This is a genomic window from Amycolatopsis sp. lyj-346 (assembly GCF_046548975.1).
Classification (GTDB): Bacteria; Actinomycetota; Actinomycetes; order Mycobacteriales; family Pseudonocardiaceae; genus Amycolatopsis.
Genome location: NZ_JAJPWT010000023.1, coordinates 56026 through 100569, shown reverse-complemented (window position 1 = coordinate 100569; position 44544 = coordinate 56026). Strand labels below are relative to the sequence as shown.

Annotated in this window: 42 protein-coding genes (1 of these 42 only partly in view); 21 read left to right on the top strand and 21 right to left on the bottom strand. The window is 72.0% G+C overall.

The annotated features are described in order from the left end of the window. Positions 1-166: 166 nt before the first annotated feature. Both ACLJQE_RS41615 and ACLJQE_RS41610 read right to left on the bottom strand, forming a co-directional pair. The gene (locus ACLJQE_RS41615; protein WP_410645284.1) at positions 167-1012 is read right to left on the bottom strand and encodes a chitosanase; all 846 of its coding nucleotides are present in this window, start codon (positions 1010-1012) and stop codon (positions 167-169) included. 175 nt (positions 1013-1187) lie between these two features. Next, positions 1188-1778, bottom strand: a complete 591-nt coding sequence (locus ACLJQE_RS41610) for a TetR/AcrR family transcriptional regulator (protein ID WP_410645283.1) — start codon at positions 1776-1778, stop codon at positions 1188-1190. A 66-nt stretch (positions 1779-1844) separates the two neighbouring features. Here ACLJQE_RS41610 and ACLJQE_RS41605 point away from each other — a divergent pair, with 66 nt between their 5' ends. After that, on the top strand, positions 1845-3305 hold the full coding sequence (locus tag ACLJQE_RS41605; RefSeq protein ID WP_410645282.1) for a flavin-containing monooxygenase: 1461 nt from the start codon (positions 1845-1847) through the stop codon (positions 3303-3305). On the opposite strand, the gene ACLJQE_RS41600 is transcribed toward ACLJQE_RS41605, so the two are convergent. Continuing rightward, positions 3292-4452, bottom strand: coding sequence for a saccharopine dehydrogenase family protein (locus ACLJQE_RS41600; RefSeq protein ID WP_410645281.1), 1161 nt, complete (start codon positions 4450-4452; stop codon positions 3292-3294). The genes ACLJQE_RS41605 and ACLJQE_RS41600 overlap by 14 nt on opposite strands. Positions 4453-4561: 109 nt before the next feature. On the opposite strand from ACLJQE_RS41600, the gene ACLJQE_RS41595 reads away from it, so the two are divergent. The 3 genes from ACLJQE_RS41595 (at position 4562) to hrpA (ending at position 10175) form a co-directional block, all read left to right on the top strand. After that, positions 4562-5725, top strand: coding sequence for a lactate 2-monooxygenase (locus ACLJQE_RS41595; protein ID WP_410645280.1), 1164 nt, complete (start codon positions 4562-4564; stop codon positions 5723-5725). Between the two features lie 119 nt (positions 5726-5844). Then, positions 5845-6102: a hypothetical protein gene (locus ACLJQE_RS41590; RefSeq protein WP_410645279.1), complete on the top strand. Its 258-nt coding sequence runs from the start codon at positions 5845-5847 to the stop codon at positions 6100-6102. Positions 6103-6281: 179 nt separating this feature from the next. Continuing rightward, a complete protein-coding gene (gene hrpA, locus ACLJQE_RS41585) occupies positions 6282-10175 on the top strand; it encodes an ATP-dependent RNA helicase HrpA (RefSeq protein WP_410645278.1) in 3894 nt (1297 codons plus the stop codon). Between the two features lie 6 nt (positions 10176-10181). Here hrpA and ACLJQE_RS41580 read toward each other — a convergent pair whose 3' ends face one another. Then, complete coding sequence (locus ACLJQE_RS41580; RefSeq protein WP_410645277.1) at positions 10182-11870, bottom strand: bifunctional 3'-5' exonuclease/DNA polymerase; 1689 nt, start codon at positions 11868-11870, stop codon at positions 10182-10184. A gap of 320 nt (positions 11871-12190) precedes the next feature. Between ACLJQE_RS41580 and ACLJQE_RS41575 the strand changes: the two genes are divergently transcribed. Next, the gene (locus ACLJQE_RS41575) at positions 12191-13825 is read left to right on the top strand and encodes an acyl-CoA synthetase (protein WP_410645276.1); all 1635 of its coding nucleotides are present in this window, start codon (positions 12191-12193) and stop codon (positions 13823-13825) included. A 78-nt stretch (positions 13826-13903) separates the two neighbouring features. Here ACLJQE_RS41575 and ACLJQE_RS41570 read toward each other — a convergent pair whose 3' ends face one another. After that, positions 13904-14833: a hypothetical protein gene (locus ACLJQE_RS41570; RefSeq protein WP_410645275.1), complete on the bottom strand. Its 930-nt coding sequence runs from the start codon at positions 14831-14833 to the stop codon at positions 13904-13906. A gap of 434 nt (positions 14834-15267) precedes the next feature. On the opposite strand from ACLJQE_RS41570, the gene ACLJQE_RS41565 reads away from it, so the two are divergent. From ACLJQE_RS41565 to ACLJQE_RS41545, 5 genes are read left to right on the top strand one after another with little or no spacing between them, the layout of a single operon-like run. Continuing rightward, positions 15268-16020, top strand: a complete 753-nt coding sequence (locus ACLJQE_RS41565; protein WP_410645274.1) for an SDR family oxidoreductase — start codon at positions 15268-15270, stop codon at positions 16018-16020. Further along, positions 16017-17075, top strand: coding sequence for a phosphotransferase family protein (locus ACLJQE_RS41560; RefSeq protein ID WP_410645273.1), 1059 nt, complete (start codon positions 16017-16019; stop codon positions 17073-17075). The genes ACLJQE_RS41565 and ACLJQE_RS41560 overlap by 4 nt, the downstream gene beginning before the upstream one ends. Further along, positions 17075-17731: a histidine phosphatase family protein gene (locus ACLJQE_RS41555; protein ID WP_410645272.1), complete on the top strand. Its 657-nt coding sequence runs from the start codon at positions 17075-17077 to the stop codon at positions 17729-17731. Before ACLJQE_RS41560 ends, ACLJQE_RS41555 begins: the two co-directional genes overlap by 1 nt. Positions 17732-17741: 10 nt before the next feature. After that, on the top strand, positions 17742-18659 hold the full coding sequence (locus ACLJQE_RS41550) for an SMP-30/gluconolactonase/LRE family protein (protein WP_410645271.1): 918 nt from the start codon (positions 17742-17744) through the stop codon (positions 18657-18659). After that, positions 18659-19048 (top strand): VOC family protein, encoded by a 390-nt coding sequence (locus tag ACLJQE_RS41545; RefSeq protein ID WP_410645270.1) that lies wholly within the window; start codon positions 18659-18661, stop codon positions 19046-19048. Before ACLJQE_RS41550 ends, ACLJQE_RS41545 begins: the two co-directional genes overlap by 1 nt. A 38-nt stretch (positions 19049-19086) precedes the next feature. Here the strand turns inward: ACLJQE_RS41545 and ACLJQE_RS41540 are convergent, their stop codons facing one another. From ACLJQE_RS41540 to ACLJQE_RS41520, 5 genes are all read right to left on the bottom strand, one after another. Beyond that, on the bottom strand, positions 19087-19404 hold the full coding sequence (locus tag ACLJQE_RS41540; protein ID WP_410645269.1) for a hypothetical protein: 318 nt from the start codon (positions 19402-19404) through the stop codon (positions 19087-19089). A gap of 80 nt (positions 19405-19484) precedes the next feature. Further along, on the bottom strand, positions 19485-20312 hold the full coding sequence (locus ACLJQE_RS41535) for an enoyl-CoA hydratase family protein (RefSeq protein WP_410645268.1): 828 nt from the start codon (positions 20310-20312) through the stop codon (positions 19485-19487). After that, a complete protein-coding gene (locus tag ACLJQE_RS41530) occupies positions 20309-21001 on the bottom strand; it encodes an SDR family NAD(P)-dependent oxidoreductase (protein ID WP_410645266.1) in 693 nt (230 codons plus the stop codon). Before ACLJQE_RS41530 ends, ACLJQE_RS41535 begins: the two co-directional genes overlap by 4 nt. Continuing rightward, positions 20998-22518: a benzoate-CoA ligase family protein gene (locus tag ACLJQE_RS41525; protein WP_410645265.1), complete on the bottom strand. Its 1521-nt coding sequence runs from the start codon at positions 22516-22518 to the stop codon at positions 20998-21000. The genes ACLJQE_RS41530 and ACLJQE_RS41525 overlap by 4 nt, the downstream gene beginning before the upstream one ends. Continuing rightward, positions 22511-23317: a creatininase family protein gene (locus ACLJQE_RS41520; protein ID WP_410645263.1), complete on the bottom strand. Its 807-nt coding sequence runs from the start codon at positions 23315-23317 to the stop codon at positions 22511-22513. The genes ACLJQE_RS41525 and ACLJQE_RS41520 overlap by 8 nt, the downstream gene beginning before the upstream one ends. 48 nt (positions 23318-23365) lie before the next feature. On the opposite strand from ACLJQE_RS41520, the gene ACLJQE_RS41515 reads away from it, so the two are divergent. The 5 genes from ACLJQE_RS41515 (at position 23366) to ACLJQE_RS41495 (ending at position 28230) form a co-directional block, all read left to right on the top strand. Continuing rightward, entirely contained in the window at positions 23366-24181 is an 816-nt protein-coding gene (locus tag ACLJQE_RS41515) for a PaaX family transcriptional regulator C-terminal domain-containing protein (protein ID WP_410645261.1), read from the top strand. Then, positions 24178-24972, top strand: a complete 795-nt coding sequence (locus ACLJQE_RS41510; RefSeq protein ID WP_410645259.1) for a tryptophan 2,3-dioxygenase — start codon at positions 24178-24180, stop codon at positions 24970-24972. The genes ACLJQE_RS41515 and ACLJQE_RS41510 overlap by 4 nt, the downstream gene beginning before the upstream one ends. Before the next feature lie 32 nt (positions 24973-25004). Beyond that, on the top strand, positions 25005-26198 hold the full coding sequence (locus ACLJQE_RS41505; RefSeq protein WP_410645288.1) for a kynureninase: 1194 nt from the start codon (positions 25005-25007) through the stop codon (positions 26196-26198). A 161-nt stretch (positions 26199-26359) separates the two neighbouring features. Then, the gene (locus tag ACLJQE_RS41500; protein ID WP_410645257.1) at positions 26360-27433 is read left to right on the top strand and encodes a Glu/Leu/Phe/Val dehydrogenase dimerization domain-containing protein; all 1074 of its coding nucleotides are present in this window, start codon (positions 26360-26362) and stop codon (positions 27431-27433) included. After that, a complete protein-coding gene (locus ACLJQE_RS41495; protein ID WP_410645255.1) occupies positions 27430-28230 on the top strand; it encodes a serine hydrolase in 801 nt (266 codons plus the stop codon). The genes ACLJQE_RS41500 and ACLJQE_RS41495 overlap by 4 nt, the downstream gene beginning before the upstream one ends. On the opposite strand, the gene ACLJQE_RS41490 is transcribed toward ACLJQE_RS41495, so the two are convergent. After that, on the bottom strand, positions 28215-29159 hold the full coding sequence (locus ACLJQE_RS41490) for a LysR substrate-binding domain-containing protein (protein WP_410645253.1): 945 nt from the start codon (positions 29157-29159) through the stop codon (positions 28215-28217). The genes ACLJQE_RS41495 and ACLJQE_RS41490 overlap by 16 nt on opposite strands. 84 nt (positions 29160-29243) lie before the next feature. Here ACLJQE_RS41490 and ACLJQE_RS41485 point away from each other — a divergent pair, with 84 nt between their 5' ends. Further along, a complete protein-coding gene (locus tag ACLJQE_RS41485) occupies positions 29244-30197 on the top strand; it encodes an MBL fold metallo-hydrolase (protein WP_410645251.1) in 954 nt (317 codons plus the stop codon). A gap of 35 nt (positions 30198-30232) precedes the next feature. On the opposite strand, the gene ACLJQE_RS41480 is transcribed toward ACLJQE_RS41485, so the two are convergent. From ACLJQE_RS41480 to ACLJQE_RS41460, 5 genes are all read right to left on the bottom strand, one after another. After that, on the bottom strand, positions 30233-31408 hold the full coding sequence (locus ACLJQE_RS41480; protein WP_410645249.1) for a glycosyltransferase 87 family protein: 1176 nt from the start codon (positions 31406-31408) through the stop codon (positions 30233-30235). Positions 31409-31510: 102 nt separating this feature from the next. Next, the gene (locus ACLJQE_RS41475) at positions 31511-32176 is read right to left on the bottom strand and encodes a response regulator (protein ID WP_410645247.1); all 666 of its coding nucleotides are present in this window, start codon (positions 32174-32176) and stop codon (positions 31511-31513) included. Continuing rightward, positions 32173-33393 (bottom strand): sensor histidine kinase, encoded by a 1221-nt coding sequence (locus tag ACLJQE_RS41470; protein ID WP_410645245.1) that lies wholly within the window; start codon positions 33391-33393, stop codon positions 32173-32175. The genes ACLJQE_RS41475 and ACLJQE_RS41470 overlap by 4 nt, the downstream gene beginning before the upstream one ends. A gap of 101 nt (positions 33394-33494) precedes the next feature. Beyond that, on the bottom strand, positions 33495-33680 hold the full coding sequence (locus ACLJQE_RS41465) for a DUF5302 domain-containing protein (RefSeq protein ID WP_410645243.1): 186 nt from the start codon (positions 33678-33680) through the stop codon (positions 33495-33497). A 71-nt stretch (positions 33681-33751) separates the two neighbouring features. Continuing rightward, positions 33752-34708: a winged helix-turn-helix transcriptional regulator gene (locus tag ACLJQE_RS41460; protein WP_410645241.1), complete on the bottom strand. Its 957-nt coding sequence runs from the start codon at positions 34706-34708 to the stop codon at positions 33752-33754. A 125-nt stretch (positions 34709-34833) separates the two neighbouring features. On the opposite strand from ACLJQE_RS41460, the gene ACLJQE_RS41455 reads away from it, so the two are divergent. The 3 genes from ACLJQE_RS41455 to ACLJQE_RS41445 all read left to right on the top strand — a co-directional run bounded on the left by ACLJQE_RS41455 (position 34834) and on the right by ACLJQE_RS41445 (position 38146). After that, positions 34834-36321 (top strand): carotenoid oxygenase family protein, encoded by a 1488-nt coding sequence (locus ACLJQE_RS41455; RefSeq protein ID WP_410645239.1) that lies wholly within the window; start codon positions 34834-34836, stop codon positions 36319-36321. A gap of 320 nt (positions 36322-36641) precedes the next feature. Then, positions 36642-37631 carry an LLM class F420-dependent oxidoreductase gene (locus tag ACLJQE_RS41450; protein WP_410645237.1) on the top strand — a complete coding sequence of 330 codons (990 nt, stop codon included), beginning with the start codon at positions 36642-36644 and terminating at the stop codon, positions 37629-37631. After that, entirely contained in the window at positions 37628-38146 is a 519-nt protein-coding gene (locus tag ACLJQE_RS41445) for a pyridoxamine 5'-phosphate oxidase family protein (protein ID WP_410645235.1), read from the top strand. The genes ACLJQE_RS41450 and ACLJQE_RS41445 overlap by 4 nt, the downstream gene beginning before the upstream one ends. Here the strand turns inward: ACLJQE_RS41445 and ACLJQE_RS41440 are convergent. Next, positions 38136-38981 (bottom strand): SGNH/GDSL hydrolase family protein, encoded by an 846-nt coding sequence (locus tag ACLJQE_RS41440; RefSeq protein WP_410645287.1) that lies wholly within the window; start codon positions 38979-38981, stop codon positions 38136-38138. The genes ACLJQE_RS41445 and ACLJQE_RS41440 overlap by 11 nt on opposite strands. 111 nt (positions 38982-39092) lie before the next feature. Here ACLJQE_RS41440 and ACLJQE_RS41435 point away from each other — a divergent pair, with 111 nt between their 5' ends. After that, positions 39093-40331 (top strand): PucR family transcriptional regulator, encoded by a 1239-nt coding sequence (locus ACLJQE_RS41435; protein ID WP_410645233.1) that lies wholly within the window; start codon positions 39093-39095, stop codon positions 40329-40331. 142 nt (positions 40332-40473) lie between these two features. On the opposite strand, the gene ACLJQE_RS41430 is transcribed toward ACLJQE_RS41435, so the two are convergent. Then, on the bottom strand, positions 40474-40914 hold the full coding sequence (locus ACLJQE_RS41430; RefSeq protein ID WP_410645231.1) for a hypothetical protein: 441 nt from the start codon (positions 40912-40914) through the stop codon (positions 40474-40476). A gap of 80 nt (positions 40915-40994) precedes the next feature. Beyond that, positions 40995-41867: an alpha/beta fold hydrolase gene (locus tag ACLJQE_RS41425; protein WP_410645229.1), complete on the bottom strand. Its 873-nt coding sequence runs from the start codon at positions 41865-41867 to the stop codon at positions 40995-40997. Positions 41868-41934: 67 nt separating this feature from the next. Here ACLJQE_RS41425 and ACLJQE_RS41420 point away from each other — a divergent pair, with 67 nt between their 5' ends. Further along, positions 41935-42666 carry a TetR/AcrR family transcriptional regulator gene (locus ACLJQE_RS41420; RefSeq protein ID WP_410645227.1) on the top strand — a complete coding sequence of 244 codons (732 nt, stop codon included), beginning with the start codon at positions 41935-41937 and terminating at the stop codon, positions 42664-42666. Between the two features lie 108 nt (positions 42667-42774). Here the strand turns inward: ACLJQE_RS41420 and ACLJQE_RS41415 are convergent, their stop codons facing one another. Together ACLJQE_RS41415 and ACLJQE_RS41410 are read right to left on the bottom strand one after the other, a co-directional pair. Next, positions 42775-43440: a TetR/AcrR family transcriptional regulator gene (locus tag ACLJQE_RS41415; protein ID WP_410645225.1), complete on the bottom strand. Its 666-nt coding sequence runs from the start codon at positions 43438-43440 to the stop codon at positions 42775-42777. 92 nt (positions 43441-43532) lie between these two features. After that, positions 43533-44544, bottom strand: partial view of a flavin monoamine oxidase family protein gene (locus ACLJQE_RS41410; RefSeq protein ID WP_410645223.1) — the 3' portion only. The gene runs 680 nt beyond the window's last position; only the last 1012 of its 1692 coding nucleotides appear in the window; its start codon lies beyond the right edge, outside the window; it ends in the stop codon at positions 43533-43535.

Below are 44544 nucleotides of genomic sequence, written 5' to 3'. Positions count from 1 at the left end.
CAGCAAAACTCGTGGCCCCGGCCTGACACTCGGACAGACCAGCCTGCTCCTGCAGAACCTGCTCACCTGCTGGACCGGGGCCTGCGCACTATGCCAACAACCACTCCCGCCCTAACAAAGCCCTATTGAACGCAACCAAGGCCACCTTGGGGCGCAGTGGCCGGGGTCAGTTGATCGTGTACGAGTCTCCGTAGACCTTCCACTTCAGCGGGGTGTGCAGGTCGAAGTTCCCCTCGTTCAGGAACTTCAGCTGCGCGGTGTCCACGCGGGAGGTGTCCGCGTGCGCCTCTTCCTGCTTCATGATCACCTTGCGGGCGTCGAGGAACGCCTTGAGGTACGTGGTCTCGTTACCGCCCTGTGCGGGGGTTTTCGCCTTCTTCATCGCCGTCTTGCGGATGCCGCCGAAGCTGTCCGAACTCTCGCCGGGGCCGTGCATCACGATCGCGTCGTAGTAGATGAACTGGCCCAAGGTGCTCAAGCCGTCCGACTTGCCCTGGTTCACCGACGGGTTGAAGTAGACGCGGTCGCGTTCGTTGTTCTGGGCCGTCTGGAACGCCGTCGTCGCCGCGGCCTGCTTCCACGCGCTCTCGAACGCCGAACCCAGGCCCGCGTGGGAATCCGTGCCGTTGACCTTGCGCAGCGCGGGGAGGTACTTCGCCAGCGGGTTGCCCGGCACCGAATTCGTGTACGCCTCGACGAGTTCGAGCATGTCGCCGGTGCCGGAGCAGAAGCCGATGATGCCCGCGGTGTACCCGCGGCCGTCGCCGATGTCCTCGATGTACTTGTACTGCGCCTTCCAGTCCAGCGAGGAGTTTTCCGCACTGGAGACCAGCTTCATCGCGATCTCCTTCTTGGCCGGCGCCGCGAGGTCGCCGGCGGCGAGCACGGACGCGACGGCGGGAGCCAGTGGCGCCGGGGCGGCCGAGGAGAACGCGGGCGTGGTGATCACGAGGGCCGCGACGGAGGCGGCGCCGAGCGTGCCGATGAGGACCGGCCGCAACTTCTTGCTCATGGGGAGGGGACCCTTTCCGCGGGGTGCGCCGTCGGTTCACGGCGGTACGGGCGATGCGGGTGGAGCTGCGGCGTGACGTCACGGTAGCGAAGAGTCAGCAAGCTCCACAAGAGGTGGAATCCGTTCATGTTCGTGAACGGTCCAGACCACTTTTCGAAGGGTCCGCAAAGGACGGTCAGCGCACCCCGGCGAAGAGGCGGATGACGTCCGGCAGCACGGTCACCGGGATCGTCGGGTCGATCGCGCGCTGCACGCCGAGCCCGATGCCGAGGCTGAGCAGGGCCGTCGCGGCGTCGTCGGCCGACATCGGCAGCGTGATCCCGAACCGCTCGGCGTACCCGGTGAGCAGGCCGGCGATGGTGTCGCGGATGGCCTTGTCCCGTGCCGCCAGTTCGGCGCGCACGTGCGGATCGCGCCGCGCGTTCGTCGCGAACTCGACCTCGAGCGCGGTCCAGGCCTCGTCGCCGATGCTGCGCTCGGCCCACGTCTGGAACGCCGCCAGCAGTCCTTCCACCCCGTCGGCGCCGGCCAGTGCCTCGGCGACCAGGGCGACCTGCTCGTCGTGGATCCGGTCGAGCACCGTCAGGCAGAGCTCGTCCTTGCTGCGGAAGTTCGAGTACACCGCGCCCTTCGAATACCCGGCCTCGTCGGCGACCTTTTCCAGCGACGTCACCGAGTAGCCGTCGCGCAGGAAGAGCAGTTTGGCGGTCTCGATCAGCTGCTCGCGGGTGCGTGCCTGGCTTTCCGCGCGGGTGAGTCGGGCCATGGCGGCACTCTAGCGAACCTCGGCATTGGGGTACCGTCGGTATTCGAATACTGTTAGTCTCCGAAAATGGAGCAACGCCACTTCGCGGTCCTCGTCGTCGGTGCCGGCGCGTCGGGGCTGGGTGCCGCCATCCGCCTGTCCCAGGCCGGCGTCGGCGACCTCGCCGTGCTGGAGAAGGCCGGCGCGCTCGGCGGGACCTGGCGCGACAACACCTATCCCGGCTGCGCGTGCGACGTCCCGTCCGCGCTGTACTCGTACTCCTTCGCGCCCAATCCGGAGTGGACGCGCGCGTTCGCCGGCCAGGCCGAGATCCGGGCCTACCTGCGGGACACGGCCGTGCGGTTCGGCGTCACCGGGAAGATCCGTTACGGCGTCGAGGTGACGCGCGCGCAGTGGAACGACCGCGACGCGCGCTGGGAGCTGGAGACGTCGCAAGGTCCGTACAGCGCACGGGTCCTGGTCGCGGGCACCGGCCCGTGGCACGAGCCGCTGATCCCGGGCCTGCCGGGGCTGGCCGGTTTCCCCGGCGAGGTCTTCCACTCCGCGCGCTGGAACCACGGCTACGACCTGACGGGCAAGCGCGTCGCGGTGATCGGCACCGGCGCGTCCGCGGTCCAGTTCGTCCCGGAGATCGTGCCCCGCGTGGAGCGGCTGCACCTGTTCCAGCGCACCGCCCAGTGGGTCCTGCCGAAGCCCGACTTCCCGGTACCGGGCGCCGAACGGTTCCTCCTGCGGCGGTTCCCGGCCCTGCAGCGGGCCCTGCGCGGCGCCGAATACGGCCTGCTGGAGACACTCGGGTTCGGCTTCCGGCACCCGTGGCTGCTGCGGCAGGTGCAGCGGATCGGGCTCGCCCACCTGCGGTTCGCCGTGCGGGATCCCGTGCTGCGCAAGGCACTCACCCCGGACTACACACTCGGCTGCAAACGCCTGCTCATGTCGAACACCTACTACCGGGCGCTGACGCAGTCCCGGGTGGACGTGCACGCCACCGCGGTGCGGGCGGTGGACGGCTCGCGCGTGCTGGGCGCGGACGGCTCGGTCGCCGAGGCCGACGCGATCATCTTCGGCACCGGCTTCCACATCCTCGACATGCCGGTGTCGGCGCGGGTGTTCGACGCCGACGGCCGCAGCCTCGACGACCACTGGAAGGGCAGCCCGCAGGCGTACGCGGGGACGACCGTGGCCGGGTTCCCGAACCTGTACCTGCTGCTCGGCCCCAGTCTCGGCACCGGGCACTCGTCGGCGTTCACGATCGTCGAGGCCCAGCTGCGGCACACGGTGGCGGCGGTGACCCGGACCCTGCGTTCGGAGCGGACGTCGTTGTCGGTCCGCCCGGAAGTGCAGGCGGCGTTCAACGCGGAGGTCCAGGCGGCGCTGCCGGGCACGGTCTACCAGTCCGGCGGCTGCTCCAGCTACTACACCGACGTCAACGGCCGCAACAGCTTCAGCTGGCCGTTCTCCACCGGGCGGCTGCGCTCGCGGGTGGGGGAATTCCGCGAAGCGGACTACGAGGTCACAACGTCGTGAAGCGGATTCCCGCCTTGGTGAGGCGGTCCACGAGCGCGCTGCCCATCGCGGTCGCCGTGGTCACCTGCCCCGCCGTCTCCGGGAGGTCGTCGGTCGCCAGGCACAGGGCCGACTCCGCGAGCATCTTCGCCGTCTCGTCGTAGCCCGGGTCGCCGCCGGACACCTCCGTCACCACCCGCGAGCCGCCGCCCTCACCGATGAACCGCACCGAGAACCACGACCGCGCGCGCCGTTCCGGACTCGGGCCGCGGCCGGGTGCCAGCAGGCGGGACAGCGCCCGCCGGGCCGGTGGGACCTGCGCCGCGGCGAACAGGGCGCCCGCTCCGGCCACCCCGCCGGCCAGCACCGGCAGGTGCTTCACGGCGGCGAAGTGCCGGTAGGTGAAGGCCGGGCCGTAGCGCTCGGACGCGGCCGCCGACCGGCGGACGACCTGCCCGTCGATCGTCGGCAGCGGCACCGCCCACCAGCCGGCCTCGGCGAGCCGGTGCGGGCGCCCGAGCGGGGCGCGCGCGAAGCGCCCGGCCGGCCGGGGTTCGGCCGCCGCCCGCTCGCGTGCCGCCCGGGCGCCGGCCGGCAGCCGGGACATGACGGTCAGCGCGCTGAGGAACGTGCCGCCCGAGGGCATCCCGCCGGCCCGGACGTAGCCGTCGACCGTCAGCGGCACGCCTTCGGGCAGCTGCTGCACGGTGAACCACGCGCCGAGGTCGTGCGGGATCGAGTCGAACCCGCACGCGTGCACCAGCCGCGCGCCGGTCTCGCGGGCGCGCCGGTCGTGCGCCAGGTACACCCGGTCGACGAACTCGGGTTCGCCGGTGAGGTCGACGTAGTCGGTGCCCGCTTCGGCGCACGCCGCCACCAGCGGCTCCCCGTGCGCCAGGTACGGGCCGACCGTCGTGATCACCACTTTCGCCGATTCAGCCACGGCTCGCAGGGACGCCGGATCGCCGGAGTCGGCGACGAGCAGGTCGAGGGAGCCGAACCGGTCGTCGATCTCCGTCAGCAGCGCCCGGACGCCTTCGAGCTTGCCGCGGCTGCGCCCGGCCAGGGCCCAGCGCAGGTCGGCCGGCGCGTGGCGGGCCAGGTACTCGGCGGTGAGGCCGCCGGTGAACCCGGTGGCGCCGAACAGGACCACGTCGTACGCGCGCATGTCTTCTCCTCCGGGACGTCGACCGCGCTCAGGTTACCCGCCGGTCACTTCCCGGCGCCGGGTGAACTACCGGCGGGTACAGTGCCCCCTCGAACGCGAGGAGGCAACCGTGACCGAACGCTTCGGCAGCTACCAGAACGAGATCTACCTGCAGGGGCTCGGTGGTCAGCTGCCGCCGTGCTCGACGGACGCGACCAGGCTCGAAGCGTCGGCTCGCGAGGTCATGGCCCCCGGGCCGTTCTCCTACGTCGCGGGCGCGGCGGGCTCCGGCGCGACCGCCCGCGCCAACCGCGAGGCGTTCGACCGCTGGCGCATCGTGCCGCGGATGCTGACCGGCGCCACCGAACGCGACCTGGCCACGACCGTGCTCGGCACCCGGCTGCCGGCGCCGGTGGCCGTCGCGCCGGTCGGCGTCCAGTCGATCGTCCACCCGGACGCCGAGTCCGCGACCGCCCGCGCCGCCGCCTCGGCCGGGCTGCCGTTCATCCTGTCCACGGCGTCGTCGACCGGCATCGAAGACGTCGCCGCGGCCAACGGCGACGGCCCGCGCTGGTTCCAGCTGTACTGGCCCGGCGACAACGACGTCTGCGCGAGCCTGCTGACCCGGGCGAAGAACGCGGGCTACACCGCGCTGGTCGTCACCGTCGACACGTGGACGCTGGCGTGGCGGCCGTCCGATCTGGACCAGGCGTACCTGCCGTTCGTGCGCGGCGAGGGCTGCGCCGTCCCGTTCACCGACCCGGTGTTCCGCGGCCTGCTGGAGAAGACCCCGGAGGAGGATCCGAACATGGCGATCCTGCGGTGGATCGGCATGCTCACCGGCACCGACCGGACGTGGGACCAGCTGCCGTTCCTGCGCGAGCACTGGGACGGCCCGATCGTGCTCAAGGGCATCCAGCACGCCGGCGACGCGCGCCGCGCGGCCGAGGCGGGCATGGACGGCATCGTCGTCTCCAACCACGGCGGCCGCCAGGTCGACGGCGCGATCGGCGCCCTGGAGGCACTCCCGGGCATCGTCGCGGCGGTCGGCGACCGCATGGAGGTGCTGTTCGACTCGGGCATCCGCACCGGCGCCGACGTGCTCAAGGCGCTCGCGCTGGGCGCACGGGCGGTCCTGGTCGGCCGCCCGTGGGTGTACGGCCTGGCCCACGCGGGCGAGGACGGCGTCCGCCACGTCCTGCGCAGCCTGCTGGCCGACTTCGACCTGACCATGGGGTTGTCCGGGCACCGCACCCTGGCCGACCTGGGGCCGGACTCGCTGCAGCGGACCTGAGGTAACAAATCGGGAATTCCGGGGACAGCCGAGACCGCGGCCGCTACGGTTCTGCCTCACCACGGCCGCTCGGGGACGGACCGGTGGTTTCCATCGTTCCTTTCACCAGGGGGTTTTCCTTGTCCGGAATCGCCATGCGCATCGGCATCATCTTCGCGGTCCTCGGCTTCGGCTCGCTGCTGCTCGAGCAGTTCGACCGCGAGTTCATCCTGCTCTCGTGGGCTGACGGCATGCAGCCCGTGTTCGGCATCGTCCTCGGCCTGGTCGGCGTCGTGCTGATCGGCGTCTCGGTGGTCACCGGCCGGGCCAAGGCCGCGCCGCAGCCGCAGCAGCAGGCCCCGGTGCAGTCGCCGCAGCAGCCCGGCCAGCCCGGCTGAGCCCAAGCGCCCCAAGGTGGCCTTGGTTGCGTTCAACGCACCCAATGTGGCCTTCGGTGCGTTGAACGCACCGAAGGCCACATTGGGGCGCTGGGAGGGCGGGCCCGGGGTGTGGCCGGTCACGTAGTCGGGATATTCGGAAGCCCGGTTCGTCACGCACGGCTATCCTTGGACCGAGAATGTCCGAGCCATCCCTCTTCCACGCGCTGCGAGCGCGCCTGCCCGAGCTGATGCCGCGCGACGAGCAGCGGCTGCGCCGGCGGCTCGAAGGCGCCCGCAAAGCGCGCGACCGTGACACCGCCCTCGCGCGGATCGCCGCCGACGTCGACGCCGCCGAGCTGCGCGTGCAGTCGCGGCGCGAGAGCGTGCCCAAGATCGAGTACCCGGAAGAGCTGCCGGTCAGCAGGCTCAAGGACGAGATCGCCGCCGCCATCGGCAAGCACCAGGTCGTGATCGTCGCGGGGGAGACCGGCTCGGGCAAGACCACCCAGCTGCCGAAGATCTGCCTCGAGCTCGGCCGCGGCATCCGCGGCCAGATCGGGCACACCCAGCCGCGGCGGCTGGCCGCGCGCACGGTCGCCGACCGGATCGCCGGCGAGCTGAAGACCGAGCTCGGCGAGACCGTCGGCTACAAGGTGCGGTTCACCGACCAGTCCGGCCAGGACACGCTGGTCAAGCTGATGACCGACGGCATCCTGCTGGCCGAGATCCAGACCGACCGGTCGCTGCGCCAGTACGACACCCTGATCATCGACGAGGCCCACGAGCGCAGCCTCAACATCGACTTCATCCTCGGCTACCTCAAGCAGCTGCTGCCGCGCCGCCCCGACCTCAAGGTCGTCATCACCTCGGCGACGATCGACCCGGAACGCTTCTCGAAGCACTTCGACGACGCGCCGATCGTCGAGGTCTCCGGCCGGACGTACCCGGTCGAGACCCGCTACCGGCCGCTCGTCGACCCCGACGATCCCGAAGACTCCGGGGACGCCGACGAGCGCGACCAGACCCAGGGCATCCTCGACGCCGTCGAGGAGCTGTGCGCCGAAGGACCCGGCGACATCCTGGTGTTCCTCTCGGGCGAACGCGAGATCCGCGACACGGCGGACGTGCTCAACCGGGCGAACCTGCGCGGCACCGAGGTGCTGCCGCTGTACGCACGGCTGTCGGCGGCGGAGCAGCAGCGCATTTTCCAGTCCCACACCGGGCGCCGCGTCGTGCTCGCCACCAACGTCGCCGAGACGTCGCTGACCGTGCCGGGCATCAAGTACGTCGTCGACCCGGGTACCGCGCGGATCTCGCGCTACAGCCACCGGACCAAGGTGCAGCGGCTGCCGATCGAGCCGGTGTCGCAGGCGTCGGCCAACCAGCGCAAGGGGCGCTGCGGCCGGACGTCCGACGGCATCTGCATCCGGCTCTATTCCGAAGAGGACTTCGAGAGCCGTCCCGAGTTCACCGATCCCGAGATCCTGCGGACCAACCTCGCGTCGGTCATCCTGCAGATGACGTCGCTGGGCCTCGGTGACATCGCGGCGTTCCCGTTCGTCGAGCCGCCGGACCGCCGTCAGGTCGCCGACGGCGTCGGCCTGCTGCAGGAACTGGGCGCCTTCGCCAGCACCGGTTCCGACCGCAGCCTGACCGACATCGGCCGCAAGCTCGCGCAGCTGCCCGTCGACCCGCGGATGGGCCGGATGGTCCTGGAGGCGGCGCGCAACGGCTGCGTCCGCGAAGTGATGATCATCGCGGCCGGACTGTCCATTCAGGACCCGCGCGAGCGGCTGGCCGAGAAGCAGCAGGCGGCGGACGCCCAGCACGCGCGGTTCGCCGATCCGACGTCGGACTTCCTGGCCTACCTGAACCTGTGGGAGTACGTCGCCGAGCAGCAGAAGGCGTTGTCCGGCAACCAGTTCCGGCGCATGTGCCGCGCCGAGTACCTCAACTACCTGCGCCTGCGCGAGTGGCAGGACATCTTCAGCCAGCTGCGTCAGCTGGCCAAGCCGCTCGGCATCTCCCTGAACACGAACACCGCCCCGGTCGATCCGCAGCGCGTGCACACGTCCCTGATCGCCGGGCTGCTCTCGCACATCGGGCTCAAGGACCCGGCCAAGGGCGACTACCTGGGCGCGCGGGGTGCCCGCTTCGGCGTGTTCCCGGGATCGGCGCTGTTCAAGAAGCAGCCGCGCTGGGTGATGTCGGCCGAGCTGGTCGAGACGTCGCGGCTGTGGGCGCGGGTCAACGCGCGCATCGAACCCGAATGGGTCGAGCCGCTGGCCGAGCACGTCGTGAAGCGGTCGTACTCCGAGCCGCACTGGGAACGCAAGCAGGGCGCGGTGATCGCGACCGAGAAGGTGACGCTGTACGGCGTGCCGCTGATCGCCGACCGCCGCGTCAACTACGGCCGGATCGACCCCGAAATGTCGCGGGCGCTGTTCATCCGGCACGCGCTGGTCGAGGGTGACTGGCAGACGCGTCACCACTTCTTCGCCGAGAACCGCGCGCTGCTGGAGGAGGTCGAGGACCTCGAGAACCGCGCGCGGCGGCGCGACATCCTGGTCGACGACCAGACGCTGTACGAGTTCTACGACGCGCGGGTCCCGGCGGACGTCGTCTCGGTGCGCCACTTCGACAGCTGGTGGAAGAAGGCGCGGCACACGGACCCCGATCTGCTGTCGTTCGAGAAGTCCATGCTCATCAACGAGTCCGCGGACGACGTCCGCGAGGGCGACTACCCGGACTCGTGGACGCAGGGCACGCAGGTCTTCAAGCTGACCTACCAGTTCGAGCCGGGCGCGGACGCCGACGGCGTCACCGTGCACGTCCCGCTGCCGGTGCTCAATCAGGTGACGCCGGACGGGTTCGACTGGCAGGTGCCGGGCCTGCGCGCGGAACTGGTGACGCAGCTGATCAAGTCGCTGCCGAAGGCGGTGCGCCGCAACTTCGTCCCGGCGCCGGACACCGCCCGGGAAGTCCTTTCGCGAGTGTCCCCTTCGGACGGTCCACTGCTGGAGGTGCTCGGCCGCGAGCTGCGGGCGCTGCGCGGGATCACGGTGCCCTATGCGGACTGGGACCTGTCCTCGGTGCCGGAGCACCTGAAGATGACCTTCCGCGTGGTCGACGAGCGCGGCAAGCGCGTCGCCGAAGGCAAGGACGTTGCCCAGCTGCAGCGGCAGCTGGCGCCGAAGGTTCGCGAGACGATCTCCAAGGCGGCCAACACCCTGGAAAAGGCGGGCCTGACGAAGCCGGCGTTCGGGGCACTGCCGCAGGTGTTCACTTCGCACCAGCGTGGCCACGACGTCAAGGCGTATCCGGCACTGGTGGACGAGGGTGCTTCGGTGGCGGTACGGCTCTTGGACACGCCGGGGCAGCAGGAGCACGCGATGTGGGCGGGCACCCGGCGGATGCTGCGGCTGAACCTGAGCTCGCCGATGAAGTTCATCACGCGGTCGCTGTCCAACTCGTCGAAGCTGGTGCTGAACCGGAACCCCCACGGCGGCGTGGCGGCGTTGCTCGAGGACTGCGTCGACTGCGCGGTGGACGCCCTGATGACCGAGGCGGGCGGCCCGGTGTTCGACGAGACCGGCTTCAAGGTGCTGCTGGAGAAGGTCCGGGCCGGGCTGCACCCGGCGGTGCTGGACGTGCTGCGGGAGGTCGAGAAGATCCTCCGCGCGGCGAACGACGTCGAGGTCCTGCTGCCTTCGTCGCGTGGCCCCGCGGAGTCCCTCGCCGACATCCGCGCCCAGCTGGCCGGCTTGGTGTACCCGGGGTTCGTGACGGAGACCGGGGCTTCGCGGCTGCGTCACGTGGTCCGGTACCTGCAGGGAATCCTGCGCCGGCTGGAGAAGCTGCCCGTGGAGCCGACCCGCGACCTGCAGCGGACGGCGGACATCGCGTGGATCTCCCGCGAGTACGCCGACGCGCTGGCTTCGCTGCCGCCGGGAACGTCGTCCCCGGCGTTGCGCGAGGTGCGGTGGATGATCGAGGAACTGCGGGTTTCGTTCTTCGCCCAGACGCTGGGGACGGCGCATCCGGTGTCGCTGAAGCGGATCACGAAAGCCCTGGACGACGCGATGGCCTGAGCCGGGCTACTTCGCCTCGGCGTAGGTGTCGACCGCGGCGGTCTGCATCGGGAAGCGGACCGGGCAGGCCGGGCCGAACAGCATCCGGGCCGCCTCCGTCACCGAGTCCGTGATCGCCGCGGTGACGGCGGGAGCCAGTGGCGCCGGGGTGTGGACGATGACCTCGTCGTGCTGGAAGAAGACCAGGTGGGCGGGGGACGGCAACCGGGTGCGCAACGTGGCCAGCAGCACCGCCGTCATGTCCGCCGCGCTGGCCTGGACCACGAAGTTGCGGGTGAAGCGGCCCCAGCCGCGGGAGGCCCGGCGGGCCTTCAGTTCCCCGGCTTCGTCCGAAGCCAGGCCGCCGGTCAACGCCCGCCAGGCCGCCGACGGAGCGGGGGACGTGCGGCCCAGCCGGGAGCGGACCCGCTCGCCGCGCTCGCCCGCCTGCGCCGCACGCTCCACATAGGACACCGCGTCCGGGAAACGCTGCCGCAGCAACCCCAGCAGCGGCCCCGCTTCGCCGGACGTGCCGCCGTACATCGCCGAAAGCATCGCGATCTTCGCGCGCGCCCGGTCGTCGCGGTCGTCGTCGGCGGCCGGTACCCAGCGGGCGCCGGAGAACAGCGCCTCGCCCAGCCGCGCGTACAGGTCCGTTGCCGCCGCGACGTCGGCCAGCCGCCGGTCGCCCGACAGGGCCGTGAGGACCCGGGGCTCCAGCTGGGCCGCGTCGGCCACCACGAGCTGCCAGCCCGGGTCCGCGCGCACGCACGTCCGCAGCACCTTCGGGATCTGCAGCGCCCCGCCGCCGCGGCTGGCCCACCGCCCGGACACCACCCCGCCGACGACGTAGTGCGGCCGGAACCGGCCCTCGCTGACCCATTCGTCGAGCCACGTCCAGCCGTTCGCGGTGTACAGCCGCGACAGTTCCTTGTACTCCAGCAACGGCCCGACCGCGGGGTGGTCGATCCCCTTCAGCAGGTACTTCCGCGCCGCCGGCACCTCGATCCCCTCGCGGGCCAGCGCCCGGACCACGCTCGGCGGCGAGTCCGGGTTCACCGGCCGCCCGCCGAACGCCTCGCTGATCTTCGCCGCCAGTTCGACCAGCGCCTTGGGCCGCTGTCCGGCCGGCACGCGCGGACCCAGCCGCGCGGCCAGCAGCGCCTCGTGCACGTCGGCGCGCCACGGCAGGCCGTCGGCGGACATCTCCGCCGCGGCCAGTGCGCTCGCCGACTCCGCGGCCAGCAGCAGCCGCATCCGCTCCGGGTGCTCGGTCGCCGCCACCCGCCGTTCCTGCTCCGCGAGGACGCGCCGCACCGCCGTGACGACCGTCACGCCCTCCGGCAGCGTCGGCACCCGCGTCTCGAACAGCGTCGGCTGCGCCAGCTCGACGGCGGACTGCTCGGACGGCGGTTCCTCGCCGTTCGCCCTGGCCCAGGCCGCGCGCAGGCTCCGCGACTGCGCTTCCGCGCCCTCGTACGCCAGCAGCAGTCCCTCGGCCAGCTCGAGGTCGTAGCAGCGGCGCACCCGCAGGCCGGCCGCCATCAGCACCGGGTAGATCCGCTCCACCGACGGGAACACCCACCGCGGCGCCCGCGACGCCTCCAGCTCCCGCGACAGCTCCGCGAAAGCCGCCTCGTCCAGGCGATCCACCGTCGAAGACGGCGTGTGCACGCTGAAGGTTCCGTCCTCCTCTCGTCCTGCGATCACCTGCACTCGGACATCATGCCGACCACCACCGACATTTTTCGGGGGTTCGGGTGGCGGAGCCCCCGACTTGGGGCGAAGCCCCGGATGTCACCGACATTTTTCGGGGGGTTCGGGTGGCGGAGCCGCCGACTTGGGGCGAAGCCCCGGATGTCACCGACATTTTTCGGGGGTTCGGGTGGCGGAGCCCCGGATGTCATTGCCGGTTTCCGCCCGCTCGCGGGCTGGTGCGTTCGGCCCACGGTTGGTTTACTCTCCGGTAGCTCCCCATACCGCCGGTACGCCCGCCGTCGGCGTGGGCTTCTTCTCGCAGCAACGGAGGTGCCTGGATGAGCCTGGTCGCGCTCGCCACCACGGTGGCGGACAAGGTGACCGAGACGGTGCGCAGCGTCGACGTGATGCGACGGGCGGGCCTCGTCCCGTTCCCCCGGGTCGACGAGGGCCTCCGCTCGCTGGTCGCGCTGCGGAAGTTCGGGCCGTTCGCCGGCGCCAACCACATCTCCGCCCGCCGGGACCCGGCCGCCGTCGGGATCGTCGACGAGCTCGGCCCGCTCACCTACAAGCAGCTCGACGACCAGTCGAACGCGCTGGCCAGGGCCTGGTCCGAGCGCGGCATCGAACCCGGCCAGGTCGTCGCCGCGCTGTGCCGCGACCACCGCGGCCTGGTCCTCACGATGGCCGCGTCGGGCAAGCTCGGCGTCCGCCTGCTGCTGATGAACACCGGGTTCGCGAAGCCGCAGCTGGCCGACGTGGCCCAGCGCGAAGGCGTCACCGCGCTCGTCTACGACCAGGAGTTCACCGGCCTGCTCGACGCGATCCCGGACGGCGTGGCCCGCTACCTCGCGTGGGTCGAGCCCGGCTCCGACCTGACCGACCGGACCGTCCCGGTGCTCGACGAGATCATCGCCAGCACCGACGACCGCCCGTGGCCCGCGCCGGCCAAGCCGGGCGGGTTCGTGCTGCTGACCAGCGGCACCACCGGCACGCCGAAGGGCGCGCCGCGGCCGCACACCTCCGCGCTGGCCTCGGCGCAGTTCCTCGACCGGATCCCGCTGCGGTCGAACGAGGCCACCTACATGGGGGCGCCGCTGTTCCACGGCACCGGCCTGTCCCAGTTCATCCTGTCCTTCGCGCTCGGCTCGAAGGTCGTCATGCGGCGCAAGTTCAACCCCGAAGAGGCGCTGCGCGGCGTCGCCGAGCACAACTGCACCGCGCTCGTGCTGGTGCCGACCATGCTGCAGCGCATCGTCGACCTGCCGAAGGCGGTCCGGCAGAAGTACGACACCTCGGCGCTGCGGATCATCTTCGTCGCCGGCTCGGCGCTTTCGCCGGACCTGGGCAACCGGGCGAACGAGGCGTTCGGCCCGGTCGTGCACAACCTCTACGGCTCCACCGAGGTCGCGGTGGCCACGGTCGCGACGCCGGAGGACTGGGCGAAGGCCCCGGGCACGGTCGGCCGCGCGCCGGTCGGCTGCAAGGTGGCCCTGTACGACCAGAACGGTCGCCAGGTCACCGAGCCGCACGTGACCGGCCGCGTGTTCGTCGGCAGCGGGCTCAGCTTCGGCGGTTACACCGACGGCCGCCACAAGGAAATCATCGACGGCCTGCTCTCCAGCGGCGACGTCGGTCACTTCGACGAAGACGGCCTGCTGTTCATCGACGGCCGCGACGACGAGATGATCGTCTCCGGCGGCGAGAACGTGTTCCCGATCGAGGTGGAGAACCTGCTGGTCGAGCGCGAAGACGTGATCGAGGCGGCGGTGATCGGGGTCGACGACCCGGAGTTCGGGCAGCGGCTCAAGGCGTTCGTGGTGCGGGCCGAGGGCGCCGCACTGGACGCCGACGAGATCCGCGACTACGTCAAGGCGAACCTGGCTCGCTACAAGGTGCCCCGCGACGTCGAGTTCCTGGACGAGCTGCCGCGCAACGCGACCGGGAAGGTGCTGCGCACCAAGCTGCGGTGACAACGGAGGCTTCGCCTCGGGCCGGGACAGCGCGTTGATCGCGAACCGCACGGAGCCGGCCGGCCGGCTGAGCCGAGCTCAGTCCCAGTCGATGCCGAAGACGCCGGGGCCGAAGTCGAAGGCCACCGCGTGGACGCCGTCGGCGCCGTCGAGCTTGAGGGGGCGGCGCGCGAGCGTGCCGGTCGCGCCGTTGCGGGAGTACTGCCAGCAGCGGCCGGGTGCGGTGCCCGGCGCGAACCGGACCTCCAGCAGGTACTCCCGCACCGGGCGGCGGAACTCGCGGTAGTGCGTGTTGCGGCACTCCGGGTACGGCGGCCCGCTGTTGGTCAGCGTGTACTCGATCAGGTGCGTCTCGCCGCGGTTGATCGGCTGGTCGAAGAGCAGTTCGGTGACGAGCAGGCCGTGTGCCTCGTCGGTTTCGGCGCGGCCGGCCCGGCAGTTGCGCACGGCGTGCAGCTCGGGGACGCCCGCCGCGGGGTCGTCCTGGCTGTAGACCAGCAGCCAGCGGTCCTGGCCGTCCGCGACGGCCTGGAACACCGCACGCGCGGTCACCGCCCGCTGCCCGCCGTCCGCGGCGATCTCGCACAGGTCGTGCAGCCCGACCATCTTCAGCGGCTGCCGTCGGTCGAGTGCGTGCGGCGCGCCGACCTTCTCCAGCAGCGGCTGCAGCACCTCTCGCGGGAACGACATCGGCTCGCCGCCGGCCTGGCGCTTCGCGGCGCCGCCGCGGGGCCGGGGCGGGGGCAGCAGCCCGAGCAGGGACCCGGCGGGGACGTCGAGGATCTCTTCGAGCGTGCGGACGGCCGACAGCGAGCTCTGCCGCTCCGGCTGCCGTTTGCCCGACTGCCAATAGCTGAGCGCGGTGACGCTGACGACGACCCCGCGGGCCCGCAGCCGTGCCTGGATCCGGTCGAGCGACAGCCCGCTGGTGGCGATGGCCGCGCGCAGCCGGATGGCGAACTCGGTGCGCCCGCTCTCCTGGCCGTCACCGGCCGTGCTGCCCGCCATCGCTGAAATCCCGACCCGCCCCATGCCGTCCCCCGACGATCCCCGACACGGAGCACGTTAGCAGTTTTCCCCGCGGTCTCCGCGCCCTCTTCGGGTGCCTCGCCGGGGCGGACACTCGGGCGAACGGGCTAGTACTGGCAACTGTGAACCATTGCCCCGGCCTGGACGGACGCGCTTGTATGACTTGCCTGCGCCGGTGGCACCGCCTCCCCCTCACGGCCCGCCCGGGCGCAGGCGCGACCGGCCGCGCGAGCGGTTCCGGCTCCGGTTCACCCGGTCGAGTTGTGCGACCGGCCGGTGTGGCCGCGCGATGACCGGTGGCCCGGCGACGCCCCCAGCGCCGGGCCACCGGTCTTGTCACCACCGGGTAGATCCGCCTTCCTCCCCACCACCACCCTCAACGGAGACGCTTCGCGACGCTGTAAATTCCTGACATGACGCTCCGGAAGAACATCCTGATCACCGGCGCCAGCAGCGGGTTGGGCGAAGGCATGGCCCGCCAGTTCGCGGCGAAGGGGCGCAACCTCGCGCTGTGCGCCCGGCGCACCGAACGGCTCGAGAAGCTGGCCGCCGAGCTGACCGCGGCGCACCCCGGGATCAAGGTCGTCACGCGCACCCTCGACGTCACCGACCACGACCGCGTGTTCGCCGTCTTCGAGGAGTTCCGCACCGAACTCGGGTCCCTCGACCGGGTGATTGTGAACGCCGGGCTCGGGAAGGGGCAGCGGGTCGGCACCGGCCGGTTCGACGCCAACCGCCAGACCCTCGAGGTCAACTTCGTCGCGGCCGCCGCCCAGATCGAGGCCGCCGCCGGGATCTTCCGCGAGCAGGGCGCCGGCCACCTCGCCGTCATTTCCTCGTTCAGCGCGCTTCGCCCGTTCCCGGGCAACCTCACCGCGTACGCCGCTTCGAAGGCCGGGATCTCGGCGTTCGTCGGCGGCACCCGGATCGAGCTGAAGCGCAAGGGCATCGCCGTCACCGACGTCCGGCCCGGTTTCATCGAGTCGGAGATGAACGACCGGGTCGGCCGGAACCCGTTGCTGGCCAAGGCCGAGACCGGTGCCAGGGCGCTGGCCAAGGCGATCGAAGCCGAGCGCGCCAAGGCCTACGTCCCGGCGTGGCCGTGGGTGCCGCTGAGCGTCGTCATGCGCGTGGTGCCCGACGCGCTGCTGCGGAAGTTCGCGTGAACGCCCCGGTCGAGGTGCGCGCCGAGGACGCCTTCGACACGGGTGCGGTGCACGCCTGGCTGAGCGCGAAGGTCGAGGGCCTCGGGGACGGACCACCGCACGTCCGGCAGTTCCCCGGCGGCGCCTCCAACCTGACGTACCTGCTGACCTACCCCGGCCGCGAGCTGATCCTGCGCCGCCCGCCCGCCGGGCACAAAGCGGCGTCGGCGCACGACATGCGGCGCGAGTACCGCGTGCAGCACGCGCTGAAGCCGGTGTTCCCGTACGTGCCGCGGATGGTCGCCTTCGGGGACGACCCGGCCGTGCTCGGCGGCGACTTCTACGTGATGGAGAAGCTCGACGGCCTGATCCTGCGCGGCGACCTGCCCGAAGGTCTCGAACTGAGCCCGGACCAGGCGCGCGAGCTGTCCGGCAAGGTCGTCGACCGGCTGGTGGACCTGCACGCCGTCGACGTCGGAAAGGCCGGGCTCGCCGACCTCGGCAAGGGCGCCGGGTACGTCGAACGGCAGATCCGCGGCTGGTCGGAGCGGTACGTCGCGGCGCGCACGGACAACGTCGGCGACTTCGCCGAGGTGCGCGGGTGGCTGGCCGCGAACCAGCCCGCCGAGGTGAAGATCTGCCTGATCCACAACGACTACCGGCTCGACAACCTGGTGCTGGACGGCCCCTCGACGCTGAACATCACCAGCGTCCTCGACTGGGAGATGGCCACGCTCGGCGACCCGCTGATGGAGCTGGGCAGCATGCTCGCCTACTGGGTCCAGGCCGGGGACGACGACGCCATGCACGCGAGCCGCCGCCAGCCGACGCACCTGCCCGGCATGTTCACCCGCGAAGAGTTCGTCGCGCGCTACGCCGAGAAGACCGGCCTTGCGATCGGCGACTGGCGGTTCTACGAGGTCTACGGCCTCTTCCGGCTCGCCGCGGTGCTGCAGCAGCTGTACCGGCGCTACCGCGACGGCGCCACCCGCAACCCGGCGTTCAAGGACTTCTGGCAGTTCGTCGGGTACTTGGACTGGCGCTGCCGGGAGATCATCGCGAAGGGGAGTGTGTAGTGGGCGCCATCTACCTGGTCCGGCACGGTCAGGCGTCGTTCGGCGCGGCCGACTACGACGCACTTTCCCCGCGCGGCTTCGAGCAGTCCACTGTGGTCGGTGCGGAACTGCTGCGGCGCAACGTCTCCTTCAACCAGGTCCGGTCGGGTTCGCTGGCCCGGCAGCGCGACACCGCGGCGACGGCGCTGAAGGTGCTCGGCAGCGACGTCCCGGTGGTCGAGGACCCGCGCTGGAACGAGTACGACCACGTCGACATCGCACTCCACCACGCCGGCGGGGCACCGCAGGAGGATTCGCGGGCCTACCAGGGCGTCCTCGACGCGGCACTGACCGCGTGGACGTCGGCAGGCGCCGGCGGGCCGTGCGCCGAGCCGTGGCCCGCGTTCGTGGCCCGGTGCCGGGCCGCGCTCGCGGACCTGGTCGCGTCGCTGGGCAAGGGGGAGCACGCGGTGGTGTTCACCTCCGGCGGCGTGATCGCCACGATCTGCGGCCTGCTGCTGGGCACCCCGGAGGCCGGGCTGCTCAAGCTCAACCGCGTCACGGTCAACGGCGGGATCACCAAGGTGGTGTCCGGGCGCGGCGGCGTCACACTGCTGTCGTTCAACGAGCACCCGCACTTCGAGGCGGACGCGGCCTCGTTGCTCACCTATCGCTAGGAGGCACCTGATGCGGTTCGGCGAGGTCACGCTGTACCCGGTGAACGGCCACGGCCCGGAGGACGTCGTCGTCGACGGTGAGGGCCGGATCTACACCGGCGTCGACGACGGCCGGATCCTGCGCCTGTCGCCGGACGGACGGCGCATCGACGTCATCGCCGACACGGGCGGCCGTCCGCTCGGCCTGGAGCTCTACGGCGAAGACGAGCTGCTGATCTGCGACGCGCGGGCGGGGCTGCTGGTGGTGCCGCTGGCGGGCGGTTCTCCTGCGGTGCTGGCGACTTCCGCGCTGGGCCTGGACTTCGTGTTCTGCAACAACGCGGCGGTGGCATCGGACGGGACGGTCTACTTCACGGATTCGTCCCGCCGCTTCGGCATCGACAACTGGCGCGACGACCTGATCGAGCAGACAGCGGGCGGCCGCCTGCTGCGCCGCACCCCGGACGGCTCGATCGACCTGCTCCTCGACGGCCTCCAGTTCGCCAACGGCGTCGCACTGGCCCCGGACGAGTCGTTCGTGGCGGTGGCGGAGACCGGCGCGTGCCGCGTGTCCCGGGTGTGGCCGGCCGACGGCCGGTCCGACGTGTTCGTCGACGGCCTGTGGGGTTTCCCGGACAACATTTCGACGGGCACGGACGGGCTGATCTGGATCACGCAGGCCGCGCCCCGGGTGGCGGCTCTCGACGTGGTGCGTCGGTTGCCCGGCCCCCTGCGCGCCGGCATCCGGCGGCTGCCGACGGCACTGCAGCCGAGCCCGGGTCGCGAGGTGGGTGTCCTGGGCGTCGCACCGGACGGCACGGTTTCTTCGGAGCTGCGCGGCGAGATCCCGGGCTTCCACATGCTGGTGGGCGTCCGCGAGTGGCAGGGCCGGTTGTATTTCGGCTCTTTGGAGCAGTCGGCGATCGCGGTGACGCCTACCATTGGCTGATGCTGAGCAACGTCCGGATCGAAGCACGCATCCCCACCCAGGACTTGGCCCGCGCCCGGCGCTGGTACGCGGAGAAGCTCGGCCTCGAGGCGGTCGAGGAACGCGAGGGCGGCCTACGGTACGAAGGCGCGTCGGGCGTCTTCTGCCTGTACGCCTCGGCGGGGGCCTCCGACGGTTCGTTCACACAGGTCGCCTTCTACGTCGACGACTTGGAGTCGACGGTCGCGGTCCTGCGCGAGCGCGGCGTGGTGTTCGAGGAGTACGAAGGCACGCGCGGCGGGATCATGGAGATCCGCGGCAACTACCCGAGCAAGGGCCGCGGCGAGCGGGCGGCGTGGTTCCGCGACTGCGAGGGGAACCTGATCGGGTTGGGCGAAGTGGTCCCCTGACGCGCTCGCCCGCGGCCGAAGCGGGGCTTTCGGCAACGTCAGCCGCCGTCCGCGGACCGTTCCCGGTTCCTGGCGTTGCGGCGTTTGAGGCGGGTCACCCGGATCCACTCGCCGACGAACCCGATCGGCGCCAGTACCAGGGACCACAGGACGAATTCGCCGGTGGTCGCCCCGTCGTACTTCACCGAGATCACCCAAGCGAACGCGACGCCCACCGCCGCCGCGATCGCGGAAGACCACAACCGGTGCCGCACCGACCACGAATCGAGCTTGGCGTTCATCCGTTCGCCGCGTTGCCTCGCCTGCGGCGAGGCCCACTTCTGGCCGAGTTTCGAGCCCCATCTGAGAAATACCATGGATTCGCCACCCCCAGTGAGCGCTGTTCCCGACCGGAGATTGCCCGTGATCGCGCCACCTCAAACCTGCCGGTGGCCCGTCAGCGGCCCGTCCAGCGCGGCTCCCGCCCCGCGGTCCAAGCCGCATAGAACTCCTTGTGGTCCTTGGCCGTCATCAACAAGGCCTGGGTGATGGCCTCCAGTTCGATCGCGCTGCCCAGATCCATGTCCAGCTCGCGGGTCAGGAGCACCTTCGTCGTCGCGTAGGCCAGGGCTGGGCCGTCGGCCAGCCGGCGCGCCAACGCCGTCGTCGCGTCGGCCAGCTCCGCGTCGGGGACCACCTGGGTGGCCAAGCCGATCTCCGATGCGCGGGAGGCCGGCACCTTGTCGCCCAGGATCAGCAGTTCCGTGGCGCGTCCGAGTCCCACCAGGCGCGGCAACAAGTACGCCGAGCCCATGTCCGCTCCGGCCAGGCCCACCTTCGTGAACAGGAACGCGAACTTCGCCGACTCCGCCAGCAGGCGGAAGTCGCTGGCCAGTGCGATCACCGAACCCGCTCCGGCCGCCACTCCGTTGACCGCCGCGATCACCGGGAGGGGGCACTCGCGCAGGGCCTTCACCACCGCGCCCGTCATGCGGGTGAACTCCAGCAGCTCGGCCGTCTCGAACTTCTGCAGCTCGCCGATGATCTCCTCGACGTCGCCGCCCGAGCAGAACCCGCGGCCCTGCCCGGTGATCACCAGCACCCGGACGTCCTCGTGCTGGGGGAGCTCGAGCACGAGGTCCCGCAGGTCCGCGTACACGTCGAACGTCAGCGCGTTCAGCTTCTCCGGGCGCGTGAACGTCACGGTGGCCACTCCGTCGGCCACCGTGAACTCGAAGTGCTCCCACTCCTTCGTCAGCGGGGCGGTTGCGCGGAACGGGCTCATGACTGGATTCCTCCGCCGTCGAGTACGAGGGTCTGGCCGTTGATCGCGGCGGCCTCCGGGGCCGCCAAGAAGGACACTGCGAACGCCACCTCGGCGGGCTCCAGCAACCGGCCGAGCGGGGACACCGCCGCCAGTGCCGCTTCCGCCTCCGAAGCAGACCGTCCGGACCGCGAGACGATCCGCTGCACCGAGGTCGCCGTCATGTCGGTGCGGACGAACGCCGGGCACACCGCGTTCGCCGTGACGCCGGTGCCGGCCAGCTCCGCCGCCACCGCGCGCATGAAGCCCACCGCCGCGTGCTTCGACGCCGTGTAGCCGGCCGTGTAGCGGTAGCCGACGTGCGAAGCCGTCGACGCCACCGTGACGATCCGGCCGCTGTCGCGCGAGCGCATCCCGTCCAGCACCGCGCGCGTGCAGAGGAACGCGCCCGTGGCGTTCACCTCGAACTGCGCGCGCCAGTCGGCCAGGGAAGTCCGCGCGGCCGGCGCGCTCGACGAGATCCCGGCGTTGTTGACCAGCACGTCGACCGGCCCCGCCGAAGCGAAATACGCAGCCACCGCTTCCTCGTCGGTCACGTCGCAGTCCGTGCGGCCCGGCGCCAGGACGGTGTCGCCGGAGGAACGGAACCGGTCCGCGATCGCCTCGCCGATGCCGCGCGTGCCGCCGGTGACCACCACCAGGCGGCTCACGGGCGGGCTGCCAGGGCACGCCGGTCGAGCTTTCCGTTGGCCGTGCGGGGGAGTTCCGTCATGAAGACCACCTCGCGGGGGTACTTGTGCTTGGCCAGGTGGGCTTTCGCGTGGTCCTTCAGCTCGTCCGCCGGCACCTCGGAACCGGGCCGCAGCACCACGTACGCGCGCGGGACGACCAGGCCGTCGGCCTCGTGGCCGACCACCGCGCAGTCCACCACGGCGTCGTGGCCGAGCAGGCAGTCCTCGATCTCGCCGGGGGCGACGAACACGCCGCCGACCTTGAGCAGCGCGTCCGCGCGGCCGTGGTGGCGGAAGTACCCGTCCGGGGAACGGCTGAACAGGTCGCCCGACGTCAGCGTGTCGCCGTCGAACGTCCGCGCGGACTTCTCCGGATCGCCGAAGTACTCCAGCGCGATCGTCGGCCCGGTCACGCGCAGCGGCCCGATTTCCCCGTCCGGCAACGGGTTTCCGAGCTCGTCGACGACCTGGGCGGTGTAGCCCGGAACCGGCGTGCCGAGCGTGCCGGCGCGCGCGGCGCCCGGTCGGTTCGACAGGTAGATGTGGTACGCCTCGGACGAACCGATCCCGTCCACCACCGGCACCCCGAAGGTCGCGTCCCACCTGCGGTGCAGCTCCGACGGCAACGCCTCGCCCGCCGACGTCGTCATCCGCAGGCAGCTCAGGTCCTGCTCCGCCGCGGCCGGGTGGGCGACCAGCGCGCTCATCATCGTCGGCACGTTGACCAGCACCGTCGGCCGGTAGCGGGCGATCAGCTCGAACACCAGGTCCGCCGTGCTGCGTTCGGCGAAGGCGATCCCGGCCGCGCCGACGCCGAACGGGAACAGCGCCACGAGATCACGCGCGTAGCCGAAGAACAGTTTGGGAACGGCGAGCACCCGGTCGTCCTCCCGCAGGCCGAGCACCTGGACGGCGTACCGTTCGAAGCTCTCGAGCGGACTGCGCAAGGGGTGCACGCACGCCTTGGGGGCGCCGGTGCTGCCGGTGGTGAACTTCCAGATGCCGACGTCGTCCACTGTGGTCGGTGCGGCGGCCAGAACCTCCGGTGCGGCGTCGACCAGCGTCCGAAACGGACGTTCACTGGGAAGCAGCTCCGCTTCGGGCACGCCCGTGACGAGCAGCCCGGTGGCACCCGCCGCACGCAACGCGGGCAGGGTGACGGCGTCCGCGAGCACCACCACGGCTTCGGTGTAGCCGAGGTAGTAGGCGTAGTCCTTGGGTTGCAGGAACGGGTAGACCTCGGCCGTCACAGCGCCGATCTTCTGCGCGCCGTACCAGGCGGCGACGAACTCGTCGCCGTCGCTCAGGGCCAGCAGCACCCGCTGTCCTCTTCGGACACCGGCGTCGAGCAGCACGTTCCCGATCCGGTTGGTGAGCCGGGCCAGCGACGCATAGGTGACTTCGCGGTCCCCGACGAACAGCGCGGTCCGGTCACCCCGGCCCGCGGCGACGTGCCGGTCGAGGAAGTGCGTGGCGAGGTTGAACGGCTCACTCACGGGCCAGCTCCCGGATCGCTTCCACCAGCAGGTCGGTCAACGTCGAGAACGTCTCGGTGCCTTCTTCGGCGGTCGCTTCGGCGGGCTTGCCGCAGTACGCGTCGGTCATCCCCATGGCGAGGAAGCTGCCGTCCTCGGGGGCGGCGGCCAGTCCATCCATGCCCCCGCCACCACCCTCAACGGAGGCGCTTCGCGCCGCTGTCAAACTAATCGGCACGTGCGGCAGCTCCCGCATGACGGCCTGGTCCACCAGCTCGGGCCGGTCGGCGAGCACCAGCGACGTCTCGTACCGCCCGGCGTGGCACTCGCCGGACCGGAACTCGTCGGTCAGCCGCTGCGCGTGCCGCCGCCGGACCAGGTCGAGCAGGGCGACCCGCCCGTCGTAGGCGAAGTTCAGCGTCTCGGCCGCGCGTCGCAGCGTGACCAGGTGCGCGGGCTCGAAGTGGTTGTTGACCAGCAGGATCCGCCGGAGCCGCTGGCCGATCAGCGACGCGCCGATGTCGACGAGCAGCGAGTGCAGCGTCTCCTCGCCGACGTGGATCCCGCCGGCGAACCCGGCCGCGAACCGCGTCACGCCGTAGGGCACTTCGGGCAGGACCAGGACGTGGACTTCGGGATCGGCCGTCAGCCGCTCGGCCGCGCGCTCGCACATCCCGCGGGAGATCAGCGGGTCCGTGCCGAGCGGCGCGTGCGGGCCGTGCGGCTCGATCGCACCCAGCGGGAGCAGCAGCACCGGGACGCGATCACCCGAAGTCAACTCGGCGACCTGCGGCGAGCTGAGGTCCGCGAAGTACGTCACGCAATTCAAGTTACACCGCAGCGGCCTGAGGTGTATAGAGTTGCCGTCATGCCCGGAGACGCCTTCGAAGCCAGCCCTCAGGAGCTGGTCATGACGTTGCTGGGCAGCTACGTGCACCCGCGCGAAACCCGCCGGGTGTGGTCGGGCGGCCTGGTCGCGGTGCTCGCCGAGCTGGGCTTCTCCGACGGCGCCGCCCGGATCGCGCTCACCCGCCTGGTGCGCCGCGGCCTGCTCCAGCGCCACCGCGAAGGCCGCACCGTGCACTATTCGCTGACCCGGCGGACCGTCGCGCTGCTCGCCGACGGCGACCGCCGGATCTTCTCCCTCGGCCGCCGCGAACGCGCCGTGGGCGAGTGGACCGTGCTGTGGCAGAGCATCCCCGAGAGCCGCCGCCAGGCCAGGGAACGCCTGGTGCGGCGGCTGCGGTTCCTCGGGTTCGGGCCGTACTCCGACGGCACCTGGATCGCGCCGCACGACCGCGAGGCGGAGGTGGTCGCGCTGCTCGGTGAACTCGACGTCACCGAGCACGCCGGGCTGCTGCTCGGCCGGCCGTCGGCGGCGCTGGACGTCCGCCGCTTCGCCGGCCGGGCGTGGGACCTCGACGACCTGGCCGCGCGGTACGCCGCGTTCGTCGGCCAGTTCGGCGGGTACGCGGGCCGGGAGCCGCCGGACGCCGAGGCGTTCGAGGTGCGCACCCGGCTGGTGCACACCTTCCGCATGTTCCCGTCGCTCGATCCCGAACTGCCCGCCGGCCTGGTGCCCGCCCCGGACCGCCGGGCGGCCGCGGTCGAGCTGTTCCACGATCTGTACACCGCGCTCGCGCAACCCGCTCAGCGCCATTTCGACGAGGTGACCCGAGGATGACCGAACCCAGCCAAGCCACTCAGGAAGCCATGAGTTACACCTCGTACCTCGGGCTGGACGAAGTGCTGAACGCCCAGCGCATGCGTTCGGACGAACACGACGAGCTGCTGTTCATCGTGATCCACCAGGTGTACGAACTCTGGTTCAAGCAGATCCTGCACGAAGCCGCCTTCCTGCAGGCGAACCTCGAGAAGGGCAACACCGCGCACTCCATCCGCACGCTGCGCCGGATCCTGACCATCCTCAAGGTCGCGGTCGCGCAGATCGACGTGCTGGAAACCATGACCCCCAGCCAGTTCACCAGTTTCCGCGCCCGTTTGGACGCTTCGAGCGGCTTCCAGTCGGCCCAGTTCCGCGAGCTGGAGGCCGTGCTCGGACGGCGCGACGAACGCGTGTTCGCGCACTACCCCGAGGACGGCGAGCAGCGGAAACGCATTGCCGAAGCGATGGCGCGCCCGTCGTTGTTCGACTCTTTTCTCACGTATCTCAAGGTTTCTGGCTATGCGGTCGAGTGTGACCGAGACGTCACTCGACCGGTGGAGCCGTCCCCGGCCCTGCAGGCGATATTGCTGGACGTGTACAGCGACGACGGGGGACCCTCGGTCGTCGCGGAGTGTCTGGTCGATCTCGACGAAGGGATGCAGGAGTGGCGCTACCGGCACGTGAAGATGGTCGAACGCACCATCGGCGACAAGACCGGGACGGGAGGATCATCCGGCGCGGCTTACCTGCGTACCACGCTTTTCCAGCCGATGTTCCCGGATCTCTGGGCCGTACGGAGCCGACTGTGACCACTATGGAGACTGTGACCATTTTGGAGACTGTGACCACTTTGGACGACCTGCGCGCGGACGGCAACGCCCTCGCCGCGCACTACACCCGGTTCGCGGTGGCCGACCGCCTCCTGCTCTCCGGGCACTCGCACCAGGCCTGGCCGGACGTCGCCGAGGAGGGCCTCCTGGAGTCCTTCGCCGACGCCGCCCGCGACGTCGACGGCAAGTGGGAGCGCGCCTTCGCGAAGGCGGACCAGCTGCGCGCGGGCTTCCGCCTGCTGCTCGGCGACCCGCACGGCGAGTACGCGCTCGGTGCGAGCACGCACGACCTGGTGCTGCGCTTCCTGTCGGCGATGGAGCTGCCGCGGCGGCCGCGCCTGGTCACCACCGACGGCGAGTTCCACACCCTGCGCCGTCAGCTCGCCCGCCTCGAAGAGGAGGGCGTCGAGATCGTGCGGGTGCCGCTCGACCCGGTGACGACGCTCGCCGAGCGCGTCGCGGGCGAGGTCGACGGCAACACCGCCGCCGTGCTCGTGTCGGCCGTGCTGTTCGAGACGTCGAGGCTCGTGCCCGGCCTCGCGCACCTCGCCGACGTCTGCCGCGGCCGCTCGATCGAGCTCGTCGTCGACGCCTACCACGCGCTCGGTGCCGTGCCGTTCCCGCTGCACGACCTCGGGCTGACCAACGCCTGGGTGCTCGGCGGCGGCTACAAGTATCTGCAGCTGGGCGAGGGCAACTGCTTCCTGCGGCTGCCCGCGCACGCCCAGGAGCTGCGGCCGGTCATCACCGGCTGGTACGCCGAGTTCGGCGCACTGGCCGACGAGCGCCACCCCGGCCAGGTGCCCTACGCCATCGGCGGCGACCGGTTCGCCGGCGCCACCTACGACCCGGCGAGCCACTACCGCGGCGTCCGGGTCCAGCGGTTCTTCGCCGAGCACGGGCTCACCCCCGAGTTCCTCCGAGAGGTGTCACAGCACCAGGTGGGCCTGCTCGCTTCGGTGTTCGACAAGCTCGGGTTGCCGGAGGACGTCGTCACCCGCGACCGCGAGACGCCGCTCGGGATGCTCGGCGGGTTCCTCTCGCTGCGCTGCGCCGATGCCGCCGGGCTGCAGGCGGCGCTGGCCGCCGAGGGCGTCCGGACCGACAGCCGGGGGCAGTACCTGCGCTTCGGTCCCGCGCCGTACCTGTCGGACGGCCAGCTCGAGAAGGCGATGGGCACGCTCGGCAAGGTGATCAAGGGCTGATTACCCGTCCGTATCGCGGGACCACCACTGGTCCGGCGATCACCGGGGATCTAGGTTGGTCCCGGGCACCCCAGCGGACGACCTCCGCGCGGGCTCCCGCCAACCCGTGAAGCGCGTCCCGGCCACGAAACCGGGGCGCGGGAGACAAAGGAGTCACCACCGTGACCGAAGGAGTGTTCGCCCGGGGCACCGGGCACGAACAGGTCGTGTACTGCCACGACCAGGCCAGTGGCCTCAAGGCCATCATCGGCATCCACTCCACCGCGCTCGGGCCCGCCTTGGGCGGGACGCGCTTCCACCCCTACGCCACCGAATCCGACGCGCTCGACGACGTCCTCGCGCTGTCCAAGGGCATGGCATACAAGAACGCGCTGGCCGGGCTCGACCTCGGCGGCGGCAAGGCCGTCATCATCGGCGACCCGAAGACGCTCAAGTCCGAAGCGCTGCTGCGCGCGTACGGGCGCTTCGTGCAGTCCTTGGGCGGCCGCTACATCACGGCGTGCGACGTGGGCACGTACGTCCAGGACATGGACGTGGTGGCCCGTGAGTGCCAGTACGTCACCGGCCGCTCGCCCGAGGACGGCGGGGCGGGCGACTCGTCCGTGCTCACCGCGTTCGGCGTCTTCCAGGGCATGCGGGCCTCGGCCGAGCACGTCTGGGGCAGCCCGGACCTGGCGGGCAAGCGCGTCGGCGTGGCCGGCGTCGGCAAGGTCGGCCACATCCTCGTCGGGCACCTCGTGGCGGCGGGGGCGCAGGTGACGATCACCGACGTCCACGCGCCGGCGATCGAACGGACCCGGTCGAGCCACCCGGACGTGCAGGTCGTGTCCGATGTGGACACCCTGCTGCGCACCGAGCTGGACGTCTTCGCGCCGTGCGCGCTGGGCGGCGTCCTGAACGACGAAACGGTGCCGGTGCTCGGCGCGCGGATCGTCTGCGGCGCGGCGAACAACCAGCTCGCGCACGCGGGCATCGACAAGCAGCTCGCCGACCGCGGCGTCCTGTACGCACCGGACTACCTGGTGAACGCGGGTGGCGTGATCCAGGTCGACGACGAGCGCCACGGCTTCGACTTCGAGCGCGCGAAGCGCAAGACGACGGCCATCTACGACACGACGAAGGCCGTGTTCGCCCTGGCCGAGACCGACGGCGTACCCCCGGCAACGGCGGCCGACCGCCTCGCGGAGCGCCGGATGGCGGAGGTCGGCCGGCTGCGGTCCATCATGATCGGGTGAGTCCCGAAGAGATCTTCGCGGCGGCGGGTGTGCGAGGTTTCCTGCACGCCCGCCGTCTCGGTTCCGCCGACGCGGTGGGGGTGGGCGCGGACTCGCCGGTGGTACTGGCGTCCGTGGTGAAGGTGCCCCTGGCGTTCGAGTTCGCGCGCCAGGTGGCGGCCGGGCAGCTCGATCCGGCCGACCGGGTCCGTGCGTCCGCGGCGGACCGCCTCGGCGGGACCGGCTCGGCCGGGTTCGCCGACGACGCCGAATACAGCCTGCGGGACGCGGCGCTGCTGGCCCTTTCGGTGTCCGACAACACGGCCGCCGACCTGCTGTTCGACCGCGTCGGCGTGGAGAACGTCCGGTCGCTGCTGGCCGAGCTGGGCCTGCCGCGCACGAGGGTGATCGGCGCGCCGCGGGACGTGCTGCGCACGATCGTCGAAGACACCGAGGCCGGGCGGCCGGTGCGAGCCCTGGATCCACTGCGGACGTCCGCGACCACGCCCCGCGAGATGACGAAGCTGCTGTCGGCCATCTGGGCCGGCGACGTGGGCGCTCCGGTGCGCGAGTGGATGTCGGCGCAGGTCAGCTGGCACCGGCTGACGGCGGGGTTCCCGCCGGAGGTGGCGGTGGCGGGCAAGACGGGCACGATGCCGGGGATCCGCAACGAAATCGGCGTCGCGACCTACCCGGACGGCGCCGCCTACGCGGTCGCGGTGTTCACCGTCGGTGGGGCGGAGACGCTGCGGCGCCCGGACATCGACCAGGCGATCGGCGCCGCCGCCCGTGCGGCGGTCGATCAGCTGCGGTCGTAGAACACGTCCCACGGGCGGGGGCGCTGCGGCGGCGGTACCAGGCTCGAGACGCCGTCGCCCTGGAGGACGCCGGCGGCGACCGCGGCGAGTTCGGCCGCCTGGGGATGGGGGCCGGTCGAAGGCCGGGCGAACGCCATCCGCGCGCGCAGCGGGTCGCCTCGGAGCGGCCGCCACACCACCCGCGGTTCCTTGCGGGCGCGGGGTTCGAACGCGACGCCGTGCCCGGCCAGGACCAGGCCGAGCACGAACTCGGGATTGCGGGCGTGCCGGATGGCGGCCGGGCGGAAGCCGTGGTCCCAGCAGGTGCGCAGCAGAGCGTCGTAGCTTCCCGGCGCGGCGGCGCGCGGGGCGTGGACCAGGCCTTCCCCGGCCAGGTCGGCGAGGGTGAGCTCGGCGCGGCGGGCGAGCGGCGAGTCACGGGGGAGCACCACGCCGAGCGGGGTGTCGACGACCGGGCCGAGTTCGAGCCCGACCACGTCCACCGGCAGCTGGAGCAGGCCGGCGTCGAGTTCGCGGTCGGCGAGCAACCGGGCCTGCTCGGCGGTGGTGAGCTCGTGCAGGTCCAGCCGCACGGCCGGGCACGCGTCGGCGAACTCCGTCAGGATCGCGGCCAGCACCCGGCCGGGCAGGTCCGGGGGCACGCCCGCCCGCAGGCTGTCCAGCTCCCCGCGTTCGGCCTTCGCGACGAGCGCCGTCATGCGGTCCCAGCGGGACAGCAGCTCGCGGGCTTCGGCGCGCAGCACTTCGCCGGCTTCGGTGAGCGTGACGCGGCGGCCGCGTTCGAACAGCTTCGCGCCGAGCTCGGCTTCGAGCCGTTTGACGCGCTGGCTCAACGGCGGCTGCGCGATCCCGAGCCGTTCGGCGGCCCGGCCGAAGTGCAGTTCGTCGGCGACGACGAGGAAGTACCGCAGCGAGCGGAGGTGGTCCACGCTGCGACGATAGCCGTTCACCTATCGAATTGCCGACGTCCTGATCTTGGACAGCGGGGCTCAGGTCGTGGTCGGGTGTCCGGTATGGACAAGGGATTGAGCAGGCGCGGGCTGTTCGGCGCGAGCGCGGCGGCGGCGGCGATCCTGGCGGGCGCACCGCCCGCGGCGGCCCGTTCGGGACTGGCTGGTTCGGGACTGGCTGGTTCGGGAATGACACTGCGCTGGTGGGGGAACAACGGCTGGGAAATTCGCATCGGAGCGAAGACGGTCCTCATCGACCCGTGGCTGACCCGCTTCAAGACGGGCACGTACACCGAGGCGGGCGCGGACCCCCGGACGCCGCTCTCGGTGAACCACGCGCTGATCGACGGTTACCTCGACCGCGGTTTCCTCCGGGCGGACCACATCCTGGTGACGCACGGCCACTACGACCACCTGACCGACGTCCCCTACCTGGCCCAGCGCACCGGGGCGACGGTCATCGGCACCGAGACGCATTTGAGTCTCATGGCGGCGCTGGGTGCCCCGGAGGACCAGCTGGCGGTCGCGACGGGCGGGGAGGACCTGACGTTCGACGGGTACTCGATCCGGGTGCTGCGTTCCCTGCATTCGGCCACCGGCACCCGGGCCCAGGTGGCGTTCCCGGGAACGCGGCCCCTGTCCCGCCGCGACCGGCCCCGCGTGATTTCGGACCTGCTGGAGGGCGGCACGCTGGCGTACGCGGTGTCCGGCGGCGGGGCGAGCGTGCTGGACTTCGGGGGCTCGAACTACGTCGAGTCCGAGCTGGCCGGGCTGCGGCCGGACGTGGTGCTGCTCCCGCCGGGCGGGGCGAAGGTCCGGGAGTACGTCCCGCGGCTGCTGCGCACCCTGGGCTTCCCGCGGTGGGTGGCGGCAACGCACTGGGACGACTTCGACCTGCCGCTGGGCCAGGCGCACGATCCGAACGGCGGGTTGGAGGTCCTGCGCAAAGCCGTGGCGGCGGCGAGCCCCGGGAGCGGGTTCGTGGTGCTGGACCACCTGGGTTCGTTCGCGCCGTAGCCGCTTGTCCACAGCCTCGCCGCAATGGGGAAATGTCAGTCGCCAGAGGGCTTTCCGGGCGGTTTCGCCGGTGTGTGGCGATAGACTGGACCGGGGACGCCCCCCAGGGAAGGGCGGGGGCCGCCGCGGATCGCCGCGACGACGAGCGCCACGCCGGCGGCGACCGCGACCAGCAGGTAGGCGTTGCCGACGATCGCCTGCGCGGTGGTCCAGGTCCGCTCCCGGCCCTCACCGCCGGGCACCACCGCCACCGTCCAGCCGGTGAACAGCGCCGCCAGGAGCAGCGCGGACCACCGGCGGCCGCCGGTGAGCAGGTAGCCCAGCGCGGGTGCGATCCACACCCAGTGGTGCGTCCACGAAATGGGGCTCACCAGCAGCGCGCACCCGGCGGTGACCAGCAGCGCGCCGCGGTCGTCGCCCTCCCGGTGCCGCCACCGGACGACGACCGCGGCGCCCGCCACGGCCAGCGCCGCGAACGCGAGCGGCCAGGCCTGATCGGGTGCCGTCCGGGCGGCGAACCCCGCCCACGACTGGTTGCCCACCCAGCCCTTCATCTGGGCGAAGTGGTCGTTGAACAGCGCCGACGTCCAGTACCGGGCCGAATCGGACGGCAGCAGCAGGGCGCCCAGCGCGGTGGCCGCGGCGAAGGTGCCGAGAGCGCGGCACGCGTCCGCCCGGCGGCCGGTGAGCAGCAGGTGCCCGACGAAGATCAACGGCACCAGCTTGACCGCCGCCGCGAGACCGATGAGGACGCCGCCGCAGCGGCCGCGCCGGCGCAGCACGTCGACGACCACGAGCGCCATCAGGACCAGGTTGAGCTGGCCCAGCCCGATGGTCTGCCACACCGGCTGCAGGCCGAACGCGAGCAGCAGCGGGGCGGGGCCCGGTGCGTACGGGCGCAGGGCCAGTGCCAGCGCGGGGGCCGCGGTCACCGCGACCAGGCCCCAGCACCACTGCACGGGCAACACGGCGAGCGGCGTGAACAGCACCGCCGCGAACGGCGGGTAGGTGAACGGCAGCTCGGGCGCCCAGCCGGGCAGCCCCGACAGGTGCCCGTAGAGCGGTTCCCCGCGGAGCACGGCGATTCCCCCCGCGCGGTACACCGCGGAATCGACGCCGAGCGGACGGCCGAGCGACCACCACGTCACCGCGACGAGTGCCAGGACCGCGGTCACGGTCAACATCACGGTCCTGGTGCGTCCGATCCCCATGGCCGCCACGATGGCCGACGGCGGGCGCCCGGTCGTCGTGCCCGGGTGCCGTCTTCCGGTGGTACCCGGGTAGGGCCGCGGCCCCGCCGTGCTACCCGGGTATCACCGGCCGGGCACCACGATGCCCGCTTCGTAGGCGGCCACGACCGCCTGCGCGCGGTCACGGGCACCGAGCTTGGCGAACACCCGGCTGACGTGCGTTTTCGCGGTCTGTTCGGCGATCACCAGCGTCTCGGCGATCTCCGTGTTGGACAGGCCCTTCGCGACCAGGCGGAGCACCTCGGTCTCCCGCTCGGTCAGGTCCGCGACCCCGGCGAGCCCCCGGGCACCGGGCTCGGCGGCGCGGCCGCGGACGGCGAACTCGCCGATGAGCCTGCGGGTGACCGACGGGGCGAACAGGGCGTTGCCCGCGGCGACCACGCGGACCGCGACGACCAGGTCGTCCAGCGGCGCGTCCTTGAGGAGGAAGCCGCTGGCTCCCGCGCGCAGCGCGCCGTAGACGTACTCGTCGATGTCGAACGTCGTCAGCATCAGCACGCGGACGGCGCCACCCGCGCCGAGGATGCGGCGAGTGGCTTCCAAGCCGTCCACGCCCGGCATCCGGACGTCCATCAGGACGACGTCCGGGGAGAGCTCCGCACAGCGCGTCACCGCTTCGGCGCCGTTCGCGGCCTCGCCGGCGACCCGGATGTCGTCCTGCGCGTCGAGAACCGCGCGGAAACTCTGCCGGACCATGGTCTGGTCGTCGGCGATGAGCACGGAAATCACGCGTTCTCCTCGTGGTCCGGCGGCAGCTCCGCGGTGACTTCGAACCCGCCGTCGGCCGTCGGTCCGGCCACCAGCCTGCCACCGAGCATCGCGGCCCGCTCCCGCATGCCGAGCAGTCCGTGCCCGGGTGGTCCCGGCCGGCCGGGACCACCCGGGGCGTTGCGCACCACCGCCCGCACGGAACCGGCGCCGACCCGCAGGTCCACGTCGATCGCCGCCCCGGGCGCGTGCCGGACCGCGTTGCTCAGCGCCTCCTGCACGATCCGGTAGGTGGACAACGCGACGCCGGCGGGCAGCGCGTCGAAGTCCCCGTCCACCCGCACCGTGCAGGCGGTGCCGAGCGCACGCACCCGCTCCACCAGCTCGGCCACCCGGGTGACGTCCGGCTGCGGCGCGAGCGGTCCGGCGGTGCTCTCGGTCCGCAGCACGCCGAGCAGCCGGCGCATCTCGACCATGCCGTCCCGGGCGGTCCCGGTCAGCTCGGCGAACTCGGCCCGCAGGTCGTCCGGCATGCCGGGGAAGCGGTAGGGCGCGGAGCCGGTGCGCAATGCGAGCACGGACATGTGGTGGGCGACCACGTCGTGCAGTTCCCGGGCGATGCGGGCGCGTTCCTCGAGGACCGCGGCCCTGGTCTCCTCCGCCGCGCGCCTTCGCTGCTGTTCGGCGCTCTCCCGCTCGGCGACCCGCCGCTGACGCACCGCGTTGCCGCCGAGCTGCAGCGCGCTCATCAGGGCCACCAGCAGCGCGAGGTCGCGCCAGTCCTCGACCCAGACACCCATCGCGGCGGCCGAAACCACGCCGGCCACGACCAGAACGGCTTGCCCGTGACCCGCCGCGAGCAGGAACCACACCAGCGCGGCCGTCAGCGCCAGGCCCGGTGACCACGGCCAGCCCCACGACCGCGCCAGGCCCGGGTACGCGGCCGGAGTGGCGACGATCAGCACGACGAGCAGCCGCCACGCCCACAACGGCGAACGGACGGCGACGAACGCGGGCGCCGCCGTCGCCACGGCGAGGGCGAACGCGAGCGGGCCGGCCAGTGCCCGCGGTGCCGTCTGCGCCGCCAAGAACACCACCCAGAGCCCGGTGCCGGCCACGGCGGCGGTGCGCAACCGCCGCAGGGCGGCCGACCGCGCCCGCACCTCGGGCCGGACGCCGGTACCGAGGACGTACCGCGTGACCCGCCACAGCTCGCCCCACCACACCCGACCGGCCATCGGCCCACCCTAGGACGCCGCTCCCGCACCGGGTACGCCGAAGGCCACCACGAACGCACGTCCGTGGTGGCCTTCGGGAGCTCTCGGCAGCCGGTGGAGCGTCAGCCGCTCTTGCGGCGGAACGTCCGCTTGTTCGCCGCCGGGCCGTGGGCGTGCTGGTTCTTGCCGCCCGCGTTCTCGTGCGCCGCGCCGCTGCGGGCGTGGGCCTGCTTGCGCTCCAGTGCTTCGCGGAACTTGCGCTTGACGTCGTCCTCCTCGCCGCTGGGCGACGGGGTCGGTTCACTCATGCTTACCTCCGAAAACGACGACGTGTGACCCCTCCAGCCTGTCAGCCGCGCACCCGCTTGGCGAGTCGATTTCAGCGTTTCGGGGACGGCACACCGCCGAACTGCACCGACGTGCGGGTCAACGGGCGGCCGCAGTGGTCGCACAACAGCATCGGACGCAGGCGTTCGCCGCACTCGACGTGGTGCAGTGTGATGTCCGGCTCCTGGTCCGCCACCTCGAACCCGCGGGACCACTCCGCGATGAACGCCAGCGCCGGGAAGAACGCCAGGCCCTTCGCCGTCAGGCGGTAGTCGCGGGCGTCGGTGCGGGTCTTCGCCGCGCCGGTGCGCAGGACGCCGACCTCGACCAGCTTGCTCAGCCGGGCCGACAGCACGCTCGGGCCGATGCCCAGCTCGCGCTCGAACTCCGAGAAGTGCCGGCAGCCGAGCAGCGCCGAGACCAGCAGGCCGGTCGACCACCGGTCGCCGAGCAGTTCCATCGTGTCCGGGAAGAACATCAGCGGGTCGCCCGCCAGTGAGTCGGCGTCCTTGCGGCGGAAGCGCTTGGACGCCGTCGCCGCCGCGACGCCGGTGCTGTCCAGCCGTTCCGCGCGGACGTCGCGCGCATCGACGCGACGGCCGCAAGCCGCGCAGCCGAGGGGCGCCGAGGTAGCCAGCTCGCAGTCGAGGTGGATCAGCGTCGGCAGCACCTCGCGGCGGCCCTCGACCCAGTCGCGCTCCCACGCCCAGATCGAAATCAGCAGCGGCCACAGTTCGAGGCCGCGCTCGGTCAGCCGGTACTCGTGCCGCGTGCGGCGCGCGTCCCGGTACGGCACCCGGGTGAGCATGCCCGCATCCACCATGTCCCGCAGCCGTCCCGACAACGCCGTCGGCGAAATGCCCAGCCGCAGCCGCAGCTCTTCGTACCGCCGGAAGCGCAGGAACAGGCTCTGCAGGATGAGCAGCGTCCACTGGTCGCCGACCAGTTCGAGCGCCCGCCGGAGCGGATCCCCCGCCGGTCGCACGCGGTGTGCAGGCGCTTCGGTCACCAGTTCCCCCTCGTTGAATGACGATTCCAGCGTACAGCTGGCTACATCAAAAGAAGCCTATTGACAGCTGGGTACACAAATCATAGTCTCGTCTCCACCACCCCGCGCAGCCAGGGAGCAGGCCGATGACCAGCACCTCCGAACAGCCGCTGATGGTGGCCCGGACGGCGGACACCGGCGAGGTCAACCCCTACCTGCTCGGCGTCTACGCCCCGGTCGGCACCGAGATCGACGCCGGAGACCTGCAGGTCATCGGCGAAATCCCGAAGGACCTCAACGGCGTCTACCTGCGCAACGGCCCCAACCCGCGGTTCGCCCCGGAAGGCCGCTACCACTGGTTCGACGGTGACGGCATGATCCACGCGGTCCACCTGGAGAACGGCAGGGCCCGCTACCGCAACCGGTGGATCCGCACGAAGGCCTTCGAAGCCGAGTCCGCCGCCGGCCGGGCGCTGTGGACCGGCGTCATGGAGAACCCGGAGGGCAACCCCTTCGGCAACGCCCACGGCCTGGGCCTCAAGGACAACGCGAACACCGACGTGGTCTTCCACCGCGGCCGGATCCTCGCCACCTGGTACCTGTGCGGCTCGCCGTACGCGGTCGACCCGCTCTCGCTGGAGACCCTCGGCGCCGAAGACTTCCTCGGCACGCTGGCCGGCGACATGATGGCCCACCCCAAGGTCGACGAGACCACCGGCGAGCTGTTCTGGTTCGACTACGGGCCACGCCCGCCGTACCTGCGCTACGGCGTGATCAGCGCGGACGGCGCCGTCGTGACCAGCACCGACGTCGAGCTGCCCGGCCCGCGCCTGCCGCACGACATGGCCATCACCGAGCACTACGCGGTGCTGATGGACCTGCCGCTGGTCCAGGACCTGGCGGCGGCGGAACAGGGACGCCACAAGCTGCACTTCGACCGCTCGATGCCGAGCCGCTTCGGCGTGTTGCCACGCTACGGGGACGGTAGCCAGATCCGGTGGTTCGAAGCGAGCCCGTGCTACATCTACCACGTCGTCAACGCCTGGGAGCAGGGCGACGAGGTCGTCCTCGACGTCTGCCGCGTGCGGCGACCCCAGTTGCTGATGACCGAGCCACGAGCCGACGCGCACACGCCGCTCGCGAAGATGCTGTCCTACCTGCGGCTCGACGCCCAGCTGCACCGCTACCGCTTCGACCTGCGGACCGGTGCGTGCCACGAGGCGCCGCTCGACGACGACAACACCGAGTTCCCGACCGTCGACGCCCGCGGCGTCGGACGGCGGAACCGGTACTCCTACGCGGTGCACATCTCGCCCGAGCGGACGCTGAAGTTCGACGGGCTGGTGCGCCACGACAATCTTGCCGGCACAAAGACCGAATACCGGTTCGGTCCCGGCCGGTGGGGCAGTGAGGCTCCGTTCGCACCCCGCGAAGGAGCACCCGTCGATTCGGCGGACGGGTACCTGGTGACGTTCGTGCAGGACGAGCGTGAGGGACGCTCGGAACTGGACATCTTCGACGCCGCCGACCTCGCTGCCGGACCCGTGGCCAGGGTCCTGCTTCCCCAGCGTGTTCCGCTCGGTTTTCACGCGACCTGGGTCCGGGCGGACCAGCTGGACAACCTCCGCACCTGAACACCGTCGAGAGGGTCGCGCCCGGGCTTTCCCGGGCGTGGGGATGGTGCGCAGCGGAGACGATCGGCCGGCTCGAGGAGAGCGGGCAGGCGCCGGCCCGGAGGGTCTCGCGCCGGCCGATCGAAAACGGCAGTATCGAAACAAGCGGTACCGCACCCGGTCGGAGAGACCGGAGCGCGGTGCACCCGGAAGCGGGGGTCTCACCCCGCAACCGGATACGGCGAGCACCCGCTCGCCGGGGCGGCCTTGGGCTGAGCGCCGGTTCGTCGTCTCCCGGGGACGGCGAACCGGCCGGCCGCACCGAGACGGGGAGGGCGTGCGTGAAGCTTTCGGTGTCGCTGGGGCTCTGGCAGGACCGGCCGCCGGAGGAGGCGCTGGACACCGCCCGCGCCGCCGAGGCCGCGGGCTACCCGGAGCTGTGGATCGGCGAGATGGCGACGTGGGACGCCTTCGCGCTCGGCACGGCGATCGGGGCGGCCACCTCGCGCATTTCCCTGACTTTCGGGCCACTGGCGGTGAGCGTGCGGGACCCGGCGACGATCGCCATGGGGGTCGCGTCGGTGGCCGCGCTGACCGGCCGCGAAACCGGTGTCGCGCTCGGGACGTCCAGTGACGTCGTCGTGCGCGGCTGGCACGGCCGGTCGCGCGAACGTGCGGCCACGGCCCTGGCGGAGTCCGCCGTTGCGGTCCGCGGGCTGCTGGCCGGCGAGAAGTCTGCTGTGGACGGCCAGGTCGTCGGCTCGCGGGGCTACCGGTTGCGGCTTCCCGCTCCCCGGTCTCCGGTGACGATCGCCGCGTTCGGGCCCCGTGCGCTCGACGTCGCCGCGCGCCATGCCGACCGGATGGTCGTCAACCTCGTCAGCCCCGCCGCCGCGGCACAGCTGGTGCGCGGGCTCCACGACGCCGCCGAGCGCGCCGGGACCACTCCGCCGCCGGTGGCCGCGTGGGTGGTCGCCGCGGCCGATCCGGGACCGGCCGAGCTCGAGCAGCTCCGCCGGGGCGTGGTCGGCTACCTCGCCGCACCCGGCTACGCGGACATGTTCCGCGCGGCGGGCTTCGGCGACCTGATCGACTTCGCGCGGACCCGGCCGCACCCGCGCGAGCTGCTGGCCGCGGTGCCCGCCGAAGCCATCGCCGCGGTCGGGCTGTTCGGGTCCCGCGACGAGATCGCCGCGAAGATCGGCGACTACGCCGCCGCCGGGATCGACGAGCTGGCGATCGTCCCGGCGACCGGTGAACGGGATCCCGGCGGCGCGAAAACCCTCGTCGCGTGTCGATCCGCGGCCGTCCCGTTCGACGCCGGGGTATGACGGAACCGAAGGCAATCCGGAACCTCGACCGATCCGGGGCTGCGGCCCTGCCCTGGAGCAGGGCGCGCGAGCTCCTCGCCACCCAGACCCCCAAGGAAGACCTGACGTTCTTCGTCGGGACCGTCCGTCCCGACGGGCGGCCGCACGCCGCCGGGGTCGGCGCCATCTGGGTGGCCGACACCCTGTACTTCGTCAGCGGGCCCGGCACGCGCCGGGCCCGCAACCTGGCGGCGAACCCGGCGTGCAGCGTGTCGGTGCGGCTGCGCGGCCTCGACGTCACGATGGAGGGGGAGGCCCACCGGGTCACCGAACCCGAGGTCCTCGAGCGGGTGGCGGCCGTCTACCGCGAGGGCGGCTGGCCCGCGACGGTGGTGGACGAGGGATTCACCGCCCCGTTCATGGCGGCGAGCGCCGGGCCGGCGCCCTGGCACCTGTACCGGCTCACGCTGCACCGGGCCTTCGGTGTCGCCACCGCCGAGCCCCACGGCGCCGCCCGCTGGGATTTCACCCCCTGATCGCCGCGGCGACCAGCCGTCCGATCGCCACCATGCCGTCCGCGTTCGGGTGCATCGGTGCGGCGATCGACGTCGGGACCACGCCCTCGAACCACTTCACGCCGGGCAGCTTGCAGACGTCGTGCCCGATCGAGGCCGTCCGGACGTCGACGTAGTGCGCGTTGTGCGCCGCGGCCTGCCGGGCGAGGGCGGCGTTCGTCCGGTCGATGCTGCCCTGGATGTAGTTCGCGTCGCGCGGGGTCAGTGGCGCGATCGGCCAGCAGCCGTTGCGCGGCAGGTACGTGCCGTACCCGGCCACGAAGACGTCGGCGTTCGGCGCCTTCGCGTGGATCGCGTCCAGCAGCGCGCCCCACACCGGCTCGAACGCGGCGATCTTCTCGGCCAGCTGGTCGCGGCCGCCCGCGGTGAACCGGTCGACGCAGTCGGGGGTGATGCCGGGCAGCAGGTTGATGCAGCTGGTCGCGGCCCCCACCAGGCCGATGTCGTTGCCGCCGATCGTCACGGTCACCGTGCGGGTCTGCTCGCTCAACGCGTCCAGCTGCGGCGGCACCGGGCCGGACGACGTCTGCTGCGGAGCGGTCATGTCCGCCGTCTTCGCGCCGGAGCACGTGACGTCCTTCAGCGGCACGCCGAGTTCCTTCGCGGCGACGTGCGGGTAGTCGAGCAGGGACCGGAGGCAGCCGGGGGAGGAGAGGTCGGGCGGCGGGATCAGCGGCCCGGCCGCCGCCGAATCCCCCAGTGCCACGTACTCGCCGGCGGTGCCCGCCGCCGCCGTGCCCGCCGTCGCGCCCGTCAGCGCGGTGACCATGATCGCGATGAACGCCGTCGTCCTCAGTCGCACGCCGTCCTCCTTGACGCAGTGCCGATTGTTGGTCTCCGTGACACCATCGGCACCGGGCGTGGCTTGGTTGACTGGGAATCCGGGCAGAGAACGAGGGGATCGGTTGTGACCGAGCACAAGTGCGGCGGGGACCTCACCCTCGGCGGGCAGCGCGTGCACGAGCGGCTCACCCGGGAGGAGCCCGAGCTGATCGCCCGGGTGCTCGCGCGGATCCAGGCGGAGATCGCGGACTACCGGCGGCTGCCGGTGGAGGAACTGACCGATGACATCGCGGGCATCGCCAGGCAGGCGGTGCGGGCGTTCGCGCGGAGCCTGCGCGAGGACCGCGAGCTCAACCCGGCCGAGCTGCGGCAGGTCGGCGCGTCCGCGGTGCGCCGGGCGGAAGAGGGCTTTCCGCTGGAGGCCGCGCTGGCCGCGTACCACGTCGGTGCGCGGGAGATCTTCGCCGTCAGTTCCGCCGAAGCGGGCCCCGCCGACGTGGCCGACCTCTTCGACGTGGCCGACCGGGTGCTGGGGTTCGTCGGCACCGTCACCGGCGCGGCCACCCGCGGCTACCTGGAGGAACTGCGCACGAAGGTCGGGCAGGAGCACACCGCGCGCCGGACGCTGCTGTCGGTGCTCGTCGACGGCGGCCCGGTCGACGTCGTCGCCCGCAGCGCCGGGATCGCGCTGCCCGCGCGGTACGTCGTGCTGAGCGTCGAACTCGGGCCGCACGCCGACGAGGAGTCGCCGGAGGTGGACGCCGGGATCGCCGTCCGCCGCAAGCTCCGCCGGTTCCTGGCGGCGTTCGAACGGTGCTGCGGCGACGGGGTGCTCGCGTCACTGGACGGTCCCGGCGGGCTCGTCCTGCTCCCGGTGGCGGGCCGGCTGACCGCGATCGCGGACTGGCACGAAGTGCTCGACGTCGCCGGGCGCGCGGCGGGCGTCACCGTGCTGGCCGCGGCGGAGACCGCGACGCCGCCGGAGGTCCGCGCGGTGGCGGCGCAGACCGGCGAGGTGCTGGACGTCCTGCGGTGGTTCGGCCGCGCACCGGGCCTGTACCGCCTCGACGACGTCCTGGTGGAGTACCAGCTGACCCGCCCGGGAGCGGCCCGCGACCGCCTCGCGGCGGCGCTCGACCCCCTGGAAGCGCACCCGGAGCTGGTCGAGACGCTGGACGCGTACCTGGCCTTGGAGACGAACCGCCGTCGCACCGCGGCCCAGCTCCACGTCCACCCCAACACGGTCGACTACCGCCTCCGCCGGATCCGCGACCTGACCGGCATCGACCCCCTCCACCCGGCCGGCCTGCCCCGCATCATCGCGGCCTCGGCCGCCCGCCGCGCCACCCGCACCCGCCACTGACGCGCCGACCCTCCAGGCACGCGAGTCGACCCTCCAAGCACGCGAGTCGACCCTTCAATCACGCGAGATGCGCGCCCAAGCACGCGAGATGCGCGCCCAATCACGCGAGATACGTGCTCAATCACGTGAGATACGCGTCCGATCACGGGACCCGGAGCACCCGGCCGGCGAACTCGCGTACCCGGACGGTCGACTCGCGTACCCGGACGGTCGGTTCGCGTGCCTGGAGGGTCGACTCGCGTGACGGGGAGGTCGACACGCGTGATTGGAGCGTCGACACGGCGGCGCGGGTGAGGAGGCCGGTGAGCAGGGCCGCGGTGAGGACGAGGGCGGCGAAGGCCGAGGCGGGGTCGAACGTCAGCTGGCCGAGACGGCCGAGGACGAAGCCCGTGTGCAGGGCCCAGGCGACCACCGCGATGCCCGCCGCGGCGGCGGGGGAACTCCGGTGGGCGGCCGCCAGGACCACCGAACCCAAGGTGACCAGCGCGTACCAGGGGTGGCCGGTCGCGCCGGCCAGGTCCGCCACGATCACCGCGGCGACGGCCGCCACACACCCGAACGGGAACCCGATGCCGTCTGTCATCGACACAGTCCAGACCCGGGACGGGGCACGAGCGTGGGCCAGGACACATTCCCTACGCCCGTCCCCGTGATCTTTACGCTTTATTTACTCCGCGCGGCGACGCCCTCGATCGCGTCGGCGAGCTCCGGCCAGACCGCGCGCGGCAGGTTGTGCCCCATTCCCGGGAGCACGACCAGCTCCGCGTCCGGGATCGCCTCCGCCGTCGCCTTGCCGCCGCTGACGTTGATCAGCGGGTCGGCGTCGCCGTGGACGACCAGCGCCGGCAGGCGCACGTCACGGAGCCCGGCAGTGCGGTCGCCGGACGCCACGACCGCCGCCGCGTGGCGCAGGGTGCCCACCGGGTGCCGTGCGCGGTCGTAGTGCAGGGCCGCCTTGGCCAGCAGGAACGCCTCGTCGTCCGGATAGCCGGGCGAGCCGAGCCGCCGGTAGCCGTCGACGCTGTCGGCGAGCGCCTGCTCGCGGGTCGTGGCGGGCGGCCGGGTCAGCATCGCCAGCGCCCACGGCTCGGCCTGCCCGACGGCCGGGTCCCCGGTGGTCGACATGATCGACGTGATCGACCGCAGCCGGTCCGGGTGGTCGATGGCCAGCTGCTGCACGATCATCCCGCCCATCGACGCCCCCACCACGTGGGCGCGCTCGATGCCGAGTGCGTCGAACAGCCCGACGGCGTCGTCGGCCATGTCCGACAGCGTGTACGGCGCGGTCGACCGGTCGCCGGCGGCCAGCGCGGCCAGGTCCGGCGGCGGCAGGTGGTCGAGCCAGGTGGAGAGCCCGACGTCCCGGTTGTCGTAGCGGACGACGAAGAACCCGCGGCCGGCCAGCAGCTCGCAGAAACCGTCCTCCCAGGTGATCATCTGGGCGCCGAGGCCCATCACGAGGACCAGCGGCGGGGCCGCCGGATCGCCGAAGGTGTCGTACTCGAGCTCGAGACCGTTGGCCTGTGCGCGTGCCATACCCCGATCCTGCCGTACCCGCGCGGAGCTGGCACCGGGCCGGGCGGTGCGGTTACCGTTACCCCCCATGCCGACCTCATCCTCGGGCACGGGACAGCGCCCCCGGTCGCGGGCCGCGGCGGGGCTGCCGGCGCTGACGGCCGATTGCATCGTCAGCGCCGCCACCGACCTCACCGCCCAGCGCGGCCTGGACAACTGGACGCTGCGGGAGCTCGCCCGCGCGGTCGAGGCCTACCCGGCGGTGATCTACCACCACGTCGGCGACCGGGACGCGGTGGTGAACGCCGTCGTCGACCGGGTCGTCGGGCTGCTGGAACTGCCGGAGGAGCAGCTGCCGTGGCAGGAGTGGTTCACCGAGCTGCTGGCCGGCCTGCGCGCGGTGCTGCGGACCTACCCCGGCTGCGCGCGGCGGCTGGCGTTGTTCGGCCCGTCGGTCAAGGCGGCCACGCGCACCATCGACGCGGGCGTCGGCGTGCTGCTGGCCGCCGGTTTCGGCCGTGAAAGCGTGCTGGCCTACAACCTGCTCCTGATGACCGCCTGCCAGTTCGTCGCGATGGAGGACGACCGCGACGGCGCGCTCGCGCTGCGGCTGGACAACACCGAGGAGTACGCGACCTACCGCGAGCGGCCCGACCTGCCGGGGATGGCCGAGCTGGGGGCGGCGATGCACGACCTGATGGGCGACCCGGACCTCGCGTCGGGCTATTACGCGCAGCTCTACGACTACGCCGTCCGGCGGTGTCTTGACGGGCTCGCGCACCGGCTGGACGAACTTCATGAATCGGACAATCCGGGCTGACAGCGACTTGACAGTGCCTCGGCGTACCGTGGGCGTGCGTCGGTGGTTCGTCCACTGACCCGGAGCCCCTGGCGCCCTCCTCCCCCTCGTGGCGCCGGGGGCTTCGGTCTACGCGGGATCGCCCGGCCGGGGTGCCGGGGAAGCGGTGCGCGGCGGCTCCGCCTGGATGGCCGGGAAGATCTCGCCGACCAGGGTCACCAGCGACTTCGACAGCAGCAGGTGCACCTGGTCCCGCGTCAGCGACCGGCGCACGAGCCACTCCCGGCCCGCCGACTTCACCATCCCGCCGAACGCGCGCACGAGCGCGTTGAGCTCCGGCCCGTGGTCGCATTCCCGCGACAGCCCGACGGCTTCCAGCACGCGGTCGGCGGATTCCCGGTCCGCTTCTTCGAGGATGCGCTCCACCTCGAGGTCGCGGCCGATGCCCTCGGGCGCGATCGCGGCCAGCCACATCCGTTCCTGGCTGGTGACCATGTCGAGGAACCACTCGATGGCGACGTCGGCACGCAGTTCGAGCGGCCCGTCGGGGAGGATCTCGACGGCCAGCCGCGGCACGGTCAGCGCGCGGCGGATGATTTCCAGGTACAGCTCGCGTTTCGTGCCGAAGTAGTGGTTGATCAGCCCCCGCGCGACGCCGGCCGCCGCGGCTATGTCCGATGTGGACACTGCGGAATACGGGCGCTCACCGAAGAGCCGCGCCGCGCAGGTGTAGATCTGTTCCTTCCGTTCGTCCGGTTCCAGTCTTCGCCATCTCGGCGCCGGCTCGGTGTTCATCCGCCCATCGTCGCACGGGCCGTTGTGCCGGGCAGGGCAGTGAGCACGATGTCGGATGGGCCGCGTGCCCCAATCCCACGATCGGGGCACGGTCAGTCCGGCAGCGTGATCGGCGCGATGTCCGCGAAGCCGTCACCCGGGCCCGGGTTCGCCGGATCGGTGGCCCCGCCGAAGTGGTGCAGCACGCCCCACACGGCGTTCAGCGCCGTCTGCACCGCGCCCTCGGCCCAGCCCGCCGTCCACGAGATGTCGTCGCCCGCCAGGAACAGGCCCCGGTACCGCGGCGGCAGCTCGTCCTGCACGAAGTGCGTGAACAGCCGCTGCTGGTAGCGGTAGTGGCCGGGCAGGTTGGCCTTGAACGCGCCCATGAAGTGCGGTTCGGCCTCCCACGACACGGTCACCGGGTCGCCGATGATGTGCCGCCGGACGTCGACGCCGGGGTAGATCTCGCGCAGCGACTGGAGCATCACCTCGACGCGCTCGCCGACCGGCAGCGGCAGCCACTTCAGCGAGTCGTCGGCCCACGTGTAGGACAGGCAGATCACCGCGGGGGCGGCCGGGTCGTCGCCGAGCAGGTACGTGCCGCGGGGCATCCGGTCGGTGAGCGTCATGCTCATCGTGTCGCGGCCGGTCACCGGGTCGCGGTCCAGCCAGAAGGGCCGGTCGACCGGCACGAACACCTTCGACGACGCCATGTAGTGCGTGCGCTCGATCGCCGTCCAGTGGTCGATCGGGAACAGCGCTTCGTCGCACTCGATGTTCGACAGCAGCATCCAGCTCTGCGCGGTGAACACCGCCGCCGGGAACGTCCTGATGTGCCCCTCGGTGTCCGTCACGGTGATGTTGGCGGGTGCGGTGCGGTGCAGCCGCGCGACGCCGGGCATCGGGCGTCCGCCGTGCAGTGTGTTCAGGCTCGTGCCCGCGGGCCAGAAAGCGGTGTCTTCCGGGGCGTGCTCCCACAACCGCAGCGGCAGCTGCCTGCTGCCGCCGACGATGCTGCGGTGCTCGTCGTCGGCTCCGGTGTAGACGACGCGCAGGATCTCCAGGATGGAGTTCGGGAAGTCGGTGTCCCAGCCGCCGGTGCCGAAGCCCACCTGACCGAAG

What these genes read in the sequence shown, in the direction of transcription:
- ACLJQE_RS41615 (WP_410645284.1), bottom strand. Translation starts at nt 1,012, where the DNA reads ATGAGCAAGAAGTTGCGGCCGGTCCTCATCGGCACGCTCGGCGCCGCC.
- ACLJQE_RS41610 (WP_410645283.1), bottom strand. Translation starts at nt 1,778, where the DNA reads ATGGCCCGACTCACCCGCGCGGAAAGCCAGGCACGCACCCGCGAGCAG.
- ACLJQE_RS41605 (WP_410645282.1), top strand. Translation starts at nt 1,845, where the DNA reads ATGGAGCAACGCCACTTCGCGGTCCTCGTCGTCGGTGCCGGCGCGTCG.
- ACLJQE_RS41600 (WP_410645281.1), bottom strand. Translation starts at nt 4,452, where the DNA reads ATGCGCGCGTACGACGTGGTCCTGTTCGGCGCCACCGGGTTCACCGGC.
- hrpA (WP_410645278.1), top strand. Translation starts at nt 6,282, where the DNA reads ATGTCCGAGCCATCCCTCTTCCACGCGCTGCGAGCGCGCCTGCCCGAG.
- ACLJQE_RS41575 (WP_410645276.1), top strand. Translation starts at nt 12,191, where the DNA reads ATGAGCCTGGTCGCGCTCGCCACCACGGTGGCGGACAAGGTGACCGAG.
- ACLJQE_RS41570 (WP_410645275.1), bottom strand. Translation starts at nt 14,833, where the DNA reads ATGGCGGGCAGCACGGCCGGTGACGGCCAGGAGAGCGGGCGCACCGAG.
- ACLJQE_RS41565 (WP_410645274.1), top strand. Translation starts at nt 15,268, where the DNA reads ATGACGCTCCGGAAGAACATCCTGATCACCGGCGCCAGCAGCGGGTTG.
- ACLJQE_RS41550 (WP_410645271.1), top strand. Translation starts at nt 17,742, where the DNA reads ATGCGGTTCGGCGAGGTCACGCTGTACCCGGTGAACGGCCACGGCCCG.
- ACLJQE_RS41545 (WP_410645270.1), top strand. Translation starts at nt 18,659, where the DNA reads ATGCTGAGCAACGTCCGGATCGAAGCACGCATCCCCACCCAGGACTTG.
- ACLJQE_RS41540 (WP_410645269.1), bottom strand. Translation starts at nt 19,404, where the DNA reads ATGGTATTTCTCAGATGGGGCTCGAAACTCGGCCAGAAGTGGGCCTCG.
- ACLJQE_RS41535 (WP_410645268.1), bottom strand. Translation starts at nt 20,312, where the DNA reads ATGAGCCCGTTCCGCGCAACCGCCCCGCTGACGAAGGAGTGGGAGCAC.
- ACLJQE_RS41515 (WP_410645261.1), top strand. Translation starts at nt 23,366, where the DNA reads ATGCCCGGAGACGCCTTCGAAGCCAGCCCTCAGGAGCTGGTCATGACG.
- ACLJQE_RS41510 (WP_410645259.1), top strand. Translation starts at nt 24,178, where the DNA reads ATGACCGAACCCAGCCAAGCCACTCAGGAAGCCATGAGTTACACCTCG.
- ACLJQE_RS41485 (WP_410645251.1), top strand. Translation starts at nt 29,244, where the DNA reads ATGGACAAGGGATTGAGCAGGCGCGGGCTGTTCGGCGCGAGCGCGGCG.
- ACLJQE_RS41480 (WP_410645249.1), bottom strand. Translation starts at nt 31,408, where the DNA reads ATGGGGATCGGACGCACCAGGACCGTGATGTTGACCGTGACCGCGGTC.
- ACLJQE_RS41470 (WP_410645245.1), bottom strand. Translation starts at nt 33,393, where the DNA reads ATGGCCGGTCGGGTGTGGTGGGGCGAGCTGTGGCGGGTCACGCGGTAC.
- ACLJQE_RS41465 (WP_410645243.1), bottom strand. Translation starts at nt 33,680, where the DNA reads ATGAGTGAACCGACCCCGTCGCCCAGCGGCGAGGAGGACGACGTCAAG.
- ACLJQE_RS41455 (WP_410645239.1), top strand. Translation starts at nt 34,834, where the DNA reads ATGACCAGCACCTCCGAACAGCCGCTGATGGTGGCCCGGACGGCGGAC.
- ACLJQE_RS41445 (WP_410645235.1), top strand. Translation starts at nt 37,628, where the DNA reads ATGACGGAACCGAAGGCAATCCGGAACCTCGACCGATCCGGGGCTGCG.
- ACLJQE_RS41430 (WP_410645231.1), bottom strand. Translation starts at nt 40,914, where the DNA reads ATGACAGACGGCATCGGGTTCCCGTTCGGGTGTGTGGCGGCCGTCGCC.
- ACLJQE_RS41425 (WP_410645229.1), bottom strand. Translation starts at nt 41,867, where the DNA reads ATGGCACGCGCACAGGCCAACGGTCTCGAGCTCGAGTACGACACCTTC.
- ACLJQE_RS41420 (WP_410645227.1), top strand. Translation starts at nt 41,935, where the DNA reads ATGCCGACCTCATCCTCGGGCACGGGACAGCGCCCCCGGTCGCGGGCC.
- ACLJQE_RS41415 (WP_410645225.1), bottom strand. Translation starts at nt 43,440, where the DNA reads ATGAACACCGAGCCGGCGCCGAGATGGCGAAGACTGGAACCGGACGAA.